General features: G+C 61.4%; 52 protein-coding genes and 1 pseudogene (1 of these 53 only partly in view). 28 read left to right on the forward strand and 25 right to left on the reverse strand.

Going from position 1 to position 56,313, the window contains the following annotated elements:
* The 8 genes from tssM to tagQ form a co-directional block, all read left to right on the forward strand.
* Positions 1-243: the 3' end of a type VI secretion system membrane subunit TssM gene (gene tssM / locus ACLK1G_RS20815; RefSeq protein ID WP_420767141.1), read on the forward strand. 3,258 nt of this gene lie to the left of the window's left edge; only the last 243 of its 3,501 coding nucleotides appear in the window; the start codon falls outside the window, past its left edge; it ends in the stop codon at positions 241-243.
* Positions 240-893, forward strand: coding sequence for a type VI secretion system-associated protein TagF (tagF, locus tag ACLK1G_RS20820; RefSeq protein WP_420767142.1), 654 nt, complete (start codon positions 240-242; stop codon positions 891-893). Before tssM ends, tagF begins: the two co-directional genes overlap by 4 nt.
* Entirely contained in the window at positions 894-1,625 is a 732-nt protein-coding gene (locus tag ACLK1G_RS20825) for a PP2C family protein-serine/threonine phosphatase (protein WP_420767143.1), read from the forward strand.
* Positions 1,622-4,684 (forward strand): serine/threonine-protein kinase, encoded by a 3,063-nt coding sequence (locus tag ACLK1G_RS20830; RefSeq protein ID WP_420767144.1) that lies wholly within the window; start codon positions 1,622-1,624, stop codon positions 4,682-4,684. Before ACLK1G_RS20825 ends, ACLK1G_RS20830 begins: the two co-directional genes overlap by 4 nt.
* Positions 4,684-5,400 (forward strand): ABC transporter ATP-binding protein, encoded by a 717-nt coding sequence (locus ACLK1G_RS20835; protein ID WP_420767175.1) that lies wholly within the window; start codon positions 4,684-4,686, stop codon positions 5,398-5,400. The genes ACLK1G_RS20830 and ACLK1G_RS20835 overlap by 1 nt, the downstream gene beginning before the upstream one ends.
* Complete coding sequence (locus ACLK1G_RS20840) at positions 5,400-6,596, forward strand: ABC transporter permease (RefSeq protein ID WP_420767145.1); 1,197 nt, start codon at positions 5,400-5,402, stop codon at positions 6,594-6,596. Before ACLK1G_RS20835 ends, ACLK1G_RS20840 begins: the two co-directional genes overlap by 1 nt.
* Complete coding sequence (locus ACLK1G_RS20845) at positions 6,589-8,316, forward strand: formylglycine-generating enzyme family protein (RefSeq protein ID WP_420767146.1); 1,728 nt, start codon at positions 6,589-6,591, stop codon at positions 8,314-8,316. Before ACLK1G_RS20840 ends, ACLK1G_RS20845 begins: the two co-directional genes overlap by 8 nt.
* Before the next feature lie 85 nt (positions 8,317-8,401).
* The gene (gene tagQ, locus ACLK1G_RS20850) at positions 8,402-9,343 is read left to right on the forward strand and encodes a type VI secretion system-associated lipoprotein TagQ (protein WP_420767147.1); all 942 of its coding nucleotides are present in this window, start codon (positions 8,402-8,404) and stop codon (positions 9,341-9,343) included.
* Positions 9,344-9,882: 539 nt separating this feature from the next.
* Here tagQ and ACLK1G_RS20855 read toward each other — a convergent pair.
* Positions 9,883-10,266: a DUF6124 family protein gene (locus tag ACLK1G_RS20855; RefSeq protein ID WP_420767148.1), complete on the reverse strand. Its 384-nt coding sequence runs from the start codon at positions 10,264-10,266 to the stop codon at positions 9,883-9,885.
* A gap of 456 nt (positions 10,267-10,722) precedes the next feature.
* Here ACLK1G_RS20855 and ACLK1G_RS20860 point away from each other — a divergent pair, with 456 nt between their 5' ends.
* On the forward strand, positions 10,723-11,100 hold the full coding sequence (locus tag ACLK1G_RS20860) for a helicase (protein ID WP_420767149.1): 378 nt from the start codon (positions 10,723-10,725) through the stop codon (positions 11,098-11,100).
* Between the two features lie 166 nt (positions 11,101-11,266).
* Here the strand turns inward: ACLK1G_RS20860 and ACLK1G_RS20865 are convergent, their stop codons facing one another.
* The 6 genes from ACLK1G_RS20865 to exbB form a co-directional block, all read right to left on the reverse strand.
* Complete coding sequence (locus tag ACLK1G_RS20865) at positions 11,267-12,664, reverse strand: aminoacyl-tRNA deacylase and HDOD domain-containing protein (RefSeq protein WP_420767150.1); 1,398 nt, start codon at positions 12,662-12,664, stop codon at positions 11,267-11,269.
* 78 nt (positions 12,665-12,742) lie between these two features.
* Positions 12,743-14,818, reverse strand: a complete 2,076-nt coding sequence (gene recG, locus ACLK1G_RS20870) for an ATP-dependent DNA helicase RecG (RefSeq protein WP_420767151.1) — start codon at positions 14,816-14,818, stop codon at positions 12,743-12,745.
* 9 nt (positions 14,819-14,827) lie between these two features.
* Positions 14,828-15,748 (reverse strand): hydrogen peroxide-inducible genes activator, encoded by a 921-nt coding sequence (locus ACLK1G_RS20875; RefSeq protein WP_039593629.1) that lies wholly within the window; start codon positions 15,746-15,748, stop codon positions 14,828-14,830.
* Positions 15,749-16,020: 272 nt separating this feature from the next.
* Positions 16,021-16,776 (reverse strand): energy transducer TonB family protein, encoded by a 756-nt coding sequence (locus tag ACLK1G_RS20880; RefSeq protein ID WP_420767152.1) that lies wholly within the window; start codon positions 16,774-16,776, stop codon positions 16,021-16,023.
* Positions 16,773-17,201: a TonB system transport protein ExbD gene (gene exbD / locus ACLK1G_RS20885; RefSeq protein WP_030142181.1), complete on the reverse strand. Its 429-nt coding sequence runs from the start codon at positions 17,199-17,201 to the stop codon at positions 16,773-16,775. The genes ACLK1G_RS20880 and exbD overlap by 4 nt, the downstream gene beginning before the upstream one ends.
* A 6-nt stretch (positions 17,202-17,207) precedes the next feature.
* A complete protein-coding gene (gene exbB, locus ACLK1G_RS20890; RefSeq protein ID WP_420767153.1) occupies positions 17,208-18,179 on the reverse strand; it encodes a tonB-system energizer ExbB in 972 nt (323 codons plus the stop codon).
* 188 nt (positions 18,180-18,367) lie between these two features.
* On the opposite strand from exbB, the gene ACLK1G_RS20895 reads away from it, so the two are divergent.
* Positions 18,368-19,225: an SDR family oxidoreductase gene (locus ACLK1G_RS20895; protein ID WP_420767154.1), complete on the forward strand. Its 858-nt coding sequence runs from the start codon at positions 18,368-18,370 to the stop codon at positions 19,223-19,225.
* A 135-nt stretch (positions 19,226-19,360) separates the two neighbouring features.
* Here ACLK1G_RS20895 and ACLK1G_RS20900 read toward each other — a convergent pair whose 3' ends face one another.
* The 6 genes from ACLK1G_RS20900 to ACLK1G_RS20925 form a co-directional block, all read right to left on the reverse strand.
* Positions 19,361-20,101 carry a hypothetical protein gene (locus ACLK1G_RS20900; RefSeq protein WP_420767155.1) on the reverse strand — a complete coding sequence of 247 codons (741 nt, stop codon included), beginning with the start codon at positions 20,099-20,101 and terminating at the stop codon, positions 19,361-19,363.
* 55 nt (positions 20,102-20,156) lie between these two features.
* Positions 20,157-20,537 (reverse strand): RidA family protein, encoded by a 381-nt coding sequence (locus ACLK1G_RS20905; protein WP_030142177.1) that lies wholly within the window; start codon positions 20,535-20,537, stop codon positions 20,157-20,159.
* Between the two features lie 33 nt (positions 20,538-20,570).
* Positions 20,571-22,676: a bifunctional GTP diphosphokinase/guanosine-3',5'-bis pyrophosphate 3'-pyrophosphohydrolase gene (gene spoT, locus ACLK1G_RS20910; RefSeq protein ID WP_030142176.1), complete on the reverse strand. Its 2,106-nt coding sequence runs from the start codon at positions 22,674-22,676 to the stop codon at positions 20,571-20,573.
* A gap of 60 nt (positions 22,677-22,736) precedes the next feature.
* A complete protein-coding gene (gene rpoZ / locus ACLK1G_RS20915; protein ID WP_003177259.1) occupies positions 22,737-23,000 on the reverse strand; it encodes a DNA-directed RNA polymerase subunit omega in 264 nt (87 codons plus the stop codon).
* Between the two features lie 167 nt (positions 23,001-23,167).
* Positions 23,168-23,788 carry a guanylate kinase gene (gmk, locus tag ACLK1G_RS20920; protein ID WP_047735756.1) on the reverse strand — a complete coding sequence of 207 codons (621 nt, stop codon included), beginning with the start codon at positions 23,786-23,788 and terminating at the stop codon, positions 23,168-23,170.
* A gap of 12 nt (positions 23,789-23,800) precedes the next feature.
* Complete coding sequence (locus ACLK1G_RS20925; RefSeq protein ID WP_420767156.1) at positions 23,801-24,664, reverse strand: YicC/YloC family endoribonuclease; 864 nt, start codon at positions 24,662-24,664, stop codon at positions 23,801-23,803.
* 265 nt (positions 24,665-24,929) lie between these two features.
* Between ACLK1G_RS20925 and rph the strand changes: the two genes are divergently transcribed.
* From rph to gltS, 3 genes are all read left to right on the forward strand, one after another.
* Positions 24,930-25,652, forward strand: coding sequence for a ribonuclease PH (gene rph, locus ACLK1G_RS20930; RefSeq protein ID WP_420767157.1), 723 nt, complete (start codon positions 24,930-24,932; stop codon positions 25,650-25,652).
* 30 nt (positions 25,653-25,682) lie between these two features.
* Positions 25,683-26,051, forward strand: a complete 369-nt coding sequence (locus tag ACLK1G_RS20935; RefSeq protein ID WP_186615200.1) for a DUF4870 domain-containing protein — start codon at positions 25,683-25,685, stop codon at positions 26,049-26,051.
* A 494-nt stretch (positions 26,052-26,545) separates the two neighbouring features.
* Entirely contained in the window at positions 26,546-27,754 is a 1,209-nt protein-coding gene (gene gltS / locus ACLK1G_RS20940) for a sodium/glutamate symporter (protein WP_420767158.1), read from the forward strand.
* A gap of 95 nt (positions 27,755-27,849) precedes the next feature.
* On the opposite strand, the gene crc is transcribed toward gltS, so the two are convergent.
* Positions 27,850-28,629 (reverse strand): catabolite repression control protein Crc, encoded by a 780-nt coding sequence (gene crc / locus ACLK1G_RS20945; protein ID WP_013694557.1) that lies wholly within the window; start codon positions 28,627-28,629, stop codon positions 27,850-27,852.
* Between the two features lie 83 nt (positions 28,630-28,712).
* Here crc and pyrE point away from each other — a divergent pair, with 83 nt between their 5' ends.
* On the forward strand, positions 28,713-29,357 hold the full coding sequence (gene pyrE, locus ACLK1G_RS20950) for an orotate phosphoribosyltransferase (protein WP_060740059.1): 645 nt from the start codon (positions 28,713-28,715) through the stop codon (positions 29,355-29,357).
* 194 nt (positions 29,358-29,551) lie between these two features.
* Here the strand turns inward: pyrE and argB are convergent, their stop codons facing one another.
* The 4 genes and pseudogenes from argB to coaBC all read right to left on the reverse strand — a co-directional run bounded on the left by argB (position 29,552) and on the right by coaBC (position 33,805).
* Positions 29,552-30,457: an acetylglutamate kinase gene (gene argB, locus ACLK1G_RS20955; protein WP_030138216.1), complete on the reverse strand. Its 906-nt coding sequence runs from the start codon at positions 30,455-30,457 to the stop codon at positions 29,552-29,554.
* Between the two features lie 26 nt (positions 30,458-30,483).
* Positions 30,484-31,899: pseudogene (locus tag ACLK1G_RS20960) on the reverse strand (phosphomannomutase/phosphoglucomutase); the annotation flags it as partial.
* Positions 31,900-32,135: 236 nt separating this feature from the next.
* Positions 32,136-32,591, reverse strand: a complete 456-nt coding sequence (dut, locus tag ACLK1G_RS20965) for a dUTP diphosphatase (RefSeq protein WP_030138214.1) — start codon at positions 32,589-32,591, stop codon at positions 32,136-32,138.
* Between the two features lie 5 nt (positions 32,592-32,596).
* Entirely contained in the window at positions 32,597-33,805 is a 1,209-nt protein-coding gene (gene coaBC, locus ACLK1G_RS20970) for a bifunctional phosphopantothenoylcysteine decarboxylase/phosphopantothenate--cysteine ligase CoaBC (protein WP_420767159.1), read from the reverse strand.
* Between the two features lie 144 nt (positions 33,806-33,949).
* Here coaBC and radC point away from each other — a divergent pair, with 144 nt between their 5' ends.
* Complete coding sequence (gene radC, locus ACLK1G_RS20975) at positions 33,950-34,624, forward strand: RadC family protein (protein WP_420767176.1); 675 nt, start codon at positions 33,950-33,952, stop codon at positions 34,622-34,624.
* Between the two features lie 134 nt (positions 34,625-34,758).
* On the opposite strand, the gene ACLK1G_RS20980 is transcribed toward radC, so the two are convergent.
* Positions 34,759-36,345, reverse strand: a complete 1,587-nt coding sequence (locus ACLK1G_RS20980; protein WP_420767160.1) for an ABC transporter substrate-binding protein — start codon at positions 36,343-36,345, stop codon at positions 34,759-34,761.
* Positions 36,346-36,793: 448 nt separating this feature from the next.
* On the opposite strand from ACLK1G_RS20980, the gene rpmB reads away from it, so the two are divergent.
* Complete coding sequence (rpmB, locus tag ACLK1G_RS20985; RefSeq protein ID WP_003177273.1) at positions 36,794-37,027, forward strand: 50S ribosomal protein L28; 234 nt, start codon at positions 36,794-36,796, stop codon at positions 37,025-37,027.
* A gap of 11 nt (positions 37,028-37,038) precedes the next feature.
* Positions 37,039-37,194 (forward strand): 50S ribosomal protein L33, encoded by a 156-nt coding sequence (gene rpmG, locus ACLK1G_RS20990; RefSeq protein ID WP_003177274.1) that lies wholly within the window; start codon positions 37,039-37,041, stop codon positions 37,192-37,194.
* A 115-nt stretch (positions 37,195-37,309) separates the two neighbouring features.
* On the opposite strand, the gene ACLK1G_RS20995 is transcribed toward rpmG, so the two are convergent.
* Positions 37,310-37,672: a cupin domain-containing protein gene (locus ACLK1G_RS20995; protein WP_420767161.1), complete on the reverse strand. Its 363-nt coding sequence runs from the start codon at positions 37,670-37,672 to the stop codon at positions 37,310-37,312.
* Positions 37,673-37,904: 232 nt separating this feature from the next.
* Here ACLK1G_RS20995 and ACLK1G_RS21000 point away from each other — a divergent pair, with 232 nt between their 5' ends.
* Entirely contained in the window at positions 37,905-39,398 is a 1,494-nt protein-coding gene (locus tag ACLK1G_RS21000; protein ID WP_420767162.1) for an aldehyde dehydrogenase, read from the forward strand.
* Between the two features lie 444 nt (positions 39,399-39,842).
* Positions 39,843-40,985, forward strand: coding sequence for an MFS transporter (locus tag ACLK1G_RS21005; protein ID WP_420767163.1), 1,143 nt, complete (start codon positions 39,843-39,845; stop codon positions 40,983-40,985).
* 74 nt (positions 40,986-41,059) lie between these two features.
* On the opposite strand, the gene ACLK1G_RS21010 is transcribed toward ACLK1G_RS21005, so the two are convergent.
* On the reverse strand, positions 41,060-42,625 hold the full coding sequence (locus ACLK1G_RS21010; protein WP_420767164.1) for a phospholipase D family protein: 1,566 nt from the start codon (positions 42,623-42,625) through the stop codon (positions 41,060-41,062).
* 274 nt (positions 42,626-42,899) lie between these two features.
* Between ACLK1G_RS21010 and ACLK1G_RS21015 the strand changes: the two genes are divergently transcribed.
* The 3 genes from ACLK1G_RS21015 (at position 42,900) to ACLK1G_RS21025 (ending at position 46,803) form a co-directional block, all read left to right on the forward strand.
* Positions 42,900-43,550, forward strand: coding sequence for a DUF1120 domain-containing protein (locus tag ACLK1G_RS21015; RefSeq protein WP_420767165.1), 651 nt, complete (start codon positions 42,900-42,902; stop codon positions 43,548-43,550).
* Positions 43,551-43,684: 134 nt separating this feature from the next.
* Positions 43,685-44,389: a fimbria/pilus chaperone family protein gene (locus ACLK1G_RS21020; protein ID WP_420767166.1), complete on the forward strand. Its 705-nt coding sequence runs from the start codon at positions 43,685-43,687 to the stop codon at positions 44,387-44,389.
* The gene (locus tag ACLK1G_RS21025) at positions 44,389-46,803 is read left to right on the forward strand and encodes a fimbria/pilus outer membrane usher protein (protein ID WP_420767167.1); all 2,415 of its coding nucleotides are present in this window, start codon (positions 44,389-44,391) and stop codon (positions 46,801-46,803) included. The genes ACLK1G_RS21020 and ACLK1G_RS21025 overlap by 1 nt, the downstream gene beginning before the upstream one ends.
* A 39-nt stretch (positions 46,804-46,842) precedes the next feature.
* On the opposite strand, the gene ACLK1G_RS21030 is transcribed toward ACLK1G_RS21025, so the two are convergent.
* Positions 46,843-48,273 (reverse strand): aminotransferase-like domain-containing protein, encoded by a 1,431-nt coding sequence (locus ACLK1G_RS21030; RefSeq protein ID WP_420767168.1) that lies wholly within the window; start codon positions 48,271-48,273, stop codon positions 46,843-46,845.
* A 181-nt stretch (positions 48,274-48,454) separates the two neighbouring features.
* Between ACLK1G_RS21030 and ACLK1G_RS21035 the strand changes: the two genes are divergently transcribed.
* Positions 48,455-48,700: a DUF1127 domain-containing protein gene (locus ACLK1G_RS21035; RefSeq protein WP_420767169.1), complete on the forward strand. Its 246-nt coding sequence runs from the start codon at positions 48,455-48,457 to the stop codon at positions 48,698-48,700.
* A 46-nt stretch (positions 48,701-48,746) separates the two neighbouring features.
* On the opposite strand, the gene ACLK1G_RS21040 is transcribed toward ACLK1G_RS21035, so the two are convergent.
* Positions 48,747-50,060 (reverse strand): NAD(P)/FAD-dependent oxidoreductase, encoded by a 1,314-nt coding sequence (locus tag ACLK1G_RS21040; protein WP_420767170.1) that lies wholly within the window; start codon positions 50,058-50,060, stop codon positions 48,747-48,749.
* A gap of 146 nt (positions 50,061-50,206) precedes the next feature.
* Here ACLK1G_RS21040 and ACLK1G_RS21045 point away from each other — a divergent pair, with 146 nt between their 5' ends.
* Entirely contained in the window at positions 50,207-50,560 is a 354-nt protein-coding gene (locus tag ACLK1G_RS21045) for a YkgJ family cysteine cluster protein (RefSeq protein ID WP_420767171.1), read from the forward strand.
* A gap of 5 nt (positions 50,561-50,565) precedes the next feature.
* Here the strand turns inward: ACLK1G_RS21045 and ACLK1G_RS21050 are convergent, their stop codons facing one another.
* On the reverse strand, positions 50,566-51,054 hold the full coding sequence (locus ACLK1G_RS21050) for an Lrp/AsnC ligand binding domain-containing protein (protein ID WP_003206849.1): 489 nt from the start codon (positions 51,052-51,054) through the stop codon (positions 50,566-50,568).
* Between the two features lie 154 nt (positions 51,055-51,208).
* Between ACLK1G_RS21050 and dadA the strand changes: the two genes are divergently transcribed.
* The 4 genes from dadA (at position 51,209) to ACLK1G_RS21070 (ending at position 54,988) form a co-directional block, all read left to right on the forward strand.
* Entirely contained in the window at positions 51,209-52,513 is a 1,305-nt protein-coding gene (dadA, locus tag ACLK1G_RS21055; RefSeq protein ID WP_420767172.1) for a D-amino acid dehydrogenase, read from the forward strand.
* 127 nt (positions 52,514-52,640) lie between these two features.
* Positions 52,641-53,714 carry an alanine racemase gene (alr, locus tag ACLK1G_RS21060; RefSeq protein ID WP_420767173.1) on the forward strand — a complete coding sequence of 358 codons (1,074 nt, stop codon included), beginning with the start codon at positions 52,641-52,643 and terminating at the stop codon, positions 53,712-53,714.
* Between the two features lie 128 nt (positions 53,715-53,842).
* A complete protein-coding gene (locus ACLK1G_RS21065) occupies positions 53,843-54,391 on the forward strand; it encodes a cupin domain-containing protein (protein ID WP_030138196.1) in 549 nt (182 codons plus the stop codon).
* A 183-nt stretch (positions 54,392-54,574) separates the two neighbouring features.
* Entirely contained in the window at positions 54,575-54,988 is a 414-nt protein-coding gene (locus ACLK1G_RS21070) for a c-type cytochrome (protein WP_420767177.1), read from the forward strand.
* 49 nt (positions 54,989-55,037) lie between these two features.
* On the opposite strand, the gene ACLK1G_RS21075 is transcribed toward ACLK1G_RS21070, so the two are convergent.
* Positions 55,038-56,260, reverse strand: a protein-coding gene (locus ACLK1G_RS21075) for an IS3 family transposase (protein ID WP_420765165.1) whose coding sequence is annotated in 2 segments (ribosomal slippage) — positions 55,038-55,909 and positions 55,909-56,260 — 1,224 coding nt in all. Because the reading frame shifts where the segments join, the coding sequence is not laid out codon by codon here.
* Positions 56,261-56,313: the final 53 nt, after the last annotated feature.

Raw genomic sequence — 56,313 nt, forward strand, 5'->3', positions numbered from 1 at the left:
GTGCGGATTTCGATCATGCCACCTTCCTCCAGCGGTCGTTCCGGTATCACCCTGGATGGGCCATGGGCCTGGTTCCGGCTGCTGGAACAATCGGACCTGACCGCCGGCAACTCGCCGGATCGCTTCAACCTGCGCCTGCGGGTCGATGGCGCAAGCGCCTCTTATGAGCTGCGGGCCAACAGTGCTTTCAACCCATTCAAGAGCCGCGTGCTCAGCGGCTTCAGCCTGCCGGAGCGTCTATGAGTACGCCGGGCTTCTATGGGAAGTTGGCCAGCCGCGGGGATTTCGTCAGCCGAGGCTTGCCCCAGAGTTTTATCAAACCGTGGGACTCCTGGCTGGCGGCGGGTTTGCTCGCCAGCCAGAGCAGCCTCGGCGAGCGTTGGTTGGACGCCTATCTGGTCAGCCCGCTATGGCGCTTCATGGTCGCGCCCGGCGTGTGCGGCCCGGACGCTGCCGTCGGGGTGGTGATGCCCAGCATCGACCGGGTCGGGCGCTATTTCCCGCTGACCGTCGCGGTATTGATGGACGCGGAGGCGGACCCAGCCTCGGTGGTCGGTGGCGCGGACGACTGGTTCGAGCGAGTGGAGAACCTGTTGCTGAGCACATTGAGCGTGGAAGCCAGTTTCGAAGCGTTCAGCGAAGAGCTTGAAACCCTTGGCAGCCCAATGTGCCTGCCGCGCACCTTGAGCAGTCGCTTCGCCAGCCTGCATCGTTTCGATGCCACCGATCCGCAGCGAAGGATGAGCGCCCTGGCCGAGTCGGCCTGTGAAGGCGCAAGCCTGTGGTGGGGCCTGGGTTCGGAGCGCATCGCGCCCGGTTTGATGCGCTGCCAAGGATTACCGGCGGCGGCTGATTTTGCGCAATTTTTGCTCGGCCAAGAAGGTGTTGTGTAGATGCGTCCAAGTGCCGGAAAAGCAATCAAGTCTGCAAGCAAGAGCCACGTCGGCATGGTCCGCCAGGTCAACGAAGATGCCTGCCTGGACATGCCTGAAAACGGCCTGTGGGTGGTCGCCGATGGCATGGGCGGGCACGCGGCGGGCGACTACGTCAGCAGCCTGATCATCGACAGCCTGCGCAGCATTGCCGTGGGCCGTTCCCTGGATGAATACATCGCGGCACTGCAAAGCGACCTGTTGCGGGTGAACGCCGCCGTGCGCGAAGAAACCGCCAACCGTGGCGTGACCATGATGGGTAGTACCGTGGTGGTGCTGGCCGCCCGCGACCTGCGCGGCATGTGCCTGTGGGCCGGTGACAGCCGGTTGTATCGCCTGCGCGATGGCGTGCTCGAAAGCATTTCCCGGGACCACAGCTACGTTCAGGATTTGCAAGACAGCGGCCTGCTCAGCGAAGCCGAAGCCCGCGTGCATCCACGCGCCAACATCGTCACCCGCGCCATCGGCGTCGAGGCGCAACTGAACCTGGCGCTGGCCGAATTGCTGCTGGTGCCCGGCGACAGCTACCTACTGTGCAGCGACGGCCTGACCAAGACCGTCGAGGACCAGGAAATCCGTGAAGTATTGAGCCACGACGAGCCCGGCGAGATCGCCAGTAGCCTGGTGTCCCTGGGCCTGATGCGCGGCGCGCCGGACAACATCACCGTGGTCGTCGTGAAGGTGCCGTCATGAGCTTGACCCTTAACCTTGTCATCCCCGGTTACGACATCGACGGCGAGATCGGCGAAGGCGCGATGGCCAGCGTGTACCTGGCGACCCAGCGTTCGCTGGAGCGCAAGGTGGCATTGAAAGTCATGGCGGCAGCCCTGGCCGCCGACCCGACGTTCTGCGAGCGTTTCCTGCGCGAAGGCAAGACCCTGGCGCGCTTGTCCCACCCGCACACGGTCACCATCCATGACATCGGCAACGTCGGTGAGCTGTATTACATGGCGATGGAATACCTGCCCAACGGCACGCTCAAGGAACGCATCGCCGCGGGCCTGACGCCGGAGCAGGGCCTGACCTACATTCGCCAGATCGCCTCGGCCCTTGGGTATGCCCACGGCTTGGGGTTGGTCCACCGCGACGTGAAGCCGGCCAACATCCTCTTTCGCGCCGACGGCACGGCGGTGCTGTCGGACTTCGGCATCGCCAAATCCCTGGACGACCGCACCCAGTTCACCCAAGCCGGTTTTGCCGTTGGCACACCGAGCTACATGAGCCCGGAACAGGCCCGTGGGCAAGACATCGACGGTCGCGCCGACCTGTACGCCTTGGGCGTGGTGCTCTATGAAATCCTCGTCGGCAAGTTGCCGTACACCGGCAACGATGCACTGTCCACGGCCCTGGCGCACCTGACCGAGCCCTTGCCGGAACTGCCGGTGCACCATGGCCGTTACCAGGACGTGCTGCGCAAGTTGCTGGCGAAGGATCCGGCGGAGCGTTTCCCGGATGCGGCGGCGCTGCTGCGGGCGCTGGATAACTTGCCGGAGCAATCGTCGGAAGCGACGCTGATCCGGCCGTTGTCGTTTGAACTGCCGGTCGTGCCGCCTGCGGTGGATGACCTGGCGGGCTTGACGCCCATGTCCATCGACATTCCCAGCGGCCCGGCTTACTCGCCGCCACAACCCAAGCCTGTGCCACCGCCGCTCAAGCCAACAGCGCAATCCACGGTTTCGGAGCAACGCAAGGGTCCGGTGTTTGCCCTCGCGGCTGTTGCGGTGGCCGTGGCGTTGGCGCTGGGTGGCGCGGGTTATTGGTGGTTGTCTGGCAATGACGGCAAAGAGATGAAAACGCCGATTGCCAAGACGACCTCGGCCAAGCCCCCTGAAGTCACCCCGCCGAAAGCCCCTGACGTACCTGCGGTCAAGCCGCCCGTGGTGACCGATGCCGATGGCGGCCAGCGTCCGCTGCTGATGGCTGGCAAGAAGACCCTGTTCCAGCGCGTGCTCAGCAAACCGGGGGCCAAATTGGCCGCCGAGCCTGGCGCTGCGCCGGGCAAGGCGTTGCCGGCGTTCTCCGTGCTGTACGTCTACCAGCGCAAGGACGTGGACGGCAGCGCCTGGGTGCGCGTCGGCGCCGCCACCGACGGGCGCAGCGACGGCTGGTTGCCCGCCGCTCAGGTCAGCGATTGGAAACAGAGCCTGGTGCTCAAGTTCACCGAGCGCTCCGGCCGTGCGCCGGTGATGTTCCTGCGTCAGCCCGGCGAAGTGGAAAAGTTACTGGCCAACCCGGCCGCCGCCAAAAACGCGTTGCTCAAAGCTCAGCAGAACCCCCAGGACGATCAGCAAGTGCTGGCTCTGGAGCCGGCTGCCAGCGCCGTGCCGCAGAATCAGTTCTATCTGCTGCCAATCTTCGATTCCCGCGAGAGCTTCGACGATAACGGACAGCCGGTGCAGTTGCTGAACGTGGCGTCCATCGACCCTGGCACCGCCCAAAAGGCTGCGACCAACACGCCGGTCACCGCCGCCAACGCCGACGCGTTCCGTACCGCCGTGGTGCTGGTGGTGGACACCACCGTGTCCATGCAGCCCTACATCGATCAGGTCCGTGACGTGGTGCATCAATTGCAGACTCGCATCGGCGAACGTGGCGAGCTTGATAGCGTCAGTTTCGGCATGGTGGGTTTTCGCAGCAGCATCAAGAAAACCCCAGGCCTGGAATACACCGCCAAGACCTTGATCACCCTGGAACAGGGCCGCGACCCGCAACGCTTCCTGGAGATGGCGCGGCAGGTCAAGGCATCTACCGTGTCGAGCCATTCGTTTAATGAAGATGCGTTTGCCGGTGTCATGGAGGCGGTGGAAGGGATGGACTGGTCCGGCTACGGCGGCCGCCTGATCCTGCTCGTCACCGACGCCGGTGCGCTGCGCAAGAACGACCCATTTGCCGCCACACAAATGAACGAGGCCGAAGTGCGCCAGGCGGCATTGGGCAAGCAAATCAAGATATACGCCCTGCACCTGCTCAGCGACGCCGGCAAGAAAACCCACGCCGGCGCACAGTCCCAGTACCGCACACTGACTGCCGACGCCAACCCGCAAATCGGTGACCTGTACATTGCGGTGCCGGGTGCCGACGTACGTAAGTTCGGCGAGCGGGTCGACGAAATCGGCTCGGTGTTCGCCGACCTCGTCCACCAGGTGCGCAGCAACAAGCCGCAAAGCGTGCCGCTGCTCAGCGCCGCGCCGAGCCTGGCCGACAAATCGGCAGCGGTCGGCTACGCGATGCACATGGACTTCCTGGGGCGCAAAGCCGCCAGCCAGGCGCCGCAATTGGTCAGCGCCTGGACCGCCGACCGCGACCTGACCAACCCGGCGCTGCCGGCATTCCAGGTCTGCGTAATGCTGACCAAGCTGCAACTCAACGACCTGCAGCAATCGCTGAAACTCATCGTCGACGCGGCCCGCAAAACCCAGAGCTCGCCCAAGGATTTCTTCCAGGAAATCGCCAGCGCCAGCGCTTATATGAGCCGCGACCCATCGGCCCTGCGCAAAGGCGGCATCCTCGCCACGGGTGGGATTCTCGGCGAGTACCTGGAAGGGCTGCCGTACCGCAGCAAATCGCTGAACATGACCCAGGATTTGTGGCTGTCGTTGAGCGTGGCCGAGCAGGAGGATTTCATCGACGAGCTGGAATCAAAGATCCGCCTCTACGAAACCTTCCACAACGACCTCGCCAATTGGGTGCGCTTCGGCGATGCGGAGCCGGGCGACGCCTTGTACCGCGTTCCGTTGTCGACGCTGCCGTGATGCTGAACCTGAGCGCAGTGCACAAGAGCCGGGGCGCCGGTGGCCAACGCTACAGCCTGGTGATTCCACGGCTGCAACTGCGCGCCGGTGAACAACTGGCGGTGGTCGGTCCCAGCGGCTGCGGCAAGAGCACCTTGCTGGACTTGCTGGCGCTGGTGCTGGCGCCGGATCAGGCGGGGCAGTTCGACTTCACGCCGGCCAACGCGCCGCTGGACATCGCCAAACTGTGGCGCACGTCGCAACAAGGCACCTTGGCTGAGTTGCGCGGCCGCCACCTGGGCTATGTTCTGCAAACCGGTGGCCTGCTGGGCTTCCTGGACGTACGCGGCAACATCGCGTTGTCGCGCAAACTGCTGGGCTTGAAGGATGACGGCAGCGTGAAGCGCCTGGCCGGACAATTGGACATTGCCGATCAACTGGACAAGAAACCCGCGGATCTTTCCGTCGGCCAGCGCCAGCGGGTCAGTTGCGCCCGCGCCTTGGCCCATGGCCCGCGCCTGCTGCTGGCCGACGAACCGACCGCCGCCCTCGACCCGCTGAACGCCGAGCGCGTCATGCAGTTGTTGGTCACCCAGGCCCGCGAGCAGGGTGTCTGCTGTGTGGTCGCCACCCATGACGAGGCGCTGGCCCGCGCCAGCGGCTTGCAAGTGCTGCGCATCAGTTGCCGCCGCGATGCCGACGGCGGCGTCACCGCTACGCTCGGGGAGGCCTGCTGATGCGCGGCGCGCTGGTGGCTTCCCTGGCCTGGCAGGATTACCGCAACGACGCTTGGCTGTCGGCGTGTTCGGTGCTGGCGTTGGTGGCCGTGGTGGCGCCGTTGCTGGTGCTGTTCGGCCTGAAGTTCGGCCTGGTCAGCAGCCTGACCGAACGTTTGCAGAACGACCCGGCTACCCGGGAAATCATCCCGTTGGGCGGTGGCCGTTTCAGTGCCGCCTTCGTCGAGCAATTGGGACAGCGCAGCGACGTCGCCTTCGCCTTGCCGCGCACCCGACAGATCGCGGCCACGGCGGATCTGAGCAGCGAGGCTGCCGCCGTCACGGTCGAGATGATTCCCACGGCCGCTGGCGACCCTTTGTTCGATCGCCTGCCGGTGCCGCAGGGCTTGGATCAAGTGGTGCTCAGCCAGACCGCCGCCGAGAAACTCGGCGCCAAGGCCGGTGATTGGTTGCAGGCCGGTTTCGGCCGGCAAGTGGCCGGTCGCAGCGAGGCGCAGCGCACTCGCGTGCAGGTGATGCATGTGCTGCCACTGGAAGCCTTCGCCCGGGACGGCCTGTTTGCCCCGCTGGCGTTGCTGGAGGCCGCCGAGGATTACCGCGACGGCCGTGCCGTGCCCGCGTTCGGCTGGCCGGGCGATGCAGTGGGCGAGGTTGGGCAGCGGGTCTATCCGGCGTTTCGCCTGTACGCGCTCAACCTTGGTGATGTCGAGCCGCTGCGCCAGTACTTCGCCGGGCAGAACCTGTTGGTGTCGACCCAGGCCCAGACCATCGCACAGGTGCAATCGTTGAGCCGCAACCTGTCGATCGTGTTCTGGATCATCGCCGGGTTGGCGTTGGCCGGCGGGTTCGCAGCGATTTTTGCCGGGGCCCTGGCAGCGGTGGAGCGCAAGCGTCGGGAGCTGTCGGTGCTGCGCCTGCTGGGCGTGTCCACGGCGGCGCTGTTGTTGTTCGTGGTGTTGCAGGCGCTCTACAGCGCCACGTTTGCGGCCCTGCTGAGCGCCGGGTTGTATGGCCTGGCGCAGTCGGGCCTCAATTATTTATTTGCGCAGATGCCCGGCGAGTACGCCAGCCATCTGCTGGTGCGTCATTACACCTTGGCCCTGGTGGCCGTGCTCGGCATCAGCGCCGTCGCGGCGGCGTGTGGCGGCTGGCGGGTGGCGCGCATCCAGGCATGTGAAGGAATTCGCGATGTATAAGTTATTGGGCGCCGCCGTGGCGCTGAGCCTGGCCGGTCTGGTCTGTGCCGATGAAGGCACGGACAAGCTGGACAACCCCAAGCCGTTGCCCGACGACGTCAGCCTGCCGCTGCCGTGTGAAGGGCAGATGGTGTTTCGCTACGTCTACATTCTTGCCCAAGGGACCCTGGACGACCGCGAGATCAGCCTCGGCTACCCGTTCAGCGAAGGCGAGGCCGGCTACCAGCAGTCGTTCATTTCCGGCTACCGGCGTGACTTCATCAATGGCCAGTTCACCCTCAAGGATTTGCCCGAGGACTGGAACAAGACCATCACGCCGTTGATGCCCAAGACCGACGCCAAGACGCCGCTCAAGCCGATGCTGTACTTCATCGGCAAATACGAAGTCACCGCTCGCCAGTACGCTCAGGTCATGGCCCAGGCGCAATCCCTGGCCAGCGGCGAGCCGGCGCCGGCCTGCGAAGCCTTGCAAGCCGAGTTGCCCCAGGGTATGGCCGGGCGCTTGCCGAAGGTGAAACTGTCGAAATTCGAGGCCGAGCGCTTTGCGGCGGTGTACAGCGCCTGGCTGATGAAATACCACAAGGACCTGCTGCCAGTGAGCGGTCGCGGCGCATCCGCCGAAGACGGCGGCCTGGGCTTCGTGCGCCTGCCCACCGAAGTGGAGTGGGAATTCGCCGCCCGAGGTGGGCAAGCTGTGAGCCGTCAGGACCTGGAAGGGCGCTTGTTCCCCCGGCGCCTTGAAGGCAGTGAAAGCGACGGGCCGCTGGCCGATTGGGCAGTGTTCAACCAAGTCGCCGGTGGCACGGGCCAAGCGGCGCGTTTGATGCCCATCGGCACCAAGTTGCCGAACCCCATCGGCCTGTTCGACGTGGTGGGCAACGCCGCCGAAATGGTCCAGGAATCATTCCAACTGGTGCACGCCGGTCGCCGTCAGGGCGCCTATGGCGGCTTCGTGGTCAAGGGCGGCAACTACCTGGAAGGCGAGGGCACGTTGTTCACCGGCATGCGCCGCGAGTACCCGTTGTTCGCCGCGGACGGCACCGAGCAAAACAACGAAACCACCGGTTTCCGTGTGGCCGTCGGCGCGTTGTCGGCGCCGCGTTCGCGCTACAAGGAACTGTTCGCCCAGTGGCAGAAAGAGGGCCGGCTCGCGTCCCTGACCGACGACATCGACGACGCCGAAGACCCGACCAAGCGCCTGGACAGCATCATCGCCGCCAGCGCCGACCCGCGCCTTCAAGCGGAGTTGGGCCTGGTCAACGAAGAGCTCAAGCGCAACGTCTCGCTCATCGCCCAACAGCGCGAGGAAGCGGCGGGCAACCTGATCCAGTCTTCGGCCCTGGTGGCCGAGACCATCAACAACTACAACATTCGCCTGACCAACCTGCAGAACAGTCGGCAGGCGGCCCTGGATGCCAAGGACGACGCCAGCGCCACGCTGTTTGCCACGGCCATTGAAAATGGTCGCAGTGCGCTGGACGGCGCGGTGGCGATCTACATCGACAACCTGGCGACCGGCACACGCTACACCGATGCCGTGATCCAGGCGCAATTCCAGCGCATCAAGGAAGAGCTTGAGCGCAAACCGGTACTGGGCAAGAGCCTGGTGGCGCGTGCAACGTTATTCGTTCGCCATGTCGGGGATTATCGTCAGCAGAAACGAGCCGACCCGGCGGCGATATTGAAGCAATTGCTCGCATCGAGCGCTCAGCGGTCTTGAGTGTTCGTTGTCAGCGAGCTTGGAAGGGACTCAGGCGGCGATGGGGCCGTGCTGAGCTGGTCAAAACTTAAACGAGAACACAACTATGCTTTTCTCCCGTAAACCTTTTGCTTCGGTTTCCAAGCGTCATTTGCTGATGGTTGCTGTGGGCTTCAGCACCGTACTGACTGGCTGCGCTTCGTCGCCGACGTCCAAGGTCGCTTCGAGCACCAAGGTCGAGTACTACCCCAACTGCTACGAGCCGGTGCAGCACCTGCGCTCCACCGAAGGGAACATGACCAAGTCGGTCGTCACCGGCGCAGCCGTCGGTGCCGTCGGTGGTGCGCTGCTGGGCGCCTTGACCGCCGACAAGGAAGACCGTGGCCGTAACGCCGCCATCGGTGCCGCGGGCGGCGCCTTGGCCGGTGGCGCTACCGGTTACTACACCGAGCGCCAGAAGCAGATCGCCGATGACAACATGCGCATCGCCTCCTACGCCGCCGACGTCAGCAAGAGCGCTTCGGACATCGACCGCAGCACCGCCTACGCCAAGGCGTCGCAACAGTGCTACCAGAACGCGTTCAGCAAACTGGTCGCCGACCGCAAGGCCAAGACCGTCAACGACACCGAAGGCCGCAAGCGCCTGGCGGAAATCGTTGCCGGCCTGAAAGAATCCAATGACCTGATCGTCGCGGTGAACGGCAAGGCTTCCGAAGACCTGAACAACTACACCCAGGCCTACGAGAAGGACCTGCAGCAAGTGGGTGTGCAGCGTACTGACGTGGTGACCGTGGCCACTGCTGACACCACGCAGGTTGTGGCGGCGCAGACCAGCACCAAGACCAAGAAGAAAGTGACGCCGGCGAAAAAGAAAGAACTGCCAGCCGTGCCGAAAGAAGCGGTCGCCACCGAGAAAACCCTGCAGACCGCCAAGGCCAAGCAGGATGAAAGCAAGCAGGTTGCCAGCGCGGGTACTACGCAGGTGAACAGCATGTGCAAGAATCCGGACTTGGGTGACTGGGCTCCGGTGCCTTGCCCGAATGTTTGATTGGGGGCATATCCGTTGCTGCGGTGATGGCGGCTGGCGGTTTCGCCCTTACGGCGACTCACTTTTTTTCAGACGCCAAAAAAAGTGAGCAAAAAAGGCTTGGCCCCACCACTCGGTGCCTCGCCTAGGCTCGGCATGCCCTCACTCCGGCATTGCTCCGTGGGCCCGCCGCGAAGGGTCATCCATGACCCAGCGCGGCTAACCCGGCATCCATGCCGGGTTGCCCACTCCACAATGCCTGCGTTCGGCCATCGTGGTTAACGGGGCCTGACAGATCAAAAGCCGAGCCGAGGCGGCCTTGAAGCCGACCTGGCTCTCGGTGGGACCGCGTTTCCCCTGTGGGAGCGAGCTTGCTCGCGAAGGCGGCCGTTCAGCTTGCATCGATAGCGACTGATCGACCGCTTTCGCGAGCAAGCTCGCTCCCACATTTGTTTTGTGGTGACTGAAATATTTGCGACAACCCGATCCCTTGTGGGAGCGAGCTTGCTCCGGGCGGCGATCCGACGAAGGCGTCGGTTCAGCTTGCCACTATGTCCGTCCTATCCCTTGGCTGCAGACGCCGCCACCCCCTTCGTCTCCAAATGATCCAGCGCGCGCTCAACCAACAACTGAACCCCATCGGCCATACGGCTGATCGCCAGGGCTACACAGCGGCGGGATTCGTCGATGTCGTCGGCCAGGTCGGCGGCGATGGTGCTGATGGAGAGCAGGTCTTCGGAGGCGTTGGCGAGCAGTGTTTCGGTATCGATGTGGGGGGAGACGATGAAGAGCTGGTCTTTATCGGGTTCTGGCGGTGAGGCGGGGTGGGGCTTGAGGTAGTAGTCGAGGGCGCGGTTGGTGGCGTCTTCGAGGCGTTTTTCTTCAAGTTTTTCGACGCGGGATTTGTGTTCGTTTTGCGGGGGATTCGGTGAATGCTTGACCATATCTATGTACCAGAGTTGGGGTCGACATCCTTTCGCTTGCATTCGAAGAGGTGGCAACTGTACGTAGGTGTGCAAGACCGGCTGGTACTCCCGGCAGACCCGAAGGTCTCCCACGCACAATTGCCATAACGGACGCGAGCATAAAAAAATGCTCGATCAATAGCCATAACCAATTGCGTACCAGTCCGGACTTGCACGTCCGTGTCATCGTTTTTTTGCGATGACGAACAGAGGTTAGCGGCCCTCGGTACTGCTGCTTAGTTCATGGACAGCCCGGCGTTTTGAAGGAAATCTCCGACGGGTCTGAAGGTCATGGAATGCCGCTTCTAAACATGACTTGGCAGTCATCGTGCGCAAAATGCGGGCGATCTTCCTTAAACCGGATTCGATGATGGCGTTCCGCTGGGGAAACGATAAACTGCGCCAGCCGTTCATTTTTCTCACGAGGCTGTGCCGATGAAATTTCGTTTTCTGCTGTGGATGCTGGGGTTGTTGATGGGCAAGGCCAGCCGCAGCAATCCAGCCTTCCAACAACAGCTGGGCGACAAGGAGCTGGTGTTCCAATTGCAAACCCTGGACGGCAAGATCGCTCGGTATTTCACCGTGAAGAACCAGCGCATCACCAGCCAGTCGGGTGTTTATGCAACGCCGGCCTTCGCCATCGCGTTCAAGGACGCAGGCTATGGCTTCGCCACGATGCAGGCGAAGAACAAGCAACTGGCGTTCATGACCGGGATCCAGGACAAGTCGATCCAGATCAAGGGTAATCCGGCGCTGGTGATCTGGTTTCAGGGGTTGATGAAGTATTTGAAGCCAAGGAAGGCTAAAGCCTAGTGGATGATTGTGGCGAGGGGATTTATCCCCGCTGGGCTGCGAAGCAGCCCTAAAACCTGACTCCTCGGTTATGCAGGCTTACCGCAGTTAGCCTTTTTGGGTCTGCTGCGCAGTCCAGCGGGGATAAATCCCCTCGCCACAGAAGCTCAACTGCCTGGGCCAGTCATCAATGGCTGAACTGCGAAGCCAATTCCCGCAGTAGCACCTCGGCTTCAAGCACCTTGCTCACCACATCATTGGCCTTTTCCCGAGTCAGCCCAACGCGTTCGAGCAGGGCATCGGGGATGTCCTCATCCGGTCCGGAGCCGATGCTGCGTGAGCGCAGCAGGCGTACGGCCAGGCAAACCAGGTTCGGGTAGGCGGCGTATTCGCCGTCGTAGTGGGGGTCGTGCTGGAAGCGCAGGGCGGTGGCCAGTTCGTCGGGCATGTCCCAGTAGCGCATCAGCCAGGCGCCGATCTGCTCGCGGCTGATGCCCAGCAGGTGTTGCTCCACATAGCTGTGGCACAGGTGCGGGTTGACTTCCAGGTGCCGGCAGATCAAGGAGAAATGCGGCGGGAAGACGTGGGCCAGCAGCAGGTAGCCAAAGTTGTGCAGCAAGCCCGACAGGTAGGTCAGGCCGCCCTCCGGGCGCTGGGCGCGGGGCATGGCGCGGGTCAGGCCTTCGATGACGGCGGCGGTGTAGATCGATTGCTGCCAGTACGGCGTGGTGTGTTGCGGGTGGTCCTTGGGCAGGCTCAGGGTCTTGCCCAGGGCCAGGCCCAGCGCCAGGTTGATCACCAGGTCGAAGCCCAGCACCCGGACGATGGCGTCTTCCACCGAGCGAATCTTGCCCGGCGATGCGTAATACGGCGATGCGGCCCAGCTCACCACTTGGGCGGCCAGTGCGGGGTCGGTTTCGACCACGCCGGTGATGTCGTCGATGGTGGCGTCAGGGTCGACCCGCAGCTTGATGATTTTTTGCGCGGTTTCGGCCAGCGGCGGGATCTCGATGGTCTCTTCCAGCCGTTGCTGGATACGCCGGGCGGTGAATGCCTGGACGGCTTGGGTGATTTCCTTGCGGTCGTCATCCGGGCGGTCCAGGTTCGGGGAGATATTGCCCAAGGGTTCGCCAAACGTCGCGGCGCTGGCCTTGGTGAGCATGGTCTTGAAGGCTTCGCTGGTGACTTCCAGCAGCAGCCCCGGCTCGCCTGAGTTGATCAGCAGCTTGGGCTCGCGCAGCAAGCCTTCTTCGTACAGGCATGGCGAGCTGGTCAGCGCGGGTAGGCCCGGCAGCAGGCTTAGGCTGTGCTTGCCCAGCATTCGCTCCAGGCGCTCGGTCGGCACCGCCGTGAGTTTGCGGCCAGTGAGTTCGGCCAGACGGTTGAGGTCCAGCAACTGATTTTGTGGAAACAGGACCATGAGCGCGCCGACGGCATCGTGCAGCAGCACGGCTTGCACTTTGCGAGCAGGATTCAGGCCCGGTCGCTCGATGATTTCGTCGAAGGCGATGCCCAGTTTTTCGAGCAATTGCCGAATAACAGACGGAGCGTGCGGGGTTACGGGGACGAGGGCAGCTTCGGTCATGGTCGGTGTCCGTATTCTACAAGTGGGTCAGTATAACCAGCTTGTCCAGAAGGCGCGTCCAGAAAACTGAGCGCGTGCTCACACTTGGCCGTATTGCTGCCCATGGCGCAGCCAGCGATCCAGCAGCGGGCTCACATGGTCGGGCCAGCGCTCCAGCAGCGCCTGGGCGGCGTCGCGAACCGCCGGGAGCAGGTCGGCGTCGCGCATCAGGTCGGCCACCTTGAATTGAAGCAGACCGGTCTGGCGCGTGCCGAGCATTTCGCCTGGACCGCGCAGTTCGAGGTCTTTTTCGGCGATCACGAAACCATCATTGGTTTCGCGCATGATCCCCAGGCGCTGGCGCCCGATCTGTGACAGCGGCGGGTGATACAGCAGCACGCAATGGCTGGCGGCACTGCCCCGGCCGACCCGGCCGCGCAGCTGGTGCAACTGCGCCAGGCCCAGGCGCTCGGGGTTTTCGATGATCATCAGGCTGGCGTTGGGAACATCGACGCCGACCTCGATCACGGTGGTGGCGACCAGCAGTTGCAGGACGCCGGCCTTGAACTCGGCCATGACCGCCGCTTTTTCGGCAGGCTTCATGCGGCCGTGGATCAGCCCGACTTTCAACTCGCCGAGGGCGGCGGTGAGGTCTTCAAAAGTAGTCTCGGCTGCCTGGCAGGTCAGCTCTTCCGACTCTTCGATCAGGGTGCACACCCAATAGGCTTGCCGGCCTTCGGCGCAGGCGCTGCGTACGCGCTCGATCACTTCGACCCGCCGGGTGTCGGTGACCAGCACGGTATTGACCGGCGTGCGACCGGGAGGCAGTTCGTCGAGGATCGAGGTGTCGAGGTCGGCGTAGGCGCTCATCGCCAGGGTCCGTGGGATCGGCGTCGCGGTCATGATCAACTGGTGCGGGCACATGCGCCCGCCGACGCCTTTCTGCCGCAGGGCCAGGCGCTGTTGGACGCCGAAGCGGTGTTGTTCGTCGATGATCACCAGGGCCAGGTTCTTGAACTGCACTTCGTCTTGGAACAGAGCGTGGGTGCCGACCACCATCGGCGCGCCCTCGGCGATTTGCGCGAGGGCGGCGGCGCGGTTCTTGCCCTTGAGCTTGCCGGCCAGCCAGGCGACTTCGATGCCCAGAGGTTCGAGCCAGCGCTGGAAGGTGATGAAATGTTGCTCGGCCAGGATCTCCGTGGGCGCCATCAAGGCCACTTGATAACCGGCTTCCAACGCTTGCAGCGCGGCGAGGGCGGCGACCACGGTCTTGCCGGCGCCGACGTCGCCCTGGATCAGCCGCAGCATCGGCTCTGGCTGGCTCAGGTCGTAGGCGATTTCGTTGCCGACCCGCTGCTGCGCGCCGGTGGGGGTGAAACCGAGGTTGGCCAGGTAACGGGCCGGCAGCTTCGTCGCCTTGGGCATGGCCGGGGCGCGCAGCGAGCGCAGGCTTTCGCGCAGGCGTTGCTGGGACAGTTGATGGGTCAGCAGTTCTTCAAAGGCAAGGCGATGCTGGGCCCAGTGATGTCCGAGAGCGAGCTCTTCCACATCTGCATCGGCGGGCGGGTGATGCAGATAGCGAATCGCGTCGGCCAGTGGCGCGAGCTGATAGTCCCGGGCCAACTCCTTGGGCAGCCAGTCCGGCAGGCTGGTGGGGCCGAGCATTGTCAGGGTCTGCTGGCAGAGTTGGCGCAGGCGCTGTTGGGTCAGGCCTTCGGTGAGCGGGTAGACCGGCGTCAGGGTTTCCGCGACGGGCGGCGGTTCGTCGCCGGTGATGGCGCGGTATTCCGGATGATAGATCTCCAGCCCCGAGGCTCCGGGCCGCGCCTCGCCGTAGCAGCGCACGCGGGTGCCACGCTTGAGGCCTTCCTTTTGCGCATTGCTGAAATGATAGAAACGCAGACTGAGCCCGCCGGTGCCGTCCTGCAGGCGCACCACCAGGCTGCGACGCCGGCCCATGACCACGTCGGCGCCGCTGACGGTGCCTTCCACCACTGCATCCTGCCCAGGCCGCAAATGGCCGATGGGCACCACGCGGGTGCGATCCTGATAACGCAGCGGCAGGTGGAACAGCACGTCCTGGAGGGTTTCCAGGCCGACCTTGGCCAGTTTCTCGGCCATGGCTTCACCGACACCCTTGAGTGCCGTGACCGGCACTTTCGACAGCTCAGTCATGGCCACGGCTTACTTGGCGGCGGGCGGCTTGGCCACGGAACACAGGCGGATCGAGTCGGCGAGGATCTCGATGGCCTTGGGTCGCGGGAAGCTGGCGCGCCAGGCAATGGCAACGGTGCGGAACGGCACGGGCGCTGTCAATGGGCGGACTTCGATCACGCCGGGGGAGTAATGATGGCTGTCCACCGCCGACAACGGCAGGATGGAAATGCCCAGGCCGGAAGCAACCATGTGGCGAATGGTTTCCAGAGAGCTGGATTCCACCGTGGTGTGTTTGGCGCCTTCGCTGCCCTTGGTCAACGTCGGGCAGGCTTCCAGCACCTGGTCGCGGAAGCAGTGGCCTTCGCCCAGCAACAACAGGCTCTTGTCGTTGAGCAGACCGGCGTCGATGGTTTTTTTCTGGGTCCAGGGGTGCTGGGCCGGCATCAGGACGTAGAACGGCTCGTCGTAGAGCGGCAGGGTCAGGACATCGGCTTCGTTGAACGGCAGGGCGATGATGATTGCGTCCAGCTCGCCGTTGCGCAGCTTGTCGCGCAGCACGTGGGTGAAGTTTTCTTCGATGTACAACGGCATCTGCGGGGCGACCCGGTGCAGTTGTGGAATCAGGTGCGGGAACAGGTACGGGCCGACGGTGTAGATCGCGCCGACTTTCAATGGGGCGGTCAGCTGGTTCTTGCCGGCCTGGGCCAGCTCGCGAATGCCCTGGGCCTGTTCCAGGACCTTTTGCGCCTGGGCCACGATGCCTTCACCGACCGGGGTCAGGCGCACCGCGCTTTTGCTGCGCTCGAAAATAAGCACACCGAGTTCGTCTTCAAGCTTTTTCACACCCACCGACAGTGTCGGCTGGCTGACATGGCAACGCTCGGCCGCATGGCCGAAATGCTGCTCTTGGGCGAGGGTCACGATGTAGCGTAATTCTGTGAGGGTCATGGCGAAACGTCCGTGAAGTTGCGAGCCAAGCATACCGGCTGCAATCGATAGACGCACGTTATCAGACTGGAGGCGCGCGGCGACACTGTCGAATGTCTGATGTGGCGAGGGGATTTATCCCCGTTGGGCTGCGAAGCGGCCCCAAAAACAGGATTGGCGACGGGAAAGCCGGGGGGCATGTCAGCTTTTTTAGGGCCGCTACGCGCCCCAGCGGGGATAAATCCCCTCGCCACAAATAAGAAGCCCCTGAAACAGGGGCTTGCAATTAGAGGTCAGCGGCGTCGCTTGTCGATGGAGTACAGGAACGGCGCCGTCAGCTCGACCGTGCCGTTGGTCAGCAGGTCGGCCGGTGGCTTGGGCAGCGGTTGGGCGCGACGGATCATGTCCAGGGTGGCCCGGTCCAGATCGGCGTTGCCTGACTTGCCCACCAATTCGAAGGACAACACGTTGCCTTCGGCATCCACCACGAACCGCAGGCGGTTCATGCCTTCCTTGCCGCGTGCCTGGGCGCTGGCCGGGTACTTCTTGTATTTGCCCAGGTGCGCCAGCAGTGTGCCTTGCCAGCTCGCCTTGGCCGCCATTTGCGCGGGCGACGGGCCTGGGGCCGGTTGTGCGGACTTTTCGGTCGGCGCCTGGGTGGGCTGAGTGTCGGCGGGCTTTTGCTCCGACGGCGTTTCCTTCGGCGGCTCCGGTTTTTTCTCCACCGGCTTGGGCTTGGGCGGCTGGGGCTTCGGCTTGGGCTTGACCGGCTTGGGCACGGCGATTTCCGCCTTCGGTGCTTCGGCCAGTTTTGGCAATGGCAGCTCTTCCACCGGCTCCGGAGGCGTCGGCGGTGTGACGACTTTCGGCGGTGCAGGCGGTGGCGGGGCAGGAACCGGCGCCAGCTCGACCATCATCGCCTGGGGCGGCAATTCGAGGGGCGGACGCGTCGTCCAGTTCAGCGCCAGCGCGATGGTAAGCGCGTGCACGCCCAGCACCACGGCGAGGCTACCGCTGTAACGCGTCAGTTTTTGGCGCGTCGTGATCATTTCTTCGGCGCCGTCTCGAGTCCGACCAGGCCGACCTTCAAGTAACCGGCGCCGCGCAGGGCGTCCATCACGCTCATCAGGTCGCCATAGTCCACGCCTTTGTCGGCCTGGAAGAAGATCGTCGTGTCTTTCTTGCCCTGGGTCTTGGCATCGAGGGTCGGGCCGAGGCTCTCGACCTTGATTTCCTCTTCGCCCAGGAACAGGCGCTGGTCCGCCTTGACGCTCAGGAACACCGGTTTCTCGGGTCGTGGCGACGGCTTGGCCGTGGACGCGGGAAGGTCAACCTTGATGTCCACGGTGGCGAGCGGGGCGGCCACCATGAAGATGATCAACAGCACCAGCATCACGTCGATGAACGGCGTGACGTTGATTTCGTGGTTCTCGGCCAGATCGTCGTCTGCGCCTTCTTTCAAATGCAGGCCCATGGCCGATTACCCCACTTTCACCATGTGTGGTTGCGAGCCACGCTCGGGCGGCAGGTGATCGAGGTCGCGGCTGACCAGCAACAGGACTTCGGCCGAAGCGTCGGAAACCTGGGCCTTGTAACCGGCGATGGAGCGGGCGAAGACGTTGTAGATAACCACCGCCGGGATGGCCGCGACCAGGCCCAATGCGGTCGCCAGCAAGGCCTCGGCGATACCGGGGGCAACGACGGCAAGGTTGGTGGTCTGGGTCTTGGCGATGCCGATGAAGCTGTTCATGATCCCCCACACGGTGCCGAACAGGCCGACGAACGGCGCAGTGGAACCGATGGTGGCGAGTACGCCGGTGCCGCTGCTCATGTTGCGACCGCAGGCCGCGACCAGGCGCTCGAGGCGGAAGCTCACGCGCTCCTTGATGCCTTCCTTCTCGCGGCTGTTGGCCGACAGGCGCATTTCTTCGAGCGCATCGTGGACCAGCAGGTTGGCGAGTGTGCCTTCCTTGCCGGCGGTGGCACTGGCTTCCTTGAGAGTGGTGGCTTTTTTCAGCGCGGCGATTTCACCCCGCAGGCGACGCTTGGCGCCAAGCAGTTCAAAGCCCTTGGCGATCCAGATCGTCCAAGTGATGATCGAGGCGATGGCCAGGCCGATCATCACGGCTTTGACGACCACGTCGGCGTTTTTGTACATGCCCCACGGCGACAGGTCGTGGGCCATGCCCAGGGTATTGTCGGCTTCGAGCACTTGAGGCGCCTCGGCCTCGACGGCCTGGCTCGGATCGGCGGCCACGGGCGTTGCAGCAGGTGTGGCCGGGTCCGCCGGTGCCTGGGTGGCAGCAGGCGTGGTGGCGGGGGTCGATGCGGGCGTCTGCGCATCAGCGAAGGCGGCGCTCGGCGCCAGCATCAGACTGAGCAGCAAGGCTGCCACGGCGCCCCAGGCGCGGGGTCGGTTGGTTGGCGAAGCGGAAGAGAAAGAACGTGTCATGCTGGCCGGACCTGAGAATAAAAGAAAGTTGATGTTCTTCCAGGCCTCGTGAGGCCGAGAACAAAAGTGGCGAGCATTATTGCAAGTAATTCTTGTTAACAAAAGTAATACAGTAACTTTTTTTGTCGCATGGCTAGCCGCTGGTCCCTCTGGCAGCTAGTCTGCGGCTTTTCCAAAAGGAGATCCTGATGCCCGCGCCTTCTGTTTTGATTGCCGGTTGTGGTGATGTCGGCGGTCGCCTGGCCACGAAACTGCTGGCGGCTGGCTGGCATGTTTATGGCCTGCGCCGTGATGTCTCGCGGTTGCCGGACGGTGTGACTGGCGTTGCCGGCGACCTGTTCAATGAGGACTGCCCCATGACTTGGCCGGTAGGCGCTATCGATTATGTGGTTTATTGCGCCGCCGCCACCGACCACGATGAGGATGGCTATCGGAAGGCTTACGTCCAGGGGCTGCAGAACGTGCTGAGTTGGTTGGGTGATTATGGGCAGGTGCCTGATCGACTGATTTTTGTATCCAGCAGCAGCGTGTATGGCCAGCAGGACGGTGCGTGGGTCGATGAGACCTCCGAAACTGTCGCTGCCGGCTATTCCGGACGCTTGATGCTTGAAGCCGAGCAAGTAGCGCTCAATAGCGGTATTCGCGCAAGTGTCCTTCGACTGACTGGCATTTATGGCCCGGGCCGCGAATGGCTGCTGACGCAAGTGCGTCGGGGTTATCGCGTGGCGACGGAGCCGCCGCTCTATGGCAACCGGATTCATGCGGACGATGCTGCCGGATTACTGGCGTTTCTGTTGGAAAAGGATCGGCAGGGCGTACAGCTGGAAGATTTCTACATCGGTGTCGACGATGCACCCGCGCCGTTGGCCGAAGTGGTGGGTTGGCTACGCGAATATCTGGGCGTGACCGAGTGGGCTGATGACGCCAGCGTGCGCCGCACGGGTAGCAAGCGTTGCAGCAACGCGCGGGCGAAAGCGTTGGGTTGGGTGCCCCGTTATCCGAGTTATCGCGAGGGGTATTCGGCGATTCTGGAAGAGCACCGCTGATTTTTTCTGCCAGCCGAAAAAACAACTGTGGGAGCGAGCTTGCTCGCGATAGCGGTATAACGGTCAACTCGATGTTGGGCGTTATGGCCTCATCGCGAGCAAGCTCGCTCCCACAGGGGAACCCCGTCGGGGCTCCTATTGTTTTTCAAGCACCCACTTGCGAGCACCCGGCGTGAACGATGGAATTTCATCGGCAAGAGACGCGTTGATTGTCTCGAAGATTTCCAGCTTCTTGCCGTCACGGGCAAAGATCCAGGTGTTGCCCAAGCCGTTCTGCTGTAGCCAGATGTTGTCGTTGCCGTTGCTCATGGAGGCGCAGCCGCCAGCCAGGCACAAGGCGTAGCGATCAGTACCCGGCAAGCCGCTGACTTGACCATCGGGCTGGAATTGCACGGTGGCGCCCTGGCCAGGACCTTCGGCAATGTTCCAGATGCCGCCGAGATAAGCCGAATACAGGGCGCGCTCGAAACTGGCGCCAATCGGCGCGCCTTCCGGTACCTGTACTTGGGCGCGGTCGAACACTTGCTGTGGTTCGTTTTCGGTGGCGGCCTGGCTCAACTGGTCGCCGTCGCGCTTGAGTTCGCTGGCCGAGCTGCCGTAGAAGTCGACTTTCCAGGCGCCGTCTTCTTCGCCCAGCAACTTGCCTTCGACATTCTCGAAACCATTGGTGTAACGCGCCTGGCCAGCCCGGGTGTTGACGTCCCATTCCAGGTTCGGGCCATAGGCCTGCAATGCTTCGCGAAGCGGGCCGCCTTTGGCGGCAGCGTCGATGGCGGCCTGGTTGATCCAGGTGCCGCTGATGTCACGGTCTGCAGGGTCGCTGGCGCAGCCGCCCAGGAGCAGGGCGAGCAGGGAGAAAGCAAGCGCTTTGCGCATGGTGGAATCCTTTCAGAACGAAAACGGCGCAGCGGGAAAGGCTGCGCCGGGCGTTTTACTCGATGACCAGGATGGCATCCATCTCGACCTGGGCGCCTTTTGGCAAGGCAGCCACGCCAATGGCAGCGCGGGCAGGGTAAGGCTGGTCGAAATACTTGCCCATGATCTCGTTGACCTTGGCGAAGTGGCTCAGGTCGGTGAGGAAGATGTTGAGTTTGACGATGTCCTTGAACGAGCCGCCGGCAGCTTCGGCCACGGCTTTCAGGTTCTCGAACACTTGCACGGTCTGGGCTTCGAAGCCCTCGACCAGCTCCATGGTTTTCGGGTCCAGCGGGATTTGCCCCGACATGTAAACGGTGTTGCCCGCCTTGATCGCCTGGGAATAAGTACCGATGGCGGCCGGGGCCTTGTCGCTGGAGATAACGGTCTTGGTCATTCATGACTCCTTGTAATGAGGGCGAGTGAGACGCTATGCGCGCATGCGAGTGATGCGGATGACCCCTGTCAGGGCGCGCAGTTTCTTGATCACGCGGGCCAGGTGTACGCGGTCGTGCACGCTGACCACCAGTTGGACGACGCTGATGCGACCGTCGCGTTCGTCCATGCTGATTTTCTCGATGTTGCCGTCGGCGGCGTTGACGCTGCTGGCCAGCAGTGCGATCAGGCCGCGCTGGTGCTCCAGCTCGACGCGCAGTTCGACATTGAATTCGCCGGTGACATCCTTGGCCCACGAAAGCTGGATGCATTTTTCCGGGTTGTGGCGGATTTCGCTGATATTGCGGCAGTTGTCCAGGTGCACCACCATCCCTTTGCCGGCGGACAGATGGCCGACAATCGGATCGCCAGGAATCGGCGTACAACACTTGGCGTAACTGAGGACCAGGCCTTCGGTGCCGCGAATCGCCAGCGGACCTTCAGGGCTCGGCAATTGTTCGCCTTCGCCGAGCAGTCGGCGGGCGACGACGTAGGCCATGCGATTGCCCAAACCGATGTCCTCGAGCAGATCTTCGATCAATTCGAGACGGTATTCGTGGAGCATGACCTGTACGCGCTCGGCCGGGATCTTGTCCAGGGAACTGTCGAAGCCGTTCAGTACCTTGTTCAGCAGGCGTTCGCCCAGGCTGATGGACTCGGAGCGACGTTGCAGCTTCAGCGCATGGCGGATATGCGTGCGGGCCTTGCCGGTGACCACAAAGTTGAGCCACGCCGGGTTGGGGCGCGCGCCGGGGGCGCTGACGATTTCCACCGTGGAGCCGCTTTGCAGCGGTTCGGACAACGGTGCCAGGCGACGATTGATGCGACAGGCAATGCAGCTGTTGCCGACGTCGGTGTGCACGGCGTAGGCGAAATCCACCGCTGTGGAGCCTTTGGGCAGCTCCATGATCCGGCCCTTGGGCGTGAAGACGTAGACCTCGTCCGGGAACAGGTCGATCTTCACGCTCTCGATGAATTCCAGGGAATTGCCGGCCCGTTGCTGCATTTCCAGCACGCCCTTGACCCACTGCCGCGCGCGGGCGTGAGTGCTCTTGGGTTGCTCGTCGCCACTGGATTTGTACAACCAATGGGCGGCGATGCCGTTGTTGGCCATCTCTTCCATTTCACGGGTGCGGATCTGGATTTCGATCGGTACGCCGTGCATGCCGAACAGCGTGGTGTGCAGCGACTGGTAACCGTTGGCCTTGGGAATCGCGATGTAATCCTTGAAGCGCCCAGGCAGCGGTTTGTACAAATTATGGACAGCACCCAGCACGCGGTAGCAGGTATCGACCTTGTCGACGATGATCCGGAACGCATAGACGTCCATGATTTCGTTGAAGGCCCGGCGCTTGCCGCGCATTTTCTTGTAGATGCCGTAGAGGTGTTTCTGCCGCCCGCTGACTTCGCCTTCGATGCCGTCGATGGCCAGACAGTGGCTCAGGGACTCTTCGATCTTGTTGACGATTTCCTTGCGATTGCCCCGGGCGCGCTTGACGGCCTGGTTGATGCGCGCCGAACGCATCGGGTGCATCGCCTTGAAACCCAGGTCCTCGAACTCGATACGAATTGCGTGCATGCCCAGGCGATTGGCGATGGGTGCGTAGATTTCGAGGGTTTCCTTGGCGATTCGCCGGCGTTTCTCGCCGGACAACACTTCCAGCGTGCGCATGTTGTGCAGGCGGTCGGCGAGCTTGACCAGGATCACGCGGATATCGCGGGCCATGGCCATGGCCATTTTCTGGAAGTTTTCGGCCTGGGCCTCGGCCTTGGTTTCGAAGTTCATCTGGGTCAGCTTGCTGACCCCGTCGACCAGTTCGGCCACGGTTTCGCCGAACTGCGCTTGCAGCGCTTCCTTGGCAATGCCGGTGTCTTCGATCACGTCATGGAGCATGGCCGCCATCAGGCTCTGATGGTCCATGTGCATGTCGGCAAGGATATTCGCCACCGCGAGCGGGTGCGTGACGTACGCCTCGCCGCTGCGGCGGCGCTGGCCGTCGTGGGCTTGTTCGGCGTAGAAATAGGCTCGGCGGACCAGGTTGACCTGGTCCGTGCCGAGGTAGGCCGATAAGCGATCGGCGAGGGCGTCTATGCTCGGCATGATAATGACTCCTGCCGTGTGCTGTGACCCCGCGCCGTGCTACGTCGACCAGGCATAGGCTTAGACCGCCTCGTTGGACTCGTCCTCGAACGCTGCGAACAGCGGTTCGTCTTCAACGATTTCAGCGTTGGCGATGAACTCGTAGCTCATCAGGCCTTCGGCGATTTCACGCAGCGCTACCACGGTAGGCTTGTCGTTTTCCCACTGGACCAATGGCTCTTTGCCGCCGGTGGCCAGTTGACGGGCACGCTTGGTAGAGAGCATGACCAGCTCAAAGCGGTTTTCCACGTGTTCTAGGCAGTCTTCAACGGTTACGCGGGCCATGGTATTCCTCGGAGCGAATGCAATATGCGCGCTGCCCGGTTGGGCGAGCGGACTCGACAGTTTAAAAAAACACCAGCGTTTAGGGAAGCGCTGATTTTTTGATCAAACCCCTCGGCGCGCTGCGAGTACCAATGTAAAGCCGTCGCAGCGGTTTTGGGAAGGGCTGTTCAGCCCAGCAGCTCGGCCAAAAGCTTGCCGAAACGTTGCTGCTGGCGCTTCTGTTGCAGCTGGCTGGCGCGGAAAATCGCCTTCAGGTCGTCCAGCGCGTGGGCAAAATCGTCATTGATGATCAGATAATCGTAATCGACGTAATGGCTCATTTCGCTGACCGCTTCACGCATCCGGCCTTCGATGATTTCATCGCTGTCCTGGCCGCGGTTGGTCAGGCGTTGGCGCAAGGCTTGCTGGCTCGGCGGCAGGATGAAGATGGAGCGGGCCTGGGGCATCAGCTTGCGAACTTGCTCGGCGCCTTGCCAGTCGATTTCCAGGATCAGGTCGTGGCCTTCATCGAGGGTTTGCTGGAGGTAGCTCTGCGAAGTGCCGTAGAGGTTGCCGAAGACTTCGGCGCGCTCGAGGAAGTCGCCGTGCTCGGCCATCCTCACGAACTCTTCACGGTCAACGAAGTGATAGTTCACGCCATTCACTTCGCCCGGGCGCATGGCGCGGGTGGTGTGCGAGACCGAGACGCGGATCTGCGGCTCGGCATCGATCAATGCCTTGACCAGGCTGGTCTTGCCAGCGCCCGAGGGCGCGGAAATGATGTAGAGAGTGCCGGTGCTGTGGGTCATGTCGGGTTAGCCTTACTCAATGTTCTGCACTTGTTCGCGCATTTGCTCGATCAACACCTTGAGGTTGACCGCCGCCTGCGTGCTGCGCGGGTCGAAGGCTTTGGAGCCCAGTGTATTGGCTTCGCGGTTGAGCTCCTGCATCAGGAAGTCGAGGCGGCGACCGGCCGCACCGCCGGATTTGAGCACCCGGCGAACTTCGATGATGTGGGTGCTCAGGCGATCCAGTTCTTCGGCCACGTCGCTTTTTTGCGCGAGCATGACCATTTCCTGTTCCAGGCGCTGCGGGTCCAGCTCGGCCTGCATGTCGGCGAAGCGGTCGAGGACTTTCTGGCGTTGGGTGGCGAGCATTTGCGGGACCAGTTCGCGCAGGGTGACGACATCTTCTTCAATAGAGGTCAGGCGCTCGTTGATCAGACGGGCCAGCTCCGCGCCTTCACGCTCGCGACCCGCCTTGAGTTCCTTCAGCCCTTGAGTGAAGAGTGCCAGCGCCTCGGCATTCAGCGCTTGGGGATCGCTCGCATCGCCGACCAGTACGCCTGGCCAGGCCAGTATTTCCAGCGGATTGAGGGCGGCGGGGTTCTTGATCAAGCCGGCGACGGTTTCTGCGGCCGCGACCAGTTGCGCAGCGCGTTCGCGATCGACCTGCAGCGTCTTGCCACTGCTTTCTTCGGTGAAGCGCAGGGTGCATTCCAACTTGCCCCGGGACAAGCCCTGGCGCAGCGCTTCGCGCACGCTGCCTTCCAGGTCGCGGAAGGATTCGGGCAGGCGCAGATGCGGCTCCAGGTAGCGGCTGTTGACCGAGCGCAATTCCCAGCTCAGCGTGCCTTGGGCGCCGGCCTTTTCGACTCGGGCGAAGGCGGTCATGCTGTGCACCATGGGGATTCCTCGCAATGCAAGCCGGCCACAATCGGTCGTCGTGGGGCCTGGGGTCTGTGGGTTGATGCTGAAGGACAGCAAAGGCGCAGGATTGTAGCGCAGTGCGACGCAAGCGCCCAAACAGCTCCGGTAACAAAGCGCTGCAGCCCGTCGGCCGGGGCTTTGAGCGCGTTCGTCCGTCGCGTTGGATTTTTAGACCTGCCTTATGGCAGCGCACGGCTTTATAATGCCCAGCAGTTTTCCGTCCCCTGTACAGGTGTTCCCTATGAAACGTCCAAGTGGTCGCGTTGCCGATCAGCTTCGCTCGATCCGCATTACCCGCAACTACACCAAACACGCCGAGGGATCTGTACTGGTCGAATTCGGTGATACCAAGGTCATCTGCACCGTCAGCGTCGAAAACGGCGTGCCTCGCTTCCTGAAGGGCCAGGGGCAAGGCTGGTTGACCGCCGAATACGGCATGCTGCCGCGCGCCACCGGCGAGCGGAACCAGCGCGAGGCCAGCCGTGGCAAGCAGGGCGGCCGGACCCTGGAGATCCAGCGATTGATCGGCCGTTCCCTGCGCGCTGCGCTGGACATGTCCAAGCTTGGTGATGTGACGCTGTATGTCGATTGCGATGTGATCCAGGCTGACGGCGGCACCCGCACCGCTTCCATCACCGGCGCGATGGTTGCGTTGGTCGACGCCTTGAAAGTGATCAAGAAACGCGGTGGCCTCAAGGGCGGTGACCCGCTCAAGCAAATGATCGCCGCGGTGTCGGTGGGCATGTACCAGGGCGAGCCGGTGCTGGACCTGGACTACCTCGAAGACTCCGCCGCCGAAACCGACCTGAACGTGGTCATGACCAGCGCTGGCGGCTTCATCGAAGTCCAGGGCACTGCCGAAGGCGCGCCGTTCCAGCCGCAAGAGTTGAACGCTATGCTGGAGCTGGCGAAGAAAGGCATGACCGAAATCTTCGAATTGCAAAAGGCCGCGTTGGCCGACTGATTGTTGTGCGCTTCAGACAAGGAGAATGTCATGAGTGATGAGCAAGTCCTGTTGCCCCAACCGAGCAAAGAAGCGCGGCAATGGGCAATGTTTTGTCACCTGTCTGCACTGTTGGGAATTTTCATTCCGTTCGGTTCGCTGATCGGGCCGCTGGTCATCTGGCAGCTCAAGCGTGAATCCGACCCGTTCATCGATGCCCAGGGCAAGGAAGCGCTGAACTTCCAAATCACTGTGGCGATCGCTGCGGCGATCAGCTTGCTGCTGATGATCGTGGTGATCGGTTTCTTCCTGTTTGGCCTGGTCGCCATCGGTGCGCTGGTGCTGACCATTATTGGCGGTGTGAAAGCCAATGAGGGGCAGCCGTACCGATATCCCTTTACCTGGCGGTTGGTTAAATAGCGAACAGCGCCGCGATATAAAAATGCCCCGGTTATCGGGGCATTTTTATTAGGGGTGCGAAACTTGGTGTTTCTATAAAAACAATCGGAAAAGTCTGATAACGCTTCGTAGAAATGGATTCTTGCTTGATGTGATTCCATCACTGATGGAAGTATCGAAACAAGAAGTTAAGAACTCAGAGGTTGATGTCACAAAACCGTTCATTGCAACAGCCGTCGTGTCCAGCTGCGCATGGTCTCTTGTATAGGTATATTGCCGCTCTTAAACTTTTAGTCACAACTGAGCGATGCTCGCGTGGCCCATATGCTTGGCATCGATAGTCTTCGGTTGATAGAGTCGCTCCAAGCAATATTCTCCGTGAAATATTTCGATATATTCAAGCCATTGAAGGCGTTTGAATTAAAGACCAATCAGTGTTGAGCATTCAACCTGCTCAAGTGGCGTGTCCAGGTAAAAAGTTCGCCCTTGAATAGATACAGAAAAGATGGATATTCATGTTTCAGCTCGATTTCTACGGCACGCTTGTCGCCGCCTCCCTGGTACTTTTACTGGGACGTGGGCTTGTGGGCCGTGTTGGTTTTCTGCGTGTCTACAATATCCCCGAGCCTGTAGCAGGCGGGCTGGTAGTGGCTTTGGTTCTTTTGGCTTTGCGCGCACTTGATATTGAAGTCCGGTTTGATACTTCGTTGCAAACGCCATTGATGCTGGCTTTTTTCGCCACGATCGGCCTGAGTGCGGATTTCGCCAGCCTGAGAAGAGGCGGGCGCGTGGTGGGGATTTTCCTGTTGGCGGTGACCGGCTTGCTGGTGGTCCAGAACGCCATGGGCATCGGGCTGGCAAAAGCGCTGGGGCTCGACCCCTTGATGGGATTGCTGACCGGCTCGATTAGCTTGGCGGGCGGCCATGGAACAGGCGCAGCGTGGGGAACGGTGTTCAGTGAGAAATACGGCCTGGCTTCCGCTTCCGAACTCGCGATGGCTTCTGCGACGTTTGGCTTGGTGTTGGGCGGTTTGATCGGTGGTCCGGTTGCTCGCCTGCTCATCAAGCGTGTCCAAGTGCCCGGTTGCCTTGAGTCGCAAAAGCCTCGCGCGCCCAAGGGGTTCGAGCAGCCGAACGAAGAACGCTCGATCACGCCGTTCTCGTTCATCGAGACACTTGCTCTTATCGCTGTCAGCCTGTTGGCTGGCACGCTCCTGAACGGGCAGCTCCACGGTACCGCATTCGAGTTGCCGACGTTCGTTTGCGTCCTGTTCGTGGGGGTAATCTTGCGCAACGGTCTTTCGGCGCTTGGCTTGTATCAGGTTTTCGAGCGTGAAGTGTCTGTGCTTGGCAACGTCAGCTTGTCGCTGTTCCTGGCGATCGCACTCATGTCGCTCAAGTTGTGGGACCTGGCGTCACTGGCCTTGCCAATCTTCATCATTTTGGCAGTCCAGACGTTGATCATGGCTTTGTTTGCGATTTTCGTGACGTTCAGGCTGATGGGTAGCCACTACGACGCCGCGGTCCTGGCGGCAGGGCATTGCGGTTTCGGGCTGGGGGCTACGCCGACGGCGATTGCCAACATGCAGGCCGTGACCCAGCGCTACGGACCCTCGCAGATAGCGTTTCTGGTGGTACCCATGGTGGGAGCGTTCTTCATCGATATCGTCAACGTCATCGTCATCAAGCTGTACCTTGCCCTGCCGTTATTTGCTGCGGCTTGAAGCCTGAAGCGGATACATGCTCCAAAAAAATACCCGTATCTCGCGATACGGGTATTTTTTATGACCGGTCGGCCTGAAGCAGCTCGTCCATACGCTTAGATCGTCAGCGTCCAATCGTAGTCCACGATCAGCGGCGCGTGCTGCGAGAACCGTGGCTGGCGCGGCAGGCGGGCGCTGCGTACGAAGCGGCGCAGCCCAGGCGTCAGCAACTGGTAGTCGAAACGCCAGCCGAGATTGAGCATCTCGGCCTGCTCGTTGTCCGGCCACCAGCTGTACTGGTCGCCTTCGCGGCTGACTTCACGCAGGGCGTCGACATAGCCCATGTTGCCAATGATCTCGTCCATCCAGGCCCGTTCCGGCGCCAGGAAACCAGGAGATTGCTGGCTGTCGCGCCAGTTCTTGATATCCAGCTTCTGTTGCGCCACGTACAGCGAGCCACAATAAATGTACTCGCGACGTTTGCGCCGCTGTTTATCAAGGTAACGGGCGAAGTCGTCCATCAACTTGAATTTCTGATTCAAATCTTCATCGCCGTTCTGCCCCGAAGGGAGCAGTAAGGTCGCGATGCTGACCTTGTCGAAATCGGCTTGCAGGTAGCGCCCGTAGCGGTCCGCCGTCTCGAAACCGAGACCGTTGATGACAGCCTTCGGTTGCAGCCGCGAGTACAAAGCCACGCCACCCTGGGCGGGGACTTCAGCATCGCAGGCATAAAGGAAGTAACCATCCAGTTGGAAGGCTGCATCGTCCAGTTCAAAGGCGGAGGCGCGGGTGTCCTGCAGGCAGATGACGTCGGCATTCTGTGCTTGCAGCCAACTGAGCAAACCACGCTCCACTGCAGCCTGAATACCATTGACGTTCACACTGATGATCCGCATAAATGGCCCCAAAAATCACGTGCGTGTATGATACACGCCGTGTACCTATTTAGCTAAATCCGCGGTATTTGAGGCTTTTTTTCATGCAGGCGTATCAGCGCGATTTCATTCGCTTTGCCATCGATCGCGGTGTTCTGCGCTTCGGTGAGTTCACCCTCAAGTCCGGGCGCACCAGTCCGTACTTCTTCAACGCCGGCCTGTTCAACAGCGGCACCGCCCTGGCGCAGTTGGGTCGGTTCTATGCCGCGGCCATCGTCGAGAGCGGCATCCCGTTCGACGTATTGTTCGGGCCCGCCTACAAAGGCATTCCCCTGGCCGCCACCACCGCCGTCGCCCTGGCCGAACACCATGGCCGCGACCTGCCCTGGTGCTTCAACCGCAAGGAAGCCAAGGCCCATGGCGAGGGCGGTAGCCTTGTCGGCGCGCCGCTGACCGGCGATGTGCTTATCATCGATGACGTCATCACCGCCGGCACCGCCATTCGCGAAGTGATGCAGATCATCGCCTCGCAAGAAGGCGCCAAGGCCGCCGGCGTGCTGATCGCCCTGAACCGCCAGGAGCGCGGCAATGGTGAGCTTTCGGCAATTCAGGAAGTTGAGCGCGACTTCGGCATCCCGGTGATCAGCATTGTCTCGCTGAACCAGGTGCTGGAATTCTTGGCCGATGATCCGCAGCTCAAGCAGCATCTGCCGGCGGTTGAGGCTTATCGGGCGCAGTTTGGCGTTTGAAATCGCTCTTGATTTGATCTTGTGGCGAGGGAGCTTGCTCCCGCTGGGTCGCGCAGCGGCCCCAATATTTTTGCGATCGCTGCGCAATCGAGCGGGAGCGAGCTCCCTCGCCACACAAGCATCATCTGGAGCGTGGTGTAAAAAAAGACCCCGCTCAACCAGGTTGAGCGGGGTCTTTTTTTTGCAGGTATCGCTTAAGGACGCTTGCGATTGCTGATCAACGTACCCACGCCGGTATCGGTGAAGATCTCCAGCAGGATCGCATTCGGCACGCGACCGTCGATGATCAACGAACTTCCCACACCGCCCTGTACCGCTTCCAGCGCGCAACGAATCTTCGGCAGCATGCCGCCGTAGATGGTGCCGTCGGCGATCAAGTCGTCGACTTGCTGGGTCGACAAGCCGGTCAGGACCTTGCCGGTCTTGTCCATCAGGCCGGCAATGTTAGTGAGCAGCATCAGCTTCTCGGCCTTCAGCGCCTCGGCGACCTTGCCGGCCACCAGGTCGGCGTTGATGTTGTACGACTCACCGTTGGCACCCACGCCGATTGGCGCGATGACCGGGATGAAGTCGCCCTTGACCAGCAAATTCAGCAGGTCGGTGTTGATGCCGACCACTTCGCCCACCTGGCCGATGTCGATGATTTCCGGCTGGGTCATCTCCGGGGTCTGGCGCGTAACGGTGAGCTTCTTCGCGCGGATCAGCTCGGCGTCCTTGCCGGTCAGGCCGATGGCGCTGCCGCCGTGACGGTTGATCAGGTTGACGATGTCCTTGTTGACCTGGCCGCCGAGCACCATTTCCACTACATCCATGGTCTGTGCGTCAGTGACGCGCATGCCGTCGATGAAATGGCTCTCGATGGAGAGGCGCTTGAGCAGGTCGCCGATCTGCGGGCCACCACCGTGCACCACCACCGGGTTGATGCCCACGGCCTTCATCAGCACGATGTCGCGGGCAAAGCCGGTTTTCAGCTCCTCGCTTTCCATCGCGTTGCCGCCGTACTTGATCACCAGGGTCTTGCCGACATAGCGTCGGATATAAGGCAACGCTTCGGACAGGACCTTGGCGGTGTTGGCGGCGGCTTCGCGTTCGAGGGTCATTCAGGGCTCCGGTGGTGATTCAAAAATCAGAACGGTAGTTGGAGATCGGGTGCAACACGTTTGAGTTGGGTGTGGAACACATCCTTGATGCGCTGCAGTTCGGCCTCGTTGTCGGCCTCGAAGCGCAGCACCAGCACCGGCGTGGTGTTGGAGGCGCGAACCAGGCCCCAGCCTTGTGGGTAGTCGACCCGCACACCGTCGATGGTGGTCAGTTCGGCGCCTTCGCCCCACTGGGCATCGTGCAGTGCATCAATGATGCTGAATTTGCTCTCTTCGGTCACATGGATATTGATTTCCGGCGTAGAAATATCGTTCGGGAAGGTTGCGAACAGTTCTTCCGCAGTGGATGTTTCCTTGCTCAGAATCTCCAGCAGGCGTGCCGCGCTGTAGATGCCGTCATCAAAACCGAACCAACGCTCCTTGAAGAAAATGTGGCCGCTCATTTCGCCGGCCAGCAGGGCACCGCTCTGTTTCATTTTCTTTTTGATCAACGAATGGCCGGTTTTCCACATCAGTGGACGGCCGCCGTATTCCTTGATCAGCGGCACCAGGCGACGGGTGCATTTCACGTCGAAGATGATTTCCGCATCGGGGTTGCGTGCCACGACGTCCTTGGCGAACAGCATCAGCAGGCGGTCCGGGAACACGACGCTACCGGTCTCGGTCACCACGCCCACGCGGTCGCCGTCGCCGTCGAAGGCCAGGCCCAGGTCGGCATTGGTTTCCTTGACTTTGGCGATCAGGTCTTGCAGGTTTTCCAGCTTGCCCGGGTCCGGGTGGTGGTTCGGGAAGTTGCCGTCGACTTCGCAGAACAGCGGGATAACTTCGCAGTTCAGGGCTTCGATCAGTTGGGGGGCGATTACGCCAGCCGCGCCGTTGCCGCAATCGACCACCACTTTCAGGCGGCGAGCGAGCTTCACGTCCTTGACGATCTCATCGTTGTAGCGCGGGAGAATGTCGACCTTGGTCACGCTGCCCTGGCCGCTGCTCAAGTCATTGGTCTTGAGGCGGGTGTGCAGGGCCTGGATCTGCTCGTTGGCGAGGGTGTCGCCGGCGATGACGATCTTGAAGCCGTTGTAGTTCGACGGGTTGTGGCTGCCGGTGAGCATCACGCCGGATTTACCAGCCAGCACGTTGGCGGCGTAGTACAGCGCCGGTGTTGGCACCAGGCCGACGTCGCTGACATGGCAACCACTGTCGGCAATGCCCTTGATCAATTGCTCGACCAGTTCCGGGCCGGACAAACGACCATCGCGGCCGACGTTCACGTTCGGTTCGCCCTGGGCCAGGCTCTGGGAACCAATGGCGCGGCCAATCCAGTAAGCGGTTTCAGCCGTCAGGGTTTCCGGCACGACGCCACGGATGTCGTAGGCGCGGAAGATACTGTCAGGAAAGATCGGGGCGATTGCGGCTGGGGTGTTCATGGGCGGGCGCTCTATCAGGAAAGTGACTGGACACGCCGACAGGGGCGTCGGCAGGCTCAAGCTGAAGGGTATGACGGCGTTTTTGGCAGAGAGTTCGCGGTGGGAGCGTGCCATGAGACAGCGGTATCCCGGTCTGAACCGTCTAAAACCTTGATTCCCGGTGGGAAACCTTGTCGCCAGCCGTTGCGCATTTTTCGTCCTGAAACAGAAGCTTAATAAAGCAGCCAGGCAAGGTGCCCGGCTGCAACGCAGTATCAATGACTGCCGGAATGCCCGAAGCCGCCGGCGCCACGTTGGCTTTCGTCGAATTCCTGGACCAGTTCGAAGTGGGCCTGGACCACTGGCACCAGCACAAGCTGAGCGATGCGTTCGCCCACTGCGATGTTGAAAGCGGTCTGGCCACGGTTCCAGCAGGACACCATCAGTTCGCCCTGGTAGTCCGAATCGATCAGGCCGACCAGGTTGCCCAGCACGATGCCGTGCTTATGGCCCAGGCCCGAGCGTGGCAGGATCAGCGCGGCAAGGCCCGGGTCACCGATATAGACCGACAGGCCGGTCGGAATCAGCAGGGTCTGGCCCGGCTCCAGGACGGTGTCCTGCTTGAGCATGGCCCGCAGGTCGAGGCCGGCGGAGCCCGGTGTGGCGTACTGCGGCAATGGAAATTCGTTGCCGATGCGTGGGTCGAGGATCTTGGCTTGTAGAGCGTGCATTGAGATTAAACCTGGTTCAGCCGTTCGGCGATGAAAGTGATCAGTTGGCGGGCGATCTTGCCCTTGCTGGTCTGGGCGAAAAGCGTGGCGTGCAACTGGCGGTCGATCACGCTGCAGGCGTTTTCCTCGCTGTTGAACCCAATGCTCGGGTTGGCGACGTCGTTGGCGACGATCAGGTCCAGATTCTTGTCCTTGAGCTTGCGCGCGGCGTAATCGAGGAGGTGTTCGGTCTCGGCGGCGAAACCCACGCTGAACGGTCGGTCGGGGCGGGTGGCGATGGTGGCGAGGATATCGGGATTGCGCACCATTTGCAGGAGCAGGCCGTCGCCGCTCGTAGGGTCTTTCTTCAATTTTTGCGGGGCGACGACTTCAGGCCGGTAGTCCGCCACTGCCGCCGAGGCGATGAACAGGTCGCAAGGGATGGCCGCTTCGCAGGCCGCGAGCATGTCCCGGGCGCTGACGACGTCGATACGGGTCACCCGGTCTGGGGTCGGCAGGTGCACGGGGCCGGTAATCAGCGTCACCCGGGCGCCAGCCTCTACGGCGGCTTCGGCCAGGGCGAAGCCCATTTTTCCTGAGCTGTGGTTGGTGATGTAGCGCACCGGGTCGATGTTTTCCTGGGTCGGCCCGGCGGTGATCAATACGTGCTTGCCCGTCAGGGCTTCGCGCTTGAAGCAGTCGGCGGCGCATTGGGCCAGGTCGGTGGCTTCTAGCATGCGGCCCATCCCGACATCGCCGCAGGCCTGGCTGCCGGAAGCTGGACCGAAGACTTTCAAGTTGCGACTTTCAAGCAGTTCCAGATTGGCCTGGGTGGCCGGGTCGCGCCACATGGCCTGGTTCATGGCCGGTGCCACGGCGACCACCGCGTCGGTGGCGAGCACCAGGGTGGTCAACAGGTCATTGGCGATGCCCTGGGCCAGGCGGGCGATGAGGTCGGCCGTGGCCGGGGCGATCAACACCAGGTCGGCCCACTTGGCCAGTTCGATATGGCCCATGGCGGCTTCAGCCGCCGGGTCGAGCAGATCCAGGTGGACCGGGTGGCCGGACAGGGCCTGCATGGTCAGCGGCGTGATGAATTCACTGCCGCCACGGGTCATGACGACCCGCACTTCCGCGCCCTGGTCGATAAGCCTGCGAACCAGCTCGGCGCTCTTGTAGGCGGCAATGCCGCCGCCGACGCCCAGAACGATGCGTTTCCGATACAGCCGCTGCATAGGCCTGCCTTTCGATTTCAGTGGTCAGCGCAGAGCGAAACCCTTGGCGTGAGCTGCCTGGGTGAAAATCGCCTGCAAAAAAGATGGGCTAAGATATCACAGCGTCCGCTATGGAACAGCGGCGCCCACTATCAGGGAGATGCCATGAGTATTCGGGATTGGCCCGTGGCCGAGCGGCCGCGGGAAAGGTTACTGGCGTCGGGAGCGGAGAGTCTTTCGGACGCCGAGTTGCTGGCGATTTTCTTGCGCACGGGGGTGGCGGGCAGAAGCGCGGTGGATCTGGCGCGACACCTATTGAGTCAATTTGGCTGCCTGCGCGCGCTGCTTGAAGCGGACCAGGTTACGTTCAGCAGTCAGATGGGCCTGGGCCCGGCGAAATTCGCACAGTTACGGGCAGTTCTCGAAATGGGCCGGCGACATCTGGCAGAGCGGATGCGGCAAAAATCAATGCTTGAGGATCCGCAGGCTGTTCGTGACTATCTGAAGTCAATGCTGCGCCACGAGCCTCATGAGGTTTTTGGTTGTCTGTTCCTTGATTCACGGCACCAGGTGCTGGCGTTTGAAGCACTGTTTCGCGGCTCGATCGCCACGGCCACCGTTCACCCTCGGCAAGTGGTCAAGCGGGCCCTGGCCCACAATTGCGCTGCCGTGATCCTGTGCCACAACCACCCCTCCGGCAACACCGAGCCCAGCCAGGCCGACCGAATGCTCACCGAGCGGCTTCAGGAGGCGCTGGAGCTGATCGATGTGCGGGTGCTCGATCATTTCATCGTTGGCGATGGGGAGCCACTGTCCATGGCGGAGTATGGGTGGATGTAGGTTCGATCTGACGAACAAGACCCTTTGTGGGAGCGAGCTTGCTCGCGATAGCGGTTGCTCAGTCAGCATTGATGTGTCTGATGCGCGGCTATCGCGAGCAAGCTCGCTCCCACAGGGGGGCTGTGGGGCTGGGGTTACTTGAGACTGACCTTGGAGTAATCCTGGCGCCCAAACGGGCTCACCGCATACCCCTGCACATCCTTGCGGGTCAATGCGAAGGCGGTCGGGTGCGCTAACGGCAGCCAAAGGGCCTGCTGCTGGATCTGAGCCTGTGCCTGTTCGTAGAGCTTGGTGCGGACACCTTGCTCGCCAGTGGTCTTGCCGGCACTGATCAGCTTGTCCAGGTCCGGGTTGCAATAACGGGCGAAGTTGGTGCCGGACTTGACCGCCGCGCAGGAAAATTGCGGCGTGAGGAAATTGTCCGGATCGCCGTTATCACCGGCCCAGCCCATGAACAGCAGGTCATGCTCGCCAGCCTTGGCGCGGCGGATCAGCTCGCCCCATTCGATCACGCGGATTTCCGCCTGGATGCCGATTTCCGCCAGGTCCGATTGCAGCAGTTGGGCGCCAAGGCTCGGGTTGGGGTTGAGCAGACTGCCGGAAGGGCGAGTCCAGATGGTGGTCTTGAAGCCCTCCTTCAAACCGGCCTTGGCCAGCAGGTCCCGAGCCTTGGCCGGATCATGGGCATAGCCGGGCAGGTTTTTGGCGTAGCTCCAGGTGTTTGGGGGGTAAGGACCGTTGGCCGCTTCGGCGGTGCCTTCGAAAACGGTCTTGAGGTAGCTGGGCTTGTCAAACGCGAGATTGATAGCCTGACGGACTTCAGGTTTGTCCAAGGGGGGATGCTGGCTATTAATCGCCAGGAAGGCGGTCATGAAGGCGTCAGTCTGTTCCACTTTCAACGTAGGCTCTTGCTTGGCGGCCTGTACGTCCAACGGCTTGGGCGACAACGCGATCTGGCATTCATTGCGCCGCAGTTTCTGCAGGCGAACATTGGCGTCCGGGGTAATGGCGAAAATCAGGGGGTCGACCTGAGGCTTGCCGCCAAAGTATTCGCTGTTGGCCTTGTAGCGGATCGAGGCGTCTTTCTGGAAACGGCTGAAAATGAACGGGCCGGTGCCAATGGGCTGGCTGTTGAGTTGTTCCGGCTTGCCGGCTTTCAGCAACTGGTCTGCGTATTCGGCTGAATAGATTGACGCAAAGCCCATGCTCAGCGTCGCCAGGAAGGTCGAGTCGGCATGGTCCAGTGTGAATCGCACCGTTAGCGGGTCCAGGGCGTCGATTTTTGTGATCAGCGACGGCAATTGCATGGATTGAGCGTGTGGGAAGCCACTCTGCGCCACTTTATGCCAAGGGTTGGCCGGATCCAGCATGCGGTCGAAGCTGAACTTGACGTCTTCGGCGGTCAAGTCGCGGTGCGGTGTGAAATAGTCGGTGTGGTGGAACTTGACCCGTGGATGCAGCTTGAACACATAGGTCAGGCCATCGGGCGACACTTCCCAGCTGTCGGCCAGGCTCGGGACCACTTTCCCGCTGGCCGTATCGAAGTCCACCAGGCGGTTCATCAGCACGTCGGCCGAAGCATTGGTGGTGGTCAACGAGTTGTATTGAACGACATCGAACCCTTCCGGGCTGGCCTCGGTACATACGCTCAGGGCGGCGGCCTGGACCAGCGGGCTGATCAGCAGAGGGGCGAGCATCAGTGGTAGGGCAGCGAGGCGCATGATTTGATTTCCTGTGCAGGTCGGAGGCCCATCTGCGAGTGCAGTCTGGAAAAGGTCTACCCTAGTGGGCTCGCCTGCAAATGACTATCCCCATTTTGCATTTTCCGGCACTCTTTCCTGCGCTTCGCAGGAGGTGCCCTGGGTTGGAACCCGGCATCGATTGAAAAAAACCTGCGCGTCGCGACGAGCGGTAAGGCCATCGCCGGCCCTTGCCCCAGCCGCCCGGGGCTGCCGATTGATGATTTCCCACGAAGACAAATCACACCGGCTGTTGTTGTGCTGGGGTCTTTCTGGTATAAAGCAGCGCTCTTTTCTAGGGGCCCGGTTCCTTCACTGTAGGTGTAGCCGGTAAGACCCTTAAAGAAACGCGGCGCCTGGCGCCAAATGACTGAGAGATTAAGCGGCCAACCCATGCCGGGTTGGGCATGTGGTTTTAGAGGGCTGAGGCATGTCGAGAGTCTGTCAAGTTACCGGTAAGGGTCCGGTGACTGGGAATAACATTTCCCACGCAAACAACAAAACCCGTCGTCGTTTCCTGCCGAACCTGCAGCATCACCGCTTCTGGGTTGAAGAAGAGAAACGTTTTGTACGTCTGCGCGTATCTGCCAAGGGCATGCGCATCATCGACAAGCGTGGCATCAGTGTCGTGCTGGCCGAACTTCGTCGCGATGGCAAGGTTTAAGGGAGCTAATCATGCGTGAATTGATTCGTTTGATCTCGAGCGCCGGTACTGGTCACTTCTACACTACCGACAAGAACAAGCGTACTACCCCGGACAAAATCGAGATCAAGAAATATGATCCGGTTGTTCGCAAGCACGTGATCTACAAGGAAGGCAAAATCAAGTAATTGATTTTTCCTTCTTTACGAAAAAGGCCCGTATCGCGAGATACGGGCCTTTTTTGTTACCGGTGTCTTGTCTGTCAGGGCGCCATCGCGAGCAAGCCCAGACTGCACAAAACCCTCAGGCCTTCTGCTCGAACACCACATAAATCTTGCGGCAAGGCTCCAGCACTTCCCAGGTGCCCTTGAACCCGGCCGGAATCACGAAGCGATCGCCCGCCCGAAGTGTCTTGGCATTGCCTTCGGCATCCCGCAGCACCGATACGCCCTGAACGATTTCGCAGTATTCGTGTTCCGTATAGTTGACCGTCCACTGGCCGACCGCACCTTCCCAGACCCCGGCATTCATCTGGCCGCATGGGCTGTTGTAATGATTGAACACCGCCTGTTCAGGATCACCCTTGAGTATTTTGGTGGGGTCCGGGCGATAGCGTTCGGGGGTAGTGTTGGCCTGGCTGAAATCGACGATGTCCTGAATATGCATGCAAGTGATCCCCGGAGATAGCGTGGAAGGCCTCGAGTCTATGTTTATTAAAACGAACATCGCAAGGCCGTTTGCCAGCGTTATGTCAAATATATTGAAACATTAGCAGCGGCTGGTTTAGGGTGGCGGATGTTCCGTGCCGATAACAGCGCCAAAAACGGGCTGGCCGGGCAGAATTCTTGAGCGCTGCGGGTGCCGCGGCGTTCCTACCCAATAAGAGGAGGACACTCGCATGACCACCCTGACTCGTGCCGACTGGGAACAGCGTGCCCGCGACCTGAAGATCGAAGGCCGCGCTTTCATCAACGGCGAATACACCGATGCGGTGTCCGGCGAAACCTTCGATTGCCTCAGCCCGGTCGATGGCCGCCTGCTGGGCAAGGTCGCCAGCTGTGACGTGGCCGATGCCCAGCGCGCCGTCGAAAATGCTCGCGCCACGTTCGATTCCGGCGTCTGGTCGCGCCTGGCGCCGAGCAAGCGCAAAGCCGCCATGATTCGCTTCGCCGGGCTGCTCAAGCAGAACGCCGAGGAGCTGGCCCTGCTGGAAACCCTGGACATGGGCAAGCCGATCAGCGATTCGCTGAATATCGACGTGCCCGGGGCCGCCCAGGCGCTGAGCTGGAGCGGTGAAGCCATCGACAAAATCTACGACGAAGTGGCCGCGACGCCCCACGATCAGTTAGGCCTGGTGACCCGCGAACCCGTCGGCGTGGTCGGCGCCATCGTGCCGTGGAACTTCCCGCTGATGATGGCTTGCTGGAAGCTCGGCCCTGCGTTGTCCACCGGTAACTCCGTGGTGCTGAAACCATCGGAAAAATCCCCGCTGACCGCGATCCGTATCGCCGCCCTGGCAATTGAGGCGGGTATTCCCAAAGGTGTGCTGAACGTTCTGCCGGGCTACGGCCATACCGTTGGCAAGGCGCTGGCCTTGCACATGGATGTCGATACGCTGGTATTCACCGGCTCGACTCGGATCGCCAAGCAACTGATGGTCTATTCCGGAGAGTCCAACATGAAGCGCGTCTGGCTGGAAGCCGGCGGCAAGAGCCCGAACATCGTGTTTGCCGATGCCCCGGACCTGCAAGCCGCCGCCGAATCCGCCGCCAGTGCCATTGCCTTCAACCAGGGCGAAGTCTGCACCGCCGGCTCGCGCCTGCTGGTGGAGCGTTCCATCAAGGACACCTTCCTGCCGCTGGTGATCGAGGCCCTCAAGGGCTGGAAGCCTGGCAACCCGCTGGACCCGGCCACCAATGTCGGTGCCCTGGTCGATACCCAGCAGATGAATACCGTGTTGTCCTACATCGAGGCCGGTCACAGCGACGGCGCCACGCTGGTGGCGGGCGGCAAGCGGATCCTCGAAGAGACCGGCGGCACTTACGTTGAACCGACGATCTTCGATGGCGTGAGCAACGCAATGAAGATCGCCCAGGAAGAAATCTTCGGCCCGGTATTGTCCGTCATCGCCTTCGACAGCGCCGAAGAAGCCATCCAGATCGCCAACGACACGCCATACGGCTTGGCTGCCGCGGTGTGGACCAAGGACATCTCCAAGGCCCACCTGACCGCCAAGGCGCTGCGCGCCGGCAGCGTCTGGGTCAACCAGTACGACGGCGGTGACATGACCGCGCCGTTCGGTGGCTTCAAGCAGTCCGGTAACGGCCGGGACAAGTCGTTGCATGCGTTCGACAAATACACCGAGCTGAAGGCGACCTGGATCAAGCTCTGATGAAATGACGGCTCCGGATCCGGTTCGGGCCCTCAAGTAGCGCTAGTCCCCTGTGGGAGCGAGCTTGCTCGCGATCAGCGGTATGACAGTCGACGACATCGTTGAATGTCGCGCCGCCATCGCGAGCAAGCTCGCTCCCACAGGTTTTTCTGGCGTTCAGAAATCATCATTCCAGCCCAGCCACAGTGGCGAGGGAGCTTGCTCCCGCTGGGTTGCGAAGCGGCCCCAGCTTTTACGACTGCTTCGCAGCCGAGCGGGAGCAAGCTCCCTCGCCACGGGGTAGCGTCGTCGCTGATCGCTGATATTCCGCGTTCTGTGACCTCTGTGTGGGAGCGAGCTCGCGATAGCGGTGTGACAGTCGGCAAATATGATGAATGTATGACCGCCATCGCGAGCAAGCTCGCTCCCGCATTGGTTTTGAGTGATTGCTACAGGAGCAGGGAAATGCGTTGGGCGACTTATTTCGCCGTGTTGGCGTCTGTCCTGAGTGTCGGCCTGGCCCTGGGCGTGAGCATGCCGCTGGTGTCGCTGCGGCTGGAGGGCTGGGGTTACGGTTCGTTCGCCATCGGCGTTATGGCCGCCATGCCGGCCGTTGGGGTGCTGGTCGGGGCCAAGGTATCGAGCCGACTGGCGGCGCGCTTCGGCACGGCGGCATTGATGCGCCTGTGCCTTTGGGGCGGGGCGCTGTCCATCGGGTTGCTGGCGCTGTTGCCCAGTTATCCGGTGTGGTTGCTGCTGCGGCTGTTGATCGGCGTGGTCCTGACGCTGGTGTTCATCCTTGGCGAGAGCTGGATCAATCAATTGGTCGTCGAACAATGGCGCGGCCGGTTGGTCGCGCTGTACGGCAGCAGCTATGCGTTGAGCCAACTGTCCGGTCCGTTGCTGCTCGGCGCCCTTGGGACCGACCACGACTATGGCTTCTGGGTGGGCGTCGGCCTGCTGCTGGTCTCGCCCTTATTGTTGCTTGGCCGTAGCGGGGCGCCCAGCAGTGAAGCCAGCAGTGTCACCTTCAAGGATCTCTGGGGCTTTTGCCGGGGCTTGCCGGCGATTGGCTGGGCCGTGTCGTTGTTCGCCGCCTTTGAAGCCATGATCCTGACGTTGCTGCCCGTCTATTGCTTGCGCCAGGGCTTCAGCGCCGATGTCGCGCTGGCGATGGTCAGCACAGTGGTGGTCGGCGATGCCTTGCTGCAATTGCCCATCGGTGCGCTGGCCGATCGCCTTTCGCGTCGCTCGCTGTTCACTGGCTGCGCGGTGGTCTTGATGTTGTCCAGCCTGGCAGTGCCGCTGCTGATCGACACGCTCTTCATCTGGCCGCTGTGGGTGCTGTTTGGTGCCAGCGCGGGAGGGCTGTTCACCTTGTCGCTGATTTTGATCGGCGAGCGTTATCGCGACGATGCGTTGGTCCGGGCCAACGCTCATATTGCCCAGCTTTGGGGCATTGGATGCCTGGTTGGACCTTTGTTGGCGGGGGCGGGCAGCCAATGGATCAGCGGGCACGCGCTGCCCCTGTTCATGGCTGCGGGGGCGTTCGGGTTGGTGATTCTGTTGTTGCGACAAGGCGCGTTCGGAGCGACACAGCCCGCCTGAAGTTAGAAGAGGCCGGCGACGAGGGAGCTTGCTCCCTCGCCACAAAGGCGGACTGCCAGAAAAGCAGTCAACCCTCAGAGCATGCTCTCAAGCCCGATCGTCGTGGCGAACCAGGCATTGAACCGGCGCCACCAACTGCCTGGCTCGCGGTCCAAGTCGTGTAGCTTGCCGTTGTCTTCGGTGGTCCATACCATTCTTCCCTCTTCAAGCCGCGCTTGATAACTCAGGGTCGGCGCCATCCCCTGTAACGCCAGCTCGCGCACCTGGTCGGCAAGCTCCGGGCTGTCCACCAGGACACCGACCTCGGTGTTCCACAGGACCGAACGCGGGTCGAAGTTGAACGAGCCGATGAAGGACTTCTGCCGGTCGAAGATGATCGCCTTGCTGTGCAGGCTGGAGTCCGACTCGCCGTAGGATTTGCTATAGAACAGATGTGGGCTGCTGCCATTGTCGCCCGGCTGTCGTCGCAGTTCGAACAGGCGCACGCCGTGCTGCAACAGGGCCTTGCGATACGGCGCGTAGCCGCCATGAACAGCGGGCACATCAGTGGCTTCCAGGGAGTTGGTCAGCAGGCTCACCGACACGCCGGCATCGGCGCGACTGGTCAGGTACACCAGGCCCGGCTGGCCGGGGACGAAGTAGGCCGAGATCATGATCAATTCCTTGCTCACTCCGGTCAGCTCCGGCCCCAGTTGCGTTGTCAGCAGCAATTGGGGGTCAGGCTCATCCCTTGACAGTACTTTGCTCGGCGCGTCCCACAATGCCTGGTTCCAGGCCCAGATCAATTGACTGCGCCAGGTGTCCAGGCGTGGCTGGGTCTTGTAGGTGGTCAGCTGTTGATACAGCGCCTGGTTTTCCTTGTGCGTCTGATCAAGGGACGCTTGCAGGCGCAAGCGGCTGTCGGCCAAGTCCTGGGCGGTGGGCCGATGGGACATGAACTGCTCGATGGGCTTGCTCAGGGCGCTGTTCCAATACTGGTCGAAGCTATGTCCCAGCTGCTCGGCCACCGGCCCGACGCCGAGCAGGTCGATGTCGGTGAAGTTCAGGTTGGGTTCGGCATCGAAATACTCATCCCCCAGGTTTCGGCCCCCGACGATCGCCATGCTGTTGTCCGCCAGCCAAAGCTTGTTGTGCATCCTTCGATGCTGCAACGACAGGTTGAACAGCCGCCCGAGGCCGCGGGTCACGCCGGTGGCGCGGCCAAGATGCAAAGGGTTGAACAGGCGGATCTGGACGTTGGGGTGGGCAGCGAGCGTCGCGATGGTCTCCTCTTGCCCGTCGCTGGTGGTGTCATCCAGCAAGATGCGCACGCGTACGCCCCGGTCGGCGGCCTTGAGCAACTCGTCCACCAGCATTCGCGTGCTGATCCCGTCATGGACGATGTAGTACTGCAAGTCCAGGCTGCTTTGAGCGTTGCGGATCAATTCGGCACGGGCGGTGAACGCCTCGGAGCTGTCCGACAGTAGACGAAAGCCCGAGCGGCCCTCGTGAAGAGCGGCTTGGGCCTGGACTGAGCGACCGAAGGTCGAATGCTCCGCCGCTAGCGCCTGGCTGGGCTCGCGAGTGATATCCAGGCTCGCGCAGCCGCAGAGAGTCGTGGCGAGCAACAGAGCGAAAGTCAGGGGAACGTGGGGTTTCAAGTCGAATCATCCCGGGTCGTTGCGAAGGAGTATGGCACGGCTTTTTGATCCGTCATGCCTGCGAGATGCGATGCCCCTTGGGTGTGGGACACCGCCTCCAAGGCCAAGAGAGCCACGCGTTTTGCTGAAAAACATGGCGCGTCGAGGAGCCTTTTCCTACAGAAAAATCCCATCTGGTAGGCAACGATACGCAGGCATTGCTGCCGGTGGCTGGTTTCCTTCCCTGATAGCCATCGCATGACTTCACTCCCTCCCATTCCACAGGTAAGTAATCATGAAAAAAATAATCCTGGCCAGCATGCTGGCTGCTGCTTCCACGCCCCTGATCGCCCAGGCGGCCAGTGTTGATTTGAATGTAACTGGCCGGGTCATTCCGACCTCCTGCGTTCCGGCATTTGCCGGTGGTAGCGATGTCAACCTAGGCCGGATTTTTTCGTCCACCCTGGCCCCCGATCGGCAGAACGATCTTCCTCAGCGGGACGTCAGCCTGCAAATCACCTGCTCCGCTCCGGCGGCCGTGGAAATTGCCGTGACTGACAACCGCGGTGCTTCCAAAGTGCCGGGCCTGTCCTTCAACGGAAGCCGAGGCGATGATCTGTATTACGGCCTGGGTAGCACCCAGGGGGTCGGCATCGGTGGTTTCGGTTTGTTGAGTGGCCAGCCTCGGGCCGACGGCGCTTTGCAGTCACTGCTGCTACGAACGGCGGCCAATCCGGGCTGGAGCGTGCCGACCAATGGTTTGGTGACCAATGCGCCAACGACTTACTCCTGGGGGGGTAGCCCGGCAGCCGGTCCCGCACCGGCTCGTCTTCACACCTTCCCGATGAAAGTCGCCGCGGTCATTCGCGCCACGTCCGAATTACCGGCCACCACCGATGACTTCGATCTCGACGGTTCGGTTACGTTCGATGTGTTTTATCTCTGACTCCTGGCGCATGACGACGCGTAATGCGCGTCTGAAGGGCCATCGATTCGCCTGAGGAGCCGTGCTCCTGCAGCTAGGTTTGATGCCGACGAGACGTGCCTGGCATGTCTCGGTCGGTGCCTCTGGAGATTCCCATGTTTGTTCGAAATTGCTCGCTGTGGACGAGTGCGATGGCAGCGCTGTGCCTGCCATTCATAGGCCTTGGCGCCCAGGCGGCCGGAATGGTCCCGGAAACGCCGGTTGTGATTGTCGACCAGGGCATAGGGGAGGCGACCCTGAATGTCAGGAATACGGACGATCAACCGGCATTGCTCTATAGCGCTGTCCTTGACCTTCCGGAGGACAAGGAACCGTTGCTCCTGGTCAACCCTCCCGTGGCTCGACTGGAACCCGGCCAGAGCCAGCAAGTGCGTTTTATCCTTCACAGTGCCGCTGTCTTGCAGACGGAGCGGCTCAAGCGCGTCGTGTTCGAGGGCATCAAAGCGCGTCCGGCGGCGAGCGGCGCACAAATCTCCATGGGCGTGCGCCAGAACATCCCGGTGATTATTCGTCCGGCTGGCCTGGCAACGGAGCGAATGCCTTGGAAACGGCTGGTCTGGAGCGCCAGGACCGGTGAGATAAGCGTGAGCAATCCCAGCCCCTATGTTGTGAGGCTGGCACGATCGGTGAGTCTGATTCCCGGTGGTGCAACACTGGATATCGGCCGTACCTATATCCTGCCGGGGGAAACGCTGGCGTTCGCCACGCCATCGAGCCTGGGCACACATGTCCGGTTGTTTCCAGCCACCACCTACGGGTTTGCCGCTGGTAGCCACGACGCACGCTTGAGCTTGCAGTAGTGGGCCTGGGTGTCTTCTGGCGGCCTGTCGGCAGCCTGGTCCTGATGTCGATTGCCTGGACCGAAGCCTCGGCACAGGCGTCCGATGAATTTGACCGTTCGGTGCTCGAAGCCCGGGGCATCGATCCGAATGTCGCCGAGTACTTTCGCAGCGCCGCGCGGTTTGCCGCAGGACGCAACCGCGTCTCCCTGAATGTCAATGGCGTACCTTCCGGGCAGATCTTCGTGACGTTCGATGACGAAGGGCAGTTGTGCGTCGATGCGAACTTGTTTGAGCACGTGGGAATCGCCGCGCCGTCGAACGTGAATCCAGGCGTTGATGAGGCGCAGTGCCTGTCTGCCGTACAAGCGTTGGCCGGCTTCAAGGTGCAGCTCGATCCGGGACAGAACCTGGTTTCATTGGTGGTGCCCGCCGACTTGCTGGCGACGCCAGGGCAGCGTCCCGGCGGCTGGGACTCCGGGGGGGTGGCAGGTGTGTGGAATTACGATGCTCTGGTCATCGACGGTTCCGCTGCGGGGCAGTCCAGCCACTATCGCAGCTTGGGCACTGAGCTGGGTTTCAATGCCGGAGATTGGGTCGTGCGCAGCCGCCAGAATTACACGTCGTTCCAGGGCGTGACGCGTTTCGAGACGCTGTACACCCAAGCATCCAAGACCTGGGAGCGGTTTGGCGCGCAGGTGCAGTTGGGCCAGTTGAACATGCGTTCCTCGTTGTTTTCCACGGGCCCGTTCACCGGGGTGCAAATCTTCCCGGAAACGGCGCTTTCCGCGGATGCGGGTGTGCTGGGCGCGGGATCCGAGGTCCAAGGGTTGGCCTATTCGACGGCCCGAGTCGAGGTCCGTCAGAGTGCCATCGTGATCTATACCACTTTGGTCCCCCCCGGGCCGTTCACCTTGCGCGACCTGCCGCTGATCAGTGATAGGTTGGATCTGGAAGTCAGCGTGTTCGAAGAAAGCGGTGAGCGTCGCGACTTTCATGTGCCTGCCGCGCAAGTGCGTCCCGCGAGACTAGGCACCCTGCCCAGTTATGGATTGGCGGCAGGCAGGATCCGGCAGATCGGGCGTGACCATGACACTCCGTCATTTTTTGCCGCCAGCCGGGACTGGCGATGGGGCCCGCGGACGCAGACGAGCGCAGGGTGGATGGGGGCCGACGATTACCAATCCATTGGATGGGGCGTTTCTCAAGCGCTGACCCCAGCGACCGTGCTGACCCTGCAGCAGCTCGGTTCACGCACGACACGAGGCATCGGCGGCCAAGAGATCCAGGCCACACTCAACACGACGCTGGGCGAGGGGCTATCGGTCGGTTTGACAGCGGGCCAGCGCAGCCCTGGGTTTCGATACTTGTCTGAGGCCGGGCGTGATGCCGTTGGAGGTGACCCGTTTGCCCGCGCGGCCAATCACTGGAGCCTATCGCTGAGGAGAGCGGATCCGGCTTGGGGTGCGCTGAGCGGATCATTGGCTCGGTATCAGGGCGGGGGTGGAAAAGCTCATTCGAGGGTCAGCGCGGCATGGTCGCGGGGTTTCGACTGGGCGACGTTTTCGCTGAGCCTTGAACACGACAGGTTTGAGCAAGCGGGTAGATCAGGTGCGTTCGTCAACGTGGGTGTGCCCCTGGGACGCAACCGAAGAATAAGCACTTCTGTACGTTACGATGATTCGAGAGGAGTGCGCAGTGGCGCACGTTATTCGGAGCAGGCCAGTGACAGCCTTGGCTATAGCATCGGTGCCGATCGCTTCGCCGACGACCGGAACGACTTCAACGCCAGGCTTAACGCCGTGCCCCGTTATACCAGCGCAGAACTGGGGTATTCCCGGAGCAGCGCCGGCGCGCGCCATTATGACCTGACGCTACGCGGGGGGTTGGCTTTGCACGACGAGGGCGTGACGCCTTCGCCGTATCCGCTGCGCGACACGTTTGGCCTGCTCAAAGTCGGCGACTACGCCGGAGTCAAGATTGGAACGCCCCAGGGGCCCGTCTGGACCGATGGAGCCGGGCGTGCGGTGGCGGCTGAACTGCCGCCTTACCAGGCGAGCCGTGTTGAAATCGACACGGTCAGCCTTCCTCGCAACATTGAGGTGCCAAATGGTTACCAAGAAGTGCGGGCAGCGCGCGGCGCTGTGCCGCGGCTCGACTTCCAGGCCGCCAGGGTTCGTCGCTTGTTGCTATACGTGCGCAACGAAGAGGGGGTACCCATGGCCAAGGGCCTTGGGGTTTACGACCACGCGGGTCAGTACTTGACGACGGTGGTCGACACGGGCCTGGTATATCTGGAGGATGCCCCTGTCGTGGCAAAACTCTCTATAGCGCTTGCCAATGAGCAAATCTGCCGCTTGGAAATCGATACTCGCCAGATGCCGGCATCCTCAGCGCCTATCGATCGTCTTGAGGTGGCTTGCCAGGTAGGCTGAGCGTGCCTGCACCGCCGATCATTCAGTGATCGATGAGCTTCATTGGACGTTGGCGACATCGCTCAACAGCTTGCTCGCGGCGGCACCCACCTTGCGTACAGCATCTTCGATTTGCGCCGTTGGCTTGGCAGCGTAGTTCATGCGCAGGCAATTACGGTATTTGCCAGATGCCGAGAAAATACTGCCGACCGCGATCTGGACCCCTTGGTCATGAAGCATGCGGTTGAGCTTCAGCGTATCGAAGCCTTCCGGCAACTCGACCCAGAGCATGAAGCTGCCACGAGGGCGGCTGGCGCGGGTGCCCTGGGGGAAATATCGGCTGACCCAGTCCATCATTACGTCGCGATTGCGCTGGTATTGCCCGCGCATGCGGCGTAAATGCGGCTCGAAATGACCAGCCTTGAGAAACTCGGCGATAGCGATCTGGGGCTGCGGCGCGGTAGATCCCGTGCTGATGTACTTCATGTGCAGCACCCGTTCCAGATAGCGACCGGGGGCAACCCAACCCACTCGCAGGCCCGGCGCCAAGGTCTTGGAAAAAGAACTGCAGAGCAGGACGCGCCCATCTTCGTCGAAAGACTTTATGGTGCGCGGACGCGGGTAGGTGTAGGCCAGTTCGCCATACACATCGTCTTCGATAATCGCCACATCAAAGCGCTGTGCCAAGGTCAGGAGGGCGCGTTTGTTGGCCTCGGGCATGATGTAACCCAACGGGTTATTGCAGCTCGGGGTCAACTGTATGGCCTTGATCGGCCATTGCTCCAACGCCAGTTCCAAAGCTTCCAGGCTGATGCCAGTGAGTGGGTCGGTGGGGATTTCCAGGGCTTTCATGCCCAGGCCCTTCAGCGTCTGCATGGCGCCATGGAAGCTGGGTGAATCCACCGCGACGATGTCACCTGGCTCGCAGGTGGCGCGGACGCTCACTGACAGCGCTTCGTGGCAGCCGGTAGTGACAATCAGGTCGTTGGCGCCCAGTTGGCAGCCGGAGTCCAAGGACAGCCGGGCGATCTGTTCCCGCAGTTCCAGGTTGCCGTAGATGTTGTCGTAATACAGGCCGGGCATGTCTTGCCGTCGGCTGATCTGCGCCAGGCTGCGAAGTAATGGCTTCATGGTTGGCGAATGGATATCCGGCATCCCGCGACCCAGCTGCACCACGTCTTTGCGCGGTACGGCGCGTATCAGTTCCAGCACTTGGTCCCATTGTGAAATGTCCACCGGGCGCTGGGCTGGACGGCCCACCGCCGGCAGGTCCGGCAGTTCCCGGCTGACCGGCACGAAATAGCCAGACTTGGGTTTCGGCATTGCCAGCCCGCTGTCCTCCAGCACGCGATAGGCCTGCTGGACCGTGCTCAGGCTGACCCCGTGTTCGGTGCTCAAGGCGCGCACCGACGGCAGCCGGTCACCGGGGCGGTAGAAGCCTTGTTCGATACGGGTGCCGAGCAGCTCGGCGAGGTTCACGTACAGCGTCATGGTGCGTTCTCAGTGAAGTGGGAAAGCGACAACCAATACAGTTGCGGCGCAAAACTTCGATTCAGTGCCGAAAACGCCGATTCTGTATGCTTATAAAAGACATCGCCTGAATCTGTATTGCTTTTGGCCGTCCGCGCATCATGAAAGCTCTGGCTACCCAAGTAAACAGGAGCGATCAAAAATGAACGGCTTGAGCGATGTACGGCTGACGTTACACAGTCAGGAACTGGCGGCTGGGCAGGAAAAGGAGCTGCGCAGCGGGGCTTTGCGCAATGCGCCAGCCGGCCTGAGTCGCTGGGGACTGTTCTGGCATCGTTTGCATACACGCAAAGCCCTGTTGGACATGTCGACCGAACAGTTGCGTGATATTGGACTGAGTCGGGAGCAGGCGCGGGCGGAAGGCTTGAAGCCGTTCTGGCGGATTTGAATCGATAAGAAACCTGTGGCGAGGGAGCAAGCTCCCTCGGCCCCTGTCACACCAGTTCTTTCAATCTATGCCACAACATCCCCAATGCCAGCAGTGGTGAGCGCAAATGTTTGCCCCCTGGGAATGTCATGTGCGGCACCTGTGCAAAAAGATCGAAGCCACCTCCTTGTTGCCCACTGATTGCTTCGGCCAGCAGTTTGCCCGCCAGGTGCGTGGCGTTTACGCCATGGCCCGAGTAGGCCTGGGCGTAATACACGTTCGGCTGATCCTTGAGGCGGCCGATCTGTGGCAAGCGGTTGGCGCCGATGCCGATCATCCCGCCCCATTGATAATCGATTTTCGCGTCCGCTAACTGAGGGAAAACCTTGAGCATTTTCGGACGCATATAGGCGCCGATGTCCTGCGGATCGCGCCCGGAATAATGACAAGCCCCGCCGAACAACAAGCGGCGATCCGCCGAAAGCCGGTAATAATCCAGCGCCACCCGCTGATCACAAACGGCCATGTTCTGCGGTAATAGCGCATGTGCCTGAGTTTCGCTCAACGGCTCGGTCGCGATGATGTAGCTGCCGGCCGGCAGCACTTTGCCGCTCAACTCCTGGTTCAAGCCATTGAGGTAGGCGTTGCAGCCCAGCACCAGGGTGTTGGCGCGGACGGAGCCGTGCTCGGTATGTACTTTTACTTGATGGCCATAGTCGATGCGGGTGACGGCTGATCGTTCGAACAGTCGAACTCCCAATTGCTGGGCCGCCGTGGCTTCTCCCAGCGCCAGGTTGAGCGGATGCAGGTGACCCGAACCCATGTCGACCAAGCCGCCAACGTAACGATCCGAGCCCACCACGTTGTGCATTTCGTCAGCGCGCAGCAGTCGGGTCTCGTAGCGGTAGCCCAGGCTGCGCAATTCTTCGGCGTCTTCGGCGAAGCCCTCGAGGTCGCCGGGTTTGTTCGCAAGGTCACAATAACCCCAGGTCAGGTCGCAAGAAATCTGAAAGCGCTCGACTCGTTGTCGGACGATTTCCACCGCCTCAAGCCCCATCAGTTTCATCTGACGGACGCCGTCGTTACCGACGACCGAAGCAAACTGGTCGAGGCCGTGCCCAACGCCGCGAATCAACTGGCCGCCGTTGCGTCCGCTGGCACCCCAGCCAATTTTATGTGCTTCGAGCAACACCACGCTCATCCCGCGCTCGGCCAGTTCGATGGCCGTGTTCAACCCGGAGAACCCGCCGCCGACCACACAGACGTCCGCGATCAGCTCGCCTTGCAACACCGGATGGTCCGGCTGCGGCAGGCTGCTGGCGGCGTAATAAGAGGCGGCGTGCGCGTGGCTCGGGACAGGTTGCTGAACACGGGCGTTCATGTGCGTAATCCTGATTGATGTGTTTGAGAAATTTTACGGAGCATAAGCCGTGCTTTCCTCCATCGGCAACTCTGGTCGGCTGACGCTGTCTGGCCTGCGCCTTTTGAGGCAGAATCCAAGGCTGTCCCGACCCGGTACTCGCCTCGATGAGCTGCAACAGCCAAAAAATCCGCACGCTGCGTCAGCAGATCCCTACGTTTGAGTGCGTGCCGGGCTGTCACGACTGCTGCGGCCCGGTGACCACCTCGCCCGAGGAAATGTCCCGGCTCCCGCGCAAGACCCGCGCCGAACAGGACGCCGCCATGGAAGCGCTCGATTGCGTGCACCTGGGGCCGAACGGTTGCACGGTCTACGACGAGCGGCCGTTGATCTGCCGTCTGTTCGGCACCACGGCGACCTTGCCATGTCCCAATGGTCGACGCCCGGTGGAGCTGATCCACCCGCGTGTCGAGAAGCAGATTCATGAGTACATGGCGAGTACCCGGCAGGTGTTGGTCTAGGCCTCTCAATCCGGGATCGGCAGGTTCAGGCTCTCCTTTACTTCTTCCATCACGATATAGCTCTTGGACTCACGCACGTGGGGCAGCTTGAGCAGGATGTCGCCCAGCAGCTTGCGGTACGAGGCCATCTCGGAAATCCGCGCCTTCACCAGATAATCGAAGTCGCCCGACACCAGGTGGCATTCCAGGACGTGTGGCAATTTCAGCACTGCGCGTCGGAATTCTTCGAAGGTATCGCCGGACTTGTAGTCGAGGCTGATCTCGACAAACACCAGCAGGCTGCCCTTCAGGTGCTGCGGATTGAGCCGGGCGTTGTAGCCCATGATGATGCCTTCGCGCTCCAGGCGCCGGACCCGCTCGGTACACGGCGTGGTGGAGAGACCGACCTTTTCGCCCAGTTCGGTGAAGGAAATCCGGCCGTCCGCCTGGAGGATGCGCAGAATGTTGCGGTCGATCTTGTCCAGCTCGCGCTTGGTCTGGGTATTGGTACGCACAGGTGATGCGCCTCCATGAAAAGGGTTTTTGCCGAGAATTCTCGCCAAATATAGGGATTTATATAGTGAAAAGCACTGGCTGATCTTTTTTACACTGCGCCCATCTAAGCTTTGTACAACAAACGTCAGCGGTCATCCGCGATGAGGATTCAACATGCGCGTTCTGGTCTTGGGTAGCGGCGTCATCGGTACCGTCAGTGCTTACTATCTGGCCCGTGCCGGGTTTGAAGTGGTGGTGGTCGACCGTCAGCCGGCGCCGGCCATGGAAACCAGCTTCGCCAACGCCGGCCAGGTGTCGCCGGGTTACGCCTCGCCGTGGGCCGCGCCCGGTGTGCCGCTCAAGGCCATCAAGTGGCTGTTGCAGCGTCACGCGCCGTTGGCGATCAAGGCCACTGCCGACATTGATCAATACCTGTGGATGGCGCAGATGCTGCGCAATTGCACTGCCAGCCGCTACGCAATCAACAAGGAGCGCATGGTCCGCCTGTCCGAGTACAGCCGTGACTGCCTGGACGAGTTGCGCGCCGAGACCGGCATTGCCTACGAGGGCCGCAGCCTGGGCACTACTCAACTGTTCCGCACCCAGGCCCAGCTCGATGGCGCGGCCAAGGACATCGCCGTGTTGAAGGAGTCTGGCGTGCCGTTCGAAGTCCTCGACCGCGCAGGCATCGCCCGGGTCGAGCCGGCGCTGGCCAACGTCACCGACATCCTCGCCGGTGCGCTGCGCCTGCCCAATGACCAGACCGGCGACTGCCAGATGTTCACCACCCGCCTGGCGGAAATGGCTGTCCAGCTCGGCGTGCAATTTCGGTTCGACCAGAATATCGAGCGCCTGGATTTCGCCGGTGACCGCATCAACGGCGTCTGGATCGACGGCAAGCTGGAAACAGCCGACCGCTACGTCCTGGCCTTGGGCAGCTACTCGCCACAGTTGCTCAAGCCCCTCGGTATCCGCGCGCCGGTGTATCCGCTCAAGGGCTATTCCCTGACCGTGCCGATTACCGACCCGGCGATGGCGCCGACCTCGACCATTCTCGATGAGACCTACAAGGTCGCGATCACCCGGTTCGACAATCGTATTCGCGTCGGCGGCATGGCCGAAATCGCTGGATTCGACCTTTCGCTGAACCCGCGTCGGCGCGAAACCCTGGAGATGATCGTCAACGACCTTTATCCTCGGGGCGGCGACCTGGCCCAGGCCAGTTTCTGGACTGGCCTGCGCCCAACTACACCGGACGGCACGCCTATCGTGGGCGCTACCCCGTTCAAGAATCTGTTCCTGAACACTGGCCACGGCACCCTCGGTTGGACCATGGCCTGTGGTTCCGGTCGCCTGCTGGCGGACCTGATGGCGAAGAAAAAGCCACAGATCAGCGCCGAAGGCCTCGACATTTCCCGTTATGGCAGCAAACCCCAGGAGTCCGCAAAACATGGCAATCCAGCGCCAGCTCACCAATGACTGCTTGAGTGTTTCGGCCGCGCTGCCCTGACAGCTGTCAAAACTCTCCCTCTCCCGGCGCTGTTGGTGGTTGATGCTGTCAGCCTGCGCCGGTTTTTTATCCATGACTGCCTAGAAGCGTGCCGCCATGCGTCCTGCCCGTGCCTTGATCGACCTCCAAGCCTTGCGTCATAACTATCAATTGGCCCGTGAAGTCACGGGGGCCAAAGCCCTTGCGGTGATCAAGGCCGACGCCTATGGGCACGGGGCGGTGCGCTGCGCCGAAGCCTTGCAGGAAACGGCCGACGGGTTTGCCGTGGCCTGTATCGAAGAGGCCCTGGAGCTGCGAGCGGGCGGTATTGGTGGACCGATCCTGCTGCTGGAAGGATTTTTCGAGGCCGATGAGCTTGCCTTGATCGTCGAACATGATTTGTGGTGCGTGGTGCATGCGTTGTGGCAACTCGAAGCGATCGAGCGCGCGACGCTGGGCAAGCCGATCACGGTCTGGCTCAAGCTCGATTCGGGTATGCATCGGGTCGGATTGCATCAGGACGAGTTTCAGCCGGCGTATCGTCGCCTCCTGGCCAGTGGAAACGTGGCGAAGATCGTATTGATGAGTCACTTCGCCCGTGCCGATGAACTGCATGACCCCAGCAGCCTGCAACAGTTAGCAGTATTCGAGCAGGCCCGCCAGGGCCTGATGGCAGAGGTCAGCCTGCGCAATTCTCCGGCGGTGCTGGGTTGGCCGCAGATCCCCAGCGACTGGGTGCGGCCCGGCATCATGCTGTACGGCGCAACGCCTTTCGAGGAGGCCAATGCCGTTGCTTCGCGCCTGCAGCCGGTCATGACGCTGGAGTCTAGAATCATCAGCGTGCGCGAGCTTCCCGTCGGCGAGCCCGTGGGTTATGGCGCACGCTTTGTCACGGCGCAACCGACACGCGTGGGCGTGGTCGCCATGGGCTACGCCGACGGCTACCCGCGCCAGGCGCCCAACGGCACGCCGGTGCTGGTGGACGGGCAGCGTAGCCAACTGGTCGGGCGGGTATCGATGGACATGCTGTGCGTGGACTTGACCCATATCCCCCAGGCCGGGCTCGGCTCCACGGTCGAGCTATGGGGCAAAAATGTCCTCGCCAGCGACGTGGCGATGGCTGCCGGCACGATTCCCTACCAGATATTCTGCAACCTGCGGCGGGTGCCAAGGCTCTATTCCAAGGGGTGAGGCTGAGCGCGATCTACCGAAAGTCGCTTCACCGCACAGGATTCGGGCCAAAGTGTTGTAAATACTGAACGCTGTCGCCATGATAACGTTCACTTTACACACAACCTGATTCCCTGGAGGCTCCAGCATTGGACGTCGGTGAACGACTGCAATCCATTCGTAAACTCAAAGGCCTTTCCCAGCGTGAACTCGCCAAGCGCGCGGGCGTCACCAACAGCACCATTTCGATGATCGAGAAAAACAGCGTGAGCCCCTCGATCAGCTCGCTGCGCAAGGTCCTTGGCGGGATTCCCATGTCCATGGTCGAGTTTTTCTCCGAAGAAATCCTCCAGGAGAAACCGACCCAGATCGTCTACAAAGCCAACGAACTGATCGACATCTCCGATGGCGCCGTGACCATGAAACTGGTGGGCCGGGCGCATCCGAGCCGGGCGATTGCGTTTTTGAACGAAATCTATCCGCCTGGCGCCGACACGGGCGACGAGATGCTCACCCACGAAGGCGAAGAAACCGGGATCCTGGTGGAAGGGCGGTTGGAATTGGTGGTGGGCGCCGAAACCTTCGTGCTCGAAGCCGGTGACAGCTACTATTTCGAAAGCACCAAGCCCCACCGCTTCCGTAACCCGTTCGACGTGCCGGCGCGACTGATCAGCGCAGCCACACCGGCCAATTTCTAGACCAAGAGGCGCCGAGCCCGCAGGGCAAAGGCGCTCGAAGGTTGGCCTGTCATGACAAACAAGACCCTTGCGACTTTGGGGTTGTTTCGGAGTGACAGGCTTACCGCTATACTTGCGCCCGCCTGCAAACCGTGGCCGCAGGCGTGACTAGCCACCATTGAGGGTGTACGCGTGAACCTAATTATGAAAATGCTGGCTGCACCAGCAACCGTATTGGCCCTATGGGCTGCGAGCGCTCAAGCGGCGCCCAACGATGACATCGCCAAGCGCCTTGAACCCGTCGGCCAGGTTTGCGTCCAGGGCAAGGAATGCAAGGGGATGGAAGTGGCTACAGCGGCGGGCGGTGCCGGCGGTGCCAAGGCGCCAAAAGACGTCATTGCCAAACATTGCAACGCTTGCCACGGTACTGGTCTGCTGGGCGCGCCGAAAATCGGTGACAAGGCAGCCTGGAAAGAACGCGCCGACCACCAGGGCGGTCTCGATGGCATCCTGGCCAAGGCCATCACGGGCGTCAACGCCATGCCGCCTAAAGGCACCTGCGCCGATTGCTCGGATGAAGAGCTCAAGGGCGCCATCAAAGAGATGTCTGGCCTGTAAAACGCCGGCATCGTGTCTAGTCCTGAAATAGGTTTACACCTGTTTCATCTCAAAGCGCCCGATGCACCGCATCGGGCGTTTTGTATTTCAGAGACAAATGAGGTCGCTTACGGTTATAAATTTCTATCGACTCCTCGACCATGCGCTTGGCTTGGGCAAGGTCTTTGGGACGGTGTAAAAGAAACTCCGTTTTCAGAATCCCATTCACCCGTTCCGCTAGGGCATTCTGGTAGCAGTCGTAGCCATCAGTCATCGAACACCTGACGCCGTGCTTGGCATGCAGCCTCTGGTAGAGATCAGAGCAGTATTGCGAGCCCCGATCAGAGTGATGTACCAGCGGCTGATTGCTTCTTCGATGCCGAAGGGCTTTGGTCATTGCCTGGATGACTGACTCGGTATGCAGGCTTTCATGCACATGATGGCCGACTATTTTGCGCGAAAACGCATCGGTGACCAGGCTCACATAAGCGACGCTTTGTTCGGTAGGCAAGTAGGTTATATCTGCTACCCATACCTGTTCAGGCCCCGTGGCAGTGACTTGGTCAGGGCCGGGTTTGAGCCGATTCGGATGTCGACGGAAGCGATGATGACTATCGGTAGTCTTGTGATAAGCGCGTTTGCGTAGGACCAGTTGTCGATGGTCTCGCAAGATATCGAACAACCGATCTCGACCTACCGTTCGCGTCAGTTCAGGTTCGGACTGCATGAGGCCATGCAGCTTGCGGGTGCCCAACCGGGGCATTTCAAGGCGTGTCTCCAGCACAAACCCCAGCACCTTTTGCGCGTGGCTAGCTTGCGCGTCGTAAGCTCGATTGCGCTTGTAATACGCCTGCCGTGAGATGCCCAAAAACTGGCAAGCCCTGGTAACACTCAGGCCTTCGATTTGCCCTTGGCTGAGGACCTGCCGGATCGCTTTTTTACGACAGAAACACCGTAATCGTTCTTCAGCACGTCAACGACAGCTTCAAAAAATTGGGCTTTCTGGTTGGCAAGGGCCAGCTTTTCTTCCAGCTCCTTGATTCGCTGCTCTGGTGTCAGCGGCAAATTTGGCTCGGCCATCGGTCGATTCCTCTGGGCACGAATGGAGGCGCCTTGGCTCCAGTCCTGCCTTCCATGCTTGCGTAACCACACCAACACAGTCGACCGACCCTGAATCCCATAACGCCGTTGAGCCTCTTTATAACTCAGTTCGCCCTTTTCAACTTGATCGACGACCGCCAATTTAAAGCCCAGCGTGTAATCACGCTGACTGCGCCTTTTTCCTGATTCCATTGGTTCCTCCTGAGGATAGGTCAGAAGGTGTAAACCTTATTCAGGACGAGACA

This window comes from Pseudomonas algeriensis, from assembly GCF_048847255.1.
In the GTDB taxonomy this organism is placed as follows: Bacteria; Pseudomonadota; Gammaproteobacteria; order Pseudomonadales; family Pseudomonadaceae; genus Aquipseudomonas.

Coding starts and splice junctions, on each gene's coding strand:
- tagF (WP_420767142.1), top strand. CDS start 240: ATGAGTACGCCGGGCTTCTATGGGAAGTTGGCCAGCCGCGGGGATTTC.
- ACLK1G_RS20825 (WP_420767143.1), top strand. CDS start 894: ATGCGTCCAAGTGCCGGAAAAGCAATCAAGTCTGCAAGCAAGAGCCAC.
- ACLK1G_RS20830 (WP_420767144.1), top strand. CDS start 1,622: ATGAGCTTGACCCTTAACCTTGTCATCCCCGGTTACGACATCGACGGC.
- ACLK1G_RS20835 (WP_420767175.1), top strand. CDS start 4,684: ATGCTGAACCTGAGCGCAGTGCACAAGAGCCGGGGCGCCGGTGGCCAA.
- ACLK1G_RS20840 (WP_420767145.1), top strand. CDS start 5,400: ATGCGCGGCGCGCTGGTGGCTTCCCTGGCCTGGCAGGATTACCGCAAC.
- ACLK1G_RS20845 (WP_420767146.1), top strand. CDS start 6,589: ATGTATAAGTTATTGGGCGCCGCCGTGGCGCTGAGCCTGGCCGGTCTG.
- tagQ (WP_420767147.1), top strand. CDS start 8,402: ATGCTTTTCTCCCGTAAACCTTTTGCTTCGGTTTCCAAGCGTCATTTG.
- ACLK1G_RS20855 (WP_420767148.1), bottom strand. CDS start 10,266: ATGGTCAAGCATTCACCGAATCCCCCGCAAAACGAACACAAATCCCGC.
- ACLK1G_RS20860 (WP_420767149.1), top strand. CDS start 10,723: ATGAAATTTCGTTTTCTGCTGTGGATGCTGGGGTTGTTGATGGGCAAG.
- ACLK1G_RS20865 (WP_420767150.1), bottom strand. CDS start 12,664: ATGACCGAAGCTGCCCTCGTCCCCGTAACCCCGCACGCTCCGTCTGTT.
- recG (WP_420767151.1), bottom strand. CDS start 14,818: ATGACTGAGCTGTCGAAAGTGCCGGTCACGGCACTCAAGGGTGTCGGT.
- ACLK1G_RS20875 (WP_039593629.1), bottom strand. CDS start 15,748: ATGACCCTCACAGAATTACGCTACATCGTGACCCTCGCCCAAGAGCAG.
- ACLK1G_RS20880 (WP_420767152.1), bottom strand. CDS start 16,776: ATGATCACGACGCGCCAAAAACTGACGCGTTACAGCGGTAGCCTCGCC.
- exbD (WP_030142181.1), bottom strand. CDS start 17,201: ATGGGCCTGCATTTGAAAGAAGGCGCAGACGACGATCTGGCCGAGAAC.
- exbB (WP_420767153.1), bottom strand. CDS start 18,179: ATGACACGTTCTTTCTCTTCCGCTTCGCCAACCAACCGACCCCGCGCC.
- ACLK1G_RS20895 (WP_420767154.1), top strand. CDS start 18,368: ATGCCCGCGCCTTCTGTTTTGATTGCCGGTTGTGGTGATGTCGGCGGT.
- ACLK1G_RS20900 (WP_420767155.1), bottom strand. CDS start 20,101: ATGCGCAAAGCGCTTGCTTTCTCCCTGCTCGCCCTGCTCCTGGGCGGC.
- ACLK1G_RS20905 (WP_030142177.1), bottom strand. CDS start 20,537: ATGACCAAGACCGTTATCTCCAGCGACAAGGCCCCGGCCGCCATCGGT.
- spoT (WP_030142176.1), bottom strand. CDS start 22,676: ATGCCGAGCATAGACGCCCTCGCCGATCGCTTATCGGCCTACCTCGGC.
- rpoZ (WP_003177259.1), bottom strand. CDS start 23,000: ATGGCCCGCGTAACCGTTGAAGACTGCCTAGAACACGTGGAAAACCGC.
- gmk (WP_047735756.1), bottom strand. CDS start 23,788: ATGACCCACAGCACCGGCACTCTCTACATCATTTCCGCGCCCTCGGGC.
- ACLK1G_RS20925 (WP_420767156.1), bottom strand. CDS start 24,664: ATGGTGCACAGCATGACCGCCTTCGCCCGAGTCGAAAAGGCCGGCGCC.
- rph (WP_420767157.1), top strand. CDS start 24,930: ATGAAACGTCCAAGTGGTCGCGTTGCCGATCAGCTTCGCTCGATCCGC.
- ACLK1G_RS20935 (WP_186615200.1), top strand. CDS start 25,683: ATGAGTGATGAGCAAGTCCTGTTGCCCCAACCGAGCAAAGAAGCGCGG.
- gltS (WP_420767158.1), top strand. CDS start 26,546: ATGTTTCAGCTCGATTTCTACGGCACGCTTGTCGCCGCCTCCCTGGTA.
- crc (WP_013694557.1), bottom strand. CDS start 28,629: ATGCGGATCATCAGTGTGAACGTCAATGGTATTCAGGCTGCAGTGGAG.
- pyrE (WP_060740059.1), top strand. CDS start 28,713: ATGCAGGCGTATCAGCGCGATTTCATTCGCTTTGCCATCGATCGCGGT.
- argB (WP_030138216.1), bottom strand. CDS start 30,457: ATGACCCTCGAACGCGAAGCCGCCGCCAACACCGCCAAGGTCCTGTCC.
- dut (WP_030138214.1), bottom strand. CDS start 32,591: ATGCACGCTCTACAAGCCAAGATCCTCGACCCACGCATCGGCAACGAA.
- coaBC (WP_420767159.1), bottom strand. CDS start 33,805: ATGCAGCGGCTGTATCGGAAACGCATCGTTCTGGGCGTCGGCGGCGGC.
- radC (WP_420767176.1), top strand. CDS start 33,950: ATGAGTATTCGGGATTGGCCCGTGGCCGAGCGGCCGCGGGAAAGGTTA.
- ACLK1G_RS20980 (WP_420767160.1), bottom strand. CDS start 36,345: ATGCGCCTCGCTGCCCTACCACTGATGCTCGCCCCTCTGCTGATCAGC.
- rpmB (WP_003177273.1), top strand. CDS start 36,794: ATGTCGAGAGTCTGTCAAGTTACCGGTAAGGGTCCGGTGACTGGGAAT.
- rpmG (WP_003177274.1), top strand. CDS start 37,039: ATGCGTGAATTGATTCGTTTGATCTCGAGCGCCGGTACTGGTCACTTC.
- ACLK1G_RS20995 (WP_420767161.1), bottom strand. CDS start 37,672: ATGCATATTCAGGACATCGTCGATTTCAGCCAGGCCAACACTACCCCC.
- ACLK1G_RS21000 (WP_420767162.1), top strand. CDS start 37,905: ATGACCACCCTGACTCGTGCCGACTGGGAACAGCGTGCCCGCGACCTG.
- ACLK1G_RS21005 (WP_420767163.1), top strand. CDS start 39,843: ATGCGTTGGGCGACTTATTTCGCCGTGTTGGCGTCTGTCCTGAGTGTC.
- ACLK1G_RS21015 (WP_420767165.1), top strand. CDS start 42,900: ATGAAAAAAATAATCCTGGCCAGCATGCTGGCTGCTGCTTCCACGCCC.
- ACLK1G_RS21020 (WP_420767166.1), top strand. CDS start 43,685: ATGTTTGTTCGAAATTGCTCGCTGTGGACGAGTGCGATGGCAGCGCTG.
- ACLK1G_RS21030 (WP_420767168.1), bottom strand. CDS start 48,273: ATGACGCTGTACGTGAACCTCGCCGAGCTGCTCGGCACCCGTATCGAA.
- ACLK1G_RS21035 (WP_420767169.1), top strand. CDS start 48,455: ATGAACGGCTTGAGCGATGTACGGCTGACGTTACACAGTCAGGAACTG.
- ACLK1G_RS21040 (WP_420767170.1), bottom strand. CDS start 50,060: ATGAACGCCCGTGTTCAGCAACCTGTCCCGAGCCACGCGCACGCCGCC.
- ACLK1G_RS21045 (WP_420767171.1), top strand. CDS start 50,207: ATGAGCTGCAACAGCCAAAAAATCCGCACGCTGCGTCAGCAGATCCCT.
- dadA (WP_420767172.1), top strand. CDS start 51,209: ATGCGCGTTCTGGTCTTGGGTAGCGGCGTCATCGGTACCGTCAGTGCT.
- alr (WP_420767173.1), top strand. CDS start 52,641: ATGCGTCCTGCCCGTGCCTTGATCGACCTCCAAGCCTTGCGTCATAAC.
- ACLK1G_RS21070 (WP_420767177.1), top strand. CDS start 54,575: ATGAAAATGCTGGCTGCACCAGCAACCGTATTGGCCCTATGGGCTGCG.